At 61.0% G+C, this 57,671-nt stretch carries 46 protein-coding genes and 1 other RNA gene (1 of these 47 running past the window's edge); 17 read left to right on the top strand and 30 right to left on the bottom strand.

The window, feature by feature from the left end; all coding sequences use genetic code 11:
• Positions 1–389 carry the 3' portion of a hypothetical protein gene (locus AOA60_RS14150; RefSeq protein WP_244643662.1) on the top strand. 55 nt of this gene lie to the left of the window's left edge, so the window shows 389 of its 444 coding nt (coding positions 56–444); its start codon lies off the left edge, out of view; its stop codon occupies positions 387–389.
• A 73-nt stretch (positions 390–462) separates the two neighbouring features.
• Here AOA60_RS14150 and AOA60_RS14145 read toward each other — a convergent pair whose 3' ends face one another.
• From AOA60_RS14145 to AOA60_RS14130, 4 genes are read right to left on the bottom strand one after another with little or no spacing between them, the layout of a single operon-like run.
• Entirely contained in the window at positions 463–1,323 is an 861-nt protein-coding gene (locus tag AOA60_RS14145; RefSeq protein WP_099584934.1) for an HlyD family secretion protein, read from the bottom strand.
• Positions 1,324–1,333: 10 nt separating this feature from the next.
• A complete protein-coding gene (locus AOA60_RS14140; protein ID WP_027604741.1) occupies positions 1,334–1,534 on the bottom strand; it encodes a DUF1656 domain-containing protein in 201 nt (66 codons plus the stop codon).
• Positions 1,524–3,701 carry an FUSC family protein gene (locus tag AOA60_RS14135; protein WP_099584933.1) on the bottom strand — a complete coding sequence of 726 codons (2,178 nt, stop codon included), beginning with the start codon at positions 3,699–3,701 and terminating at the stop codon, positions 1,524–1,526. The genes AOA60_RS14140 and AOA60_RS14135 overlap by 11 nt, the downstream gene beginning before the upstream one ends.
• A 10-nt stretch (positions 3,702–3,711) precedes the next feature.
• Positions 3,712–5,223: an efflux transporter outer membrane subunit gene (locus AOA60_RS14130; protein WP_099584932.1), complete on the bottom strand. Its 1,512-nt coding sequence runs from the start codon at positions 5,221–5,223 to the stop codon at positions 3,712–3,714.
• A gap of 228 nt (positions 5,224–5,451) precedes the next feature.
• On the opposite strand from AOA60_RS14130, the gene AOA60_RS14125 reads away from it, so the two are divergent.
• The 6 genes from AOA60_RS14125 to AOA60_RS14100 all read left to right on the top strand — a co-directional run bounded on the left by AOA60_RS14125 (position 5,452) and on the right by AOA60_RS14100 (position 12,234).
• Positions 5,452–7,659, top strand: coding sequence for a hypothetical protein (locus AOA60_RS14125; protein ID WP_099584931.1), 2,208 nt, complete (start codon positions 5,452–5,454; stop codon positions 7,657–7,659).
• A gap of 97 nt (positions 7,660–7,756) precedes the next feature.
• Complete coding sequence (locus tag AOA60_RS14120) at positions 7,757–8,725, top strand: LysR family transcriptional regulator (protein WP_099584930.1); 969 nt, start codon at positions 7,757–7,759, stop codon at positions 8,723–8,725.
• A 111-nt stretch (positions 8,726–8,836) separates the two neighbouring features.
• Entirely contained in the window at positions 8,837–9,811 is a 975-nt protein-coding gene (locus AOA60_RS14115; RefSeq protein WP_099584929.1) for a D-glycerate dehydrogenase, read from the top strand.
• Positions 9,812–9,993: 182 nt separating this feature from the next.
• A complete protein-coding gene (locus AOA60_RS14110) occupies positions 9,994–10,896 on the top strand; it encodes a chemotaxis protein CheV (RefSeq protein ID WP_099584928.1) in 903 nt (300 codons plus the stop codon).
• A 3-nt stretch (positions 10,897–10,899) separates the two neighbouring features.
• Positions 10,900–11,382, top strand: coding sequence for an N-acetyltransferase (locus AOA60_RS14105; RefSeq protein WP_099584927.1), 483 nt, complete (start codon positions 10,900–10,902; stop codon positions 11,380–11,382).
• Between the two features lie 108 nt (positions 11,383–11,490).
• A complete protein-coding gene (locus tag AOA60_RS14100; RefSeq protein ID WP_099584926.1) occupies positions 11,491–12,234 on the top strand; it encodes a YkgJ family cysteine cluster protein in 744 nt (247 codons plus the stop codon).
• 13 nt (positions 12,235–12,247) lie between these two features.
• Here the strand turns inward: AOA60_RS14100 and AOA60_RS14095 are convergent, their stop codons facing one another.
• Positions 12,248–13,030 (bottom strand): transporter substrate-binding domain-containing protein, encoded by a 783-nt coding sequence (locus tag AOA60_RS14095; RefSeq protein WP_099584925.1) that lies wholly within the window; start codon positions 13,028–13,030, stop codon positions 12,248–12,250.
• Between the two features lie 165 nt (positions 13,031–13,195).
• Positions 13,196–13,429, bottom strand: a complete 234-nt coding sequence (locus tag AOA60_RS14090) for a hypothetical protein (protein ID WP_099584924.1) — start codon at positions 13,427–13,429, stop codon at positions 13,196–13,198.
• A 214-nt stretch (positions 13,430–13,643) separates the two neighbouring features.
• Here AOA60_RS14090 and AOA60_RS14085 point away from each other — a divergent pair, with 214 nt between their 5' ends.
• The 6 genes from AOA60_RS14085 (at position 13,644) to AOA60_RS14060 (ending at position 23,830) form a co-directional block, all read left to right on the top strand.
• On the top strand, positions 13,644–14,810 hold the full coding sequence (locus AOA60_RS14085) for an efflux RND transporter periplasmic adaptor subunit (RefSeq protein WP_099584923.1): 1,167 nt from the start codon (positions 13,644–13,646) through the stop codon (positions 14,808–14,810).
• Positions 14,807–17,902 carry a multidrug efflux RND transporter permease subunit gene (locus tag AOA60_RS14080; RefSeq protein WP_099584922.1) on the top strand — a complete coding sequence of 1,032 codons (3,096 nt, stop codon included), beginning with the start codon at positions 14,807–14,809 and terminating at the stop codon, positions 17,900–17,902. Before AOA60_RS14085 ends, AOA60_RS14080 begins: the two co-directional genes overlap by 4 nt.
• An 8-nt stretch (positions 17,903–17,910) precedes the next feature.
• Positions 17,911–18,588 (top strand): heavy metal response regulator transcription factor, encoded by a 678-nt coding sequence (locus tag AOA60_RS14075; protein ID WP_099584921.1) that lies wholly within the window; start codon positions 17,911–17,913, stop codon positions 18,586–18,588.
• Entirely contained in the window at positions 18,578–19,942 is a 1,365-nt protein-coding gene (locus tag AOA60_RS14070; RefSeq protein WP_099584920.1) for a heavy metal sensor histidine kinase, read from the top strand. The genes AOA60_RS14075 and AOA60_RS14070 overlap by 11 nt, the downstream gene beginning before the upstream one ends.
• A 979-nt stretch (positions 19,943–20,921) precedes the next feature.
• On the top strand, positions 20,922–22,250 hold the full coding sequence (locus AOA60_RS14065) for an OprD family porin (protein ID WP_099584919.1): 1,329 nt from the start codon (positions 20,922–20,924) through the stop codon (positions 22,248–22,250).
• 86 nt (positions 22,251–22,336) lie between these two features.
• On the top strand, positions 22,337–23,830 hold the full coding sequence (locus AOA60_RS14060) for a sensor domain-containing diguanylate cyclase (RefSeq protein WP_099584918.1): 1,494 nt from the start codon (positions 22,337–22,339) through the stop codon (positions 23,828–23,830).
• 135 nt (positions 23,831–23,965) lie between these two features.
• Here the strand turns inward: AOA60_RS14060 and lpxC are convergent, their stop codons facing one another.
• The 18 genes from lpxC to rsmI all read right to left on the bottom strand — a co-directional run bounded on the left by lpxC (position 23,966) and on the right by rsmI (position 43,483).
• A complete protein-coding gene (lpxC, locus tag AOA60_RS14055) occupies positions 23,966–24,877 on the bottom strand; it encodes a UDP-3-O-acyl-N-acetylglucosamine deacetylase (protein ID WP_003171886.1) in 912 nt (303 codons plus the stop codon).
• A 112-nt stretch (positions 24,878–24,989) separates the two neighbouring features.
• Entirely contained in the window at positions 24,990–26,186 is a 1,197-nt protein-coding gene (ftsZ, locus tag AOA60_RS14050; RefSeq protein ID WP_099584917.1) for a cell division protein FtsZ, read from the bottom strand.
• Positions 26,187–26,260: 74 nt separating this feature from the next.
• Positions 26,261–27,523 carry a cell division protein FtsA gene (gene ftsA, locus AOA60_RS14045; protein WP_017738691.1) on the bottom strand — a complete coding sequence of 421 codons (1,263 nt, stop codon included), beginning with the start codon at positions 27,521–27,523 and terminating at the stop codon, positions 26,261–26,263.
• 15 nt (positions 27,524–27,538) lie between these two features.
• Complete coding sequence (locus AOA60_RS14040) at positions 27,539–28,408, bottom strand: cell division protein FtsQ/DivIB (RefSeq protein WP_099584916.1); 870 nt, start codon at positions 28,406–28,408, stop codon at positions 27,539–27,541.
• 4 nt (positions 28,409–28,412) lie between these two features.
• Positions 28,413–29,366 carry a D-alanine--D-alanine ligase gene (locus tag AOA60_RS14035; protein WP_099584915.1) on the bottom strand — a complete coding sequence of 318 codons (954 nt, stop codon included), beginning with the start codon at positions 29,364–29,366 and terminating at the stop codon, positions 28,413–28,415.
• Positions 29,363–30,808 (bottom strand): UDP-N-acetylmuramate--L-alanine ligase, encoded by a 1,446-nt coding sequence (murC, locus tag AOA60_RS14030; RefSeq protein ID WP_099584914.1) that lies wholly within the window; start codon positions 30,806–30,808, stop codon positions 29,363–29,365. Before murC ends, AOA60_RS14035 begins: the two co-directional genes overlap by 4 nt.
• Positions 30,801–31,871: an undecaprenyldiphospho-muramoylpentapeptide beta-N-acetylglucosaminyltransferase gene (gene murG, locus AOA60_RS14025; RefSeq protein WP_099584913.1), complete on the bottom strand. Its 1,071-nt coding sequence runs from the start codon at positions 31,869–31,871 to the stop codon at positions 30,801–30,803. Before murG ends, murC begins: the two co-directional genes overlap by 8 nt.
• Complete coding sequence (gene ftsW, locus AOA60_RS14020; protein ID WP_065924256.1) at positions 31,861–33,084, bottom strand: putative lipid II flippase FtsW; 1,224 nt, start codon at positions 33,082–33,084, stop codon at positions 31,861–31,863. The genes murG and ftsW overlap by 11 nt, the downstream gene beginning before the upstream one ends.
• Positions 33,081–34,427, bottom strand: a complete 1,347-nt coding sequence (murD, locus tag AOA60_RS14015) for a UDP-N-acetylmuramoyl-L-alanine--D-glutamate ligase (protein ID WP_099584912.1) — start codon at positions 34,425–34,427, stop codon at positions 33,081–33,083. Before murD ends, ftsW begins: the two co-directional genes overlap by 4 nt.
• 6 nt (positions 34,428–34,433) lie before the next feature.
• A complete protein-coding gene (mraY, locus tag AOA60_RS14010) occupies positions 34,434–35,516 on the bottom strand; it encodes a phospho-N-acetylmuramoyl-pentapeptide-transferase (RefSeq protein ID WP_078740796.1) in 1,083 nt (360 codons plus the stop codon).
• Positions 35,516–36,886 carry a UDP-N-acetylmuramoyl-tripeptide--D-alanyl-D-alanine ligase gene (gene murF, locus AOA60_RS14005; protein WP_099584911.1) on the bottom strand — a complete coding sequence of 457 codons (1,371 nt, stop codon included), beginning with the start codon at positions 36,884–36,886 and terminating at the stop codon, positions 35,516–35,518. Before murF ends, mraY begins: the two co-directional genes overlap by 1 nt.
• Positions 36,879–38,342: a UDP-N-acetylmuramoyl-L-alanyl-D-glutamate--2,6-diaminopimelate ligase gene (locus AOA60_RS14000; RefSeq protein ID WP_099584910.1), complete on the bottom strand. Its 1,464-nt coding sequence runs from the start codon at positions 38,340–38,342 to the stop codon at positions 36,879–36,881. The genes murF and AOA60_RS14000 overlap by 8 nt, the downstream gene beginning before the upstream one ends.
• Positions 38,342–40,084 carry a penicillin-binding protein 2 gene (locus tag AOA60_RS13995; RefSeq protein ID WP_164673122.1) on the bottom strand — a complete coding sequence of 581 codons (1,743 nt, stop codon included), beginning with the start codon at positions 40,082–40,084 and terminating at the stop codon, positions 38,342–38,344. Before AOA60_RS13995 ends, AOA60_RS14000 begins: the two co-directional genes overlap by 1 nt.
• Positions 40,084–40,377, bottom strand: coding sequence for a cell division protein FtsL (gene ftsL / locus AOA60_RS13990; protein ID WP_076951227.1), 294 nt, complete (start codon positions 40,375–40,377; stop codon positions 40,084–40,086). Before ftsL ends, AOA60_RS13995 begins: the two co-directional genes overlap by 1 nt.
• The gene (rsmH, locus tag AOA60_RS13985; protein ID WP_085986532.1) at positions 40,374–41,315 is read right to left on the bottom strand and encodes a 16S rRNA (cytosine(1402)-N(4))-methyltransferase RsmH; all 942 of its coding nucleotides are present in this window, start codon (positions 41,313–41,315) and stop codon (positions 40,374–40,376) included. Before rsmH ends, ftsL begins: the two co-directional genes overlap by 4 nt.
• Positions 41,316–41,317: 2 nt before the next feature.
• Positions 41,318–41,773, bottom strand: a complete 456-nt coding sequence (gene mraZ, locus AOA60_RS13980) for a division/cell wall cluster transcriptional repressor MraZ (RefSeq protein WP_003171868.1) — start codon at positions 41,771–41,773, stop codon at positions 41,318–41,320.
• Between the two features lie 354 nt (positions 41,774–42,127).
• Positions 42,128–42,481: RNase P RNA component class A (rnpB, locus tag AOA60_RS13975), an RNA gene on the bottom strand.
• A 96-nt stretch (positions 42,482–42,577) separates the two neighbouring features.
• Positions 42,578–43,483, bottom strand: a complete 906-nt coding sequence (rsmI, locus tag AOA60_RS13970) for a 16S rRNA (cytidine(1402)-2'-O)-methyltransferase (protein WP_160385005.1) — start codon at positions 43,481–43,483, stop codon at positions 42,578–42,580.
• Between the two features lie 187 nt (positions 43,484–43,670).
• Here rsmI and AOA60_RS13965 point away from each other — a divergent pair, with 187 nt between their 5' ends.
• The 4 genes from AOA60_RS13965 to AOA60_RS13950 all read left to right on the top strand — a co-directional run bounded on the left by AOA60_RS13965 (position 43,671) and on the right by AOA60_RS13950 (position 47,117).
• Positions 43,671–45,482 (top strand): penicillin-binding protein activator, encoded by a 1,812-nt coding sequence (locus tag AOA60_RS13965; protein WP_099584909.1) that lies wholly within the window; start codon positions 43,671–43,673, stop codon positions 45,480–45,482.
• A complete protein-coding gene (locus AOA60_RS13960) occupies positions 45,482–45,853 on the top strand; it encodes a YraN family protein (protein WP_099584908.1) in 372 nt (123 codons plus the stop codon). Before AOA60_RS13965 ends, AOA60_RS13960 begins: the two co-directional genes overlap by 1 nt.
• A 92-nt stretch (positions 45,854–45,945) precedes the next feature.
• A complete protein-coding gene (locus tag AOA60_RS13955; RefSeq protein WP_007904374.1) occupies positions 45,946–46,539 on the top strand; it encodes a phosphoheptose isomerase in 594 nt (197 codons plus the stop codon).
• On the top strand, positions 46,536–47,117 hold the full coding sequence (locus AOA60_RS13950; protein WP_032886311.1) for a BON domain-containing protein: 582 nt from the start codon (positions 46,536–46,538) through the stop codon (positions 47,115–47,117). The genes AOA60_RS13955 and AOA60_RS13950 overlap by 4 nt, the downstream gene beginning before the upstream one ends.
• A 66-nt stretch (positions 47,118–47,183) precedes the next feature.
• Here AOA60_RS13950 and AOA60_RS13945 read toward each other — a convergent pair whose 3' ends face one another.
• The 6 genes from AOA60_RS13945 to AOA60_RS13920 all read right to left on the bottom strand — a co-directional run bounded on the left by AOA60_RS13945 (position 47,184) and on the right by AOA60_RS13920 (position 57,141).
• Positions 47,184–47,948, bottom strand: coding sequence for an OmpA family protein (locus AOA60_RS13945; RefSeq protein WP_099584907.1), 765 nt, complete (start codon positions 47,946–47,948; stop codon positions 47,184–47,186).
• A 199-nt stretch (positions 47,949–48,147) separates the two neighbouring features.
• The gene (locus AOA60_RS13940) at positions 48,148–48,792 is read right to left on the bottom strand and encodes an MBL fold metallo-hydrolase (protein ID WP_099584906.1); all 645 of its coding nucleotides are present in this window, start codon (positions 48,790–48,792) and stop codon (positions 48,148–48,150) included.
• A gap of 93 nt (positions 48,793–48,885) precedes the next feature.
• A complete protein-coding gene (locus AOA60_RS13935; RefSeq protein ID WP_099584905.1) occupies positions 48,886–51,615 on the bottom strand; it encodes a LuxR C-terminal-related transcriptional regulator in 2,730 nt (909 codons plus the stop codon).
• Positions 51,616–51,857: 242 nt separating this feature from the next.
• Complete coding sequence (locus tag AOA60_RS13930; RefSeq protein WP_099584904.1) at positions 51,858–53,222, bottom strand: DUF1329 domain-containing protein; 1,365 nt, start codon at positions 53,220–53,222, stop codon at positions 51,858–51,860.
• A 30-nt stretch (positions 53,223–53,252) separates the two neighbouring features.
• Complete coding sequence (locus AOA60_RS13925) at positions 53,253–55,127, bottom strand: DUF1302 domain-containing protein (RefSeq protein ID WP_099584903.1); 1,875 nt, start codon at positions 55,125–55,127, stop codon at positions 53,253–53,255.
• 331 nt (positions 55,128–55,458) lie between these two features.
• Positions 55,459–57,141: a fatty acid--CoA ligase gene (locus AOA60_RS13920; protein ID WP_099584902.1), complete on the bottom strand. Its 1,683-nt coding sequence runs from the start codon at positions 57,139–57,141 to the stop codon at positions 55,459–55,461.
• Positions 57,142–57,671: the final 530 nt, after the last annotated feature.

The following is a 57,671-nucleotide window of genomic DNA, read 5'->3' as shown; positions in this document are numbered from 1 at the left end:
GACGTTTTGCGTTCACGGTGGGCATGGGGGTATCAATGAGCCTCGTCAGTACTTCCGGCAACTTGTCACATAGCCTGTCGTATTACGCCCGAATATATTACCTGCCAAGCGAATATGCGGTTTTGGCGGCTCTGGTATTACTACTGGTCATCTGCATTGGGATGGCGCTGGTGGCGGCGGGGTTCCGTTTTGGCCCTGTCCTACTGGTGGGCGTCGCAGCGTTGAACGCTATGCTTGCGGCCGACTACCTGGGCAACCAACGAGTGACGATGTTTGCAGTGTTTCCTTTATTTCAAGCGCTGTTCTGGTTGTTCCTACTCCACACAAGAAACCACCGCCGCTACGTCAGTATGTTGCGGGTCAGGCGTCGACGAAAAGTCAGAGCCTAAGTCCTCATCTGAGACAAAGCCCGATCTGCCTATCAACAAAAAACGAATGTGGGAGCTTGCCAGCTCCCACAATTTAATTTCGTGTCTGGTCAACGATCACCGTGCACGTAATCCCCGCCGCCAACAACACTCCGTCTGGCACTTCATCGATATGAATCCGCACCGGCACGCGCTGGGCCAGCCTCACCCAGTTGAAGGTCGGGTTCACATCGGCAATTAGCTCGCGGCTCTCGGGGTTGTCGCGGTCGTAGATACCACGCGAGATGCTTTCTACATGCCCCTTCAAGGTTTCGCCGCTCATCAATTGCATATCGGCTTTGTCACCGACTTTCACATGGGGCAGCTTGGTTTCTTCAAAGAAACCGTACACCCAGAACGAGTTCATATCGACCACGGCCATCTTGGCTTCGCCGATGCGCGCGTAGTCGCCGCGATGCACGTTGAGGTTGGTGACGTAGCCATCCACGGCCGCCACTACCTGGGTGCGTTTCAGGTTGAGTTCGGCGGCTTCCAGCTGTGCCAGCGCGTGTTGGTAGTCGGCCAGGGCCGAGTCGGCGATGTTGCTCGCGTCGTCGCGGTTTTCCCTGGAGATCACCAGGGCGTCGAGGTCGGCACGGCGATGCGCGTTGACCTTGCGCATTTCCCAGGTGGCTTTGCGCGAAGCCACCAGCGACTGCGCCTGCTTGACTGCAATGCGGTAGTGCTCGGGGTCGATCTGCATCAGTAGGTCGCCCTTTTTCACCAACTGGTTGTCGCGCACCGGCACGTCGACCACTTCGCCGGTCACGTCGGCGGCTACGTTGATGATGTCGGCGCGAACACGGCCATCGCGGGTCCATGGGGTTTGCATGTAGTGCACCCACAGTGTGCGGCCTATCCAGATCGCCAAGGCCAGTACCAGCAAGGTGGCGAGCAGGCTGAAAAACTTTTTCATCGGGGCATTCTCAACGGTAGACGGTCAGCGCCAGGGCGCCGAACAGGCAAACGAACAGGCTCAGGCGCAGCAACGCCGGGTGCCAGAAAAAGCGGTACAGGTCGAAGCCGGCCAGAAAGCGGTCCAGCGCCCAGGCAAGCGCCGCCGCGATCAGGAACATCAGGGTCATGGTCGGCATATAGATGCCGTGGAATGCGATTTCACGGGGCATTCGGGGTTCCTTTGAGAGCCGCCAGCGGTGACTGCGGGTCGAGCAACGAGGTGCGGATAAAGTGCAGGTAGCTTTTCACCCGGCGCAGGGCCGAAGTGTCGAAGTGCGGGGCGAAGGGCTCGTCGGTGGCCTGTACGCGGCTGATCGCATGGTCGACGGCAATGAGGCCGCGTTCCAGGTTGCTCGCGCTGGGCTGCAGGAACAGCCGTACCAGCGAGCGCCCCATCACGCGGATCGCCTGGCGCCATGGCTGGGATTCGGCATACGCCGGGTGTACCGGCAGGATCGCCTGTTCCTTGCGCAACTCAATGATCGCGTGGCCGACTTCCAGCACCACGAACATCCAGCGCAGCAGATCGCGCTGCACCTGCGGCTGTCCGACGGCGAGGCCGTAGGCCTGGTGCAACAGGTCACGGGTGCGGCTTTCAAAACTCGACGCCAAGCCCTTGAGTTTGCCGCTGATGGCGTACACCACTTGTTCGCGCAGGTCCTGCTCCAGGCGCCGCCACAGCCAGCGGCTGTTGGGCGGCAGGATGATCGCACCGGCGGCGGCGCACACCAGCATGCCGAGGATCATGGCGATGTAGTCGTTGATAAAGGTGTACGGGTTGTAGACCGTGAGGTTGTCCGGCACCGAGCCGGTGCTGAAGAAGATCAACAGGCCCACGCCAACACCTGCGTATTGCGGGCGTGAGGCGAGGAAAGCACCGAAGATGATCACCGGCGCGAGCATCACGCACAGCAGCGGGAAGCCGTCGATCCAGGGGAACACGAAGAACATTTCGACAAACCCCACCAACGCCCCGATCAACGTGCCGCAGGCCATCTGGAACGCCATGCGTTTCGGGTTGGGCGTGGCGGCGGACAAGCCGACGGTGGCGGCCGCGATCAGGGTCATGGTGGCGCCGCTGGGCCAGGCGGTTGCCACCCAATAACTGCCCAGCACAATCAGGATGAATGACGCGCGAATCCCCGAAGCGGCGCAGGCCAGCCAGTTGGTCTTCGGCGTATAGGCTTCGTCCCAGTCTTCCCGTGCGTGGCTGTGATCGGCGAGGGAGGCGTGGGTTTGCGCATAGTTGTGCAAGTCGTCGACGAAGCGGTAAAGCAGCTCGTAGGCGGTGTGGAAATCCAGTTGTTCGGCTTCAGTCGGGTCGCCTTCCTGAAAGGCCGTGCGCAGGCTGCGCACCTTGGCCGGCAGGCTGTCTTTATAAATGCTCAGCTGGTTGACCAGCCGCGCAGCGTCGGGGCTGGTGAGAGCGCGGCCGGAGAACCCATCGAGTACTTCGGCAAGGTCTTGCAGGCCGGGCTTGATCGCCGCCGCCACATGATCCGCAGCATCCGTGCGTAGCCGTTCCAGCAACTGGTGCAAGGCGTTGAAGCGCGTGGTGATGCTCATGAATTCGCTGTTGAGGCGACTGAGCCGACCGTTGCGTCGGCGCATATGCGGGTCTTCGAACACGGTGACGCTGCGCAGCCCTTCCAGGCCAACGGCTTCGGCGATAAAGCGTACGTTACTGGCCTCGAAGCCGTCACGCTGGCTGCGCCCGCGCAGGCCATCGGTGACGAACAGCGCGAACACGCCGAAGCGCTGATACAACGCATTACGCATGGCAGCGCTAGCGGTCTGCGGCAAAATCGCGGCGCTGACCAGGGTGGAACAGATGATCCCCAGGGAAATTTCCAGCACCCGCCATACCGCCGCCATAAAAGCGCCGTCCGGATGGGCCAGCGCCGGCAAGCCGACCATCGCCGCCGTGTAGCCGGCCAGCACAAAACCATAGGCGCGAAAGTTACGGTTGCGCGTCGCCCCGGCCGTGCAGATGCCGACCCAGATCGCCAGGGCGCCGAGAAACAGTTCGGTGTTTTGCGCAAACAAGGCGATCAGCAACACCATGACCGCCGAGCCCGTCAGGGTGCCGAGGAAGCGGTAAAAGCTCTTGGCGAACACCTGGCCGCTCTGCGGCTGCATCACGATAAACACTGTGATCATGGCGGTGCGCGGTTGCGGCAGTTCCAGGCGCATGGCCAGCCACAGAGTGAGAAACGCCGCAATCAACACCTTGAAGATATACACCCAGGTCACGCCGTCGCTGCGTGCCCAGTCGAAAAAGCCACGGCGCCACTCAAGGGAATGCAGCCAGCGCAGCGGTGCAGGCAAGGGAGTCATCACAACCTACTCAGTGATCGAATACGGCAAGGGCCGCCGGGGTTTTGCTCGGGAGGGTCTTGGCGTTTTGCGGTGCGTCCTGGCCTGCTTCAAGGCCGCCGCCCAAGGCGGTCACCAGTTCCGCATGGGCGCTCAGGCGCGCCGCCTGGACTTGCTGCTCGATCTGTTGCTGGCGCAACAGCAGCGTCTGGGCGTTGAGCACAGTGAGGTAATCGGTAAGGCCGCGCTGGTAGGCGATCATCGCGATGTCATAGGTTTTCTGCGCCGAGGCCACCGATTGCGCGGCGAAGCCTTGTTGCTTGTCCAGGGATTCGCGGCGGATCAACTGATCGCTGATGCCCTTGAGCGCAGTGACCAGCGTCTGGTTGTAGCGCGCCACGGCGATGTCGTAACCAGCGCTGGCCTCGCCCAGCTCGGCACGCAAGCGGCCGCCGTCGAAGATCGGCAAGGTGATCGCCGGGCCGACGTTGTAATTGAATTTCTTGCCCGCCAGAAACGCCAGCATGCCGCCGCCGGTGGCCATGTAGCCGAGGCTGCCGACCAGATCGACGTTGGGGTAGAAGCCGGCGTGCGCCACGTCGATGCCCCGCGCCTGGGCCGCCACTTGCCAGCGGCTGGCAACCACATCCGGGCGCTGGCCGAGCAATTGCGCGGGCAACGCGGACGGCAGTTTAAGCGGCGCGGCGAGGGACAGGCTTGGGCGTTGCAACTGCGCGCCCTCCCCCGGACCTTTGCCCGCCAACGCCGCCAACTGGTTACGGCTCAGAGCGATTTCCTCGTCGAGGGCGTCCAGTTGACGATGGGTTTCAGGCAGCGGGGTTTCGGCCTGGCTCACATCGAAATGCGTGCCGATACCGGCGTTCAAGCGTTTGTTGGCCAGGTCAAGAATCTGCTCTTGCTGGGCCAACGTGGCGGCGGCGATATCGCGGTTGGCGTAATGCAACGACAGCTGGATATAGGCGCGCACCACGTTGTTCTGCAGTTCAAGTTGGGCCTGGCGTGCTTCGGCGGCGCTCATGTGGGCCAGGTCGACGGCGCGCTCGGTGGCATTGCTTTCGCGGCCCCACAGGTCGAGGGCGTAGCTCAGGCCCAAGGACGCATTGTTGTCCCAGGTGTTGGCACCGCTCAATTCGCCAGGGCCGTAGAACTGATCCTTGGGCCAGTTGTGACGCTTGAGGCTAGTGTCGCTGTTGATCTGCAACGACTCAGCCGACTCGGCAACCCCGGCCATGGCCCGCGCTTCACGCACCCGCGCGGCGGCCATGGCCATGCTCGGGCTGCTTTGCGTGGCGAGTTCGACCCAGTGATTGAGCTGCGGGTCGCCGTAGGCTTGCCACCATTGTGCGGTGGGCCAGTGGGCGTCCTGGGCGGCGCTCTGGATCGCTTCATCGGTGGCCAGGGCATTGGCGCTCAAGGCGTGGCCTTGGGGAGCGATTCCTCCGGTTCCGATGCAGCCGCTGATTGCTAACGATAAGGCCCAAACACTGAGAGTCTTAAGCTCTCTGCTGATGCGACGCGGCACGGCAAGCGAATTCCTGAGGTGGTAAAGCGCGAAGGTGGCGCAATTCTAGGCGGCGGGAGGAATGGCGATAAGCGGGCATTCCTGTGAATCTTTGTTACCGTTCGGGCGATAATCCACGCGGCTGCGCACACTGTTCGGATATTTAAGCGATGGCCTCAGCACTCGCCCTACATCACGCGGCACCGAGGGGTATCACACTAGGGAGCATCACCGCCTCTGGAGCACACGATGCTGACGGTCCCCGGCATATTGAACCCGCACGGTCGGGTACACACGCCAGCGCAAGAAACTGTCGACGCGTTGCGCAGGCAGTTGCACATAGCGCCCAAACCTCTGCGCCCCGACATGCTGCCTCTGCAACGGGATGTACGCTGGATCGCCGACACGGTGCTGGAGAAGCTCGTACTGCTTGCGGGCTATCATCGCGATCAATCAGCAATAGAAGCGCTGCACTACACGCTGACCCACAGCGCACCGAGGTTAGAGGTGTCGACGCAGGAGCTTGCAGGTTTCTACGCGTTTTTCAAAAAAGCCGAGCGCCTGCTTGACCGGCATCGCAGCCATGAAAATCCGCAGATCGAGGCAGACCATACGCTGTGTCGCGCCCTTAAATGGCAATTCCGTGCGGCGGCCGGTGAGGAGCGACACCAGCGCCTGACCCAGCGGTTGCTGCCTTCTCTTGCCTACATTCGCGCCGGGGGCGAACGCATCAACCACCGTCATATTGGCTACAACGTGGCGCTGGATCCGGCGCGACAACTCCAGGCCGGACCGCAACTGGCAGCTGACTCCCGCCTGCAAATCACTGACGATCAGCACCTCAAGAGCACGCGGGTGATTGCCCTGCAGGGCACGCTCAAATCAACGCTGGCTACCATGACTAAAGCTCAGACCCACCAGCAAATCGCCCTTGGGCATGTTTCGTCCCGCACGTACGCGAACCTGGAGCACTACGCCGACGCCCGCAGCCATTCTGTCCGTACCTCCTTGAGCGAAAGCATCGGTCAAACGGCCCGGCACCTGAGCAGCATCGTGAGTGACCATTACAATCTGCCAAGGGACAGGGCTTACTCTGCCCTGAGCCAACCGTATCTCAGGCAAGCGCTGGCCAGTGCCGGCCTGCCAGACGTTGAACTGCCCTGCCTGCAGAACACACCTGCACCGGTCATGACCGAAACAGGCATCGCATTCAGTGCTCGCAGTAAAGTGGCGGCTGATTTTTTCAGGTTCCTGAAGCTGAACAGCGCCCTGTCGCTGACATTACACCGCACCCACCAACACAAAACCTTGGACATTCTCGGCCTGCACGAAACAGCGCCGGCAATGGCCTTGCAACAACTGGCGGCGCTGACGCACCACGGCGATACCCCGGCAAGGCTGCTGGACGACATGAAAAACCACGTTACGTCCAACAGCTACCAATTCACCCAACACGCCAGCACCTGCGCGCTGGCATCCGAGCTGAATGCCAGCCTGCATGCGAGCAACAGACAAGCGCGAGCCTTGACGGAGCGCTATGTGCTGCTTCAGACACATTCGCGCATCGATCCCGATGTGGATAAGCACCTACGCGAAGTCATACATCAGAACCGGGCGCTGCTTCGGCCCGAGGCGTTGAAAGTGTACAAGCTGACAGCCCAGGCCCAGATACTCAGCGGCTACGTATCTGCCACGGCCTCGTCGCAGGCCGAGGGCGGCAAAGGGGTGACGATCGCATACAGTCATCGAAAGCTGGACGACCCCCACCTGAGTGGCGATTACCTGGAGATCGATATCGCTGCGCTCAAGTCCATGAACGTTGTGAAAGGAGTCCTGCGAAACGTCTTGGCGGCCCTGGGAAACCAGGCGTTCGATTGGGAAAACCTTATCCGCTCGATCACCGAATCACTGCTCATGCCCAATAAGTCGCCGTCCACCCATATATTGGTCAAGATCAAACATGGAGAGCCGGTGGTGCTGCTCACCCGCTACACGGTGAACAAATCCCGCGACTTGGCGCTTCCAGAGAGGCTTGAGCACTTAAGCGGTGTTGAAGCGCAGTCCCTGCGCACACGCCAGACCCTAGTCCGGGAACAATTGGGCAGCGAGTCGCTGGATCACCTGCTGCCAATCGCCCGCCGCTACCTGGGCGCCCCTGGGCAACGATCGGGTTGGGATGATTACGTACAGCGGCATGCCAATGACCTGCATGGGTTACTCGACACCATCGCCCGACAGGCACACGGTACGGTGTTGAGCGCAGAACTGGATGCGCTCAAGCGCGTCAGCCCGGCACTGACCCAGGCGGTCGAAACCCTGACGCAACATGCACAGACCGCCTTGCAAGCACCTACCGCTGAAAACCGCAGCCAGGCGCGGGAGGCATTCAATCATCTGGTGGTGGAATACCTGCCGCACTATGAGGCGAACGTCAGTAAGGCCTGGACATTGTCTTGAGCCATGGAGGCTTATGCCCAGGAAGAGCAGTGGCCAGCGGATACACACCTTCGCGCAACTTCATGTCACAATTTGCTATCTCCCCTGAGAACACTCCATGGACACCTTGCAAAACATGCGCGCCTTCAGTTGTGTGGCCGAAGCGGGTAGCTTCACCGCCGCCGCAGCGCAACTGGACACCACCACGGCCAACGTCTCGCGCGCGGTCTCCAATCTGGAGGCCCATCTGCAAACCCGCCTGCTCAACCGCACCACCCGGCGCATTGCCCTCACCGAGGCGGGTAAACGCTACCTGCTGCGCTGCGAACAGATCCTCGCCTATGTCGAAGAAGCCGAGGCCGAAGCCAGCGACGCCCACGCACGCCCCGCCGGGCAATTGAAAGTGCACACCATGACCGGGATTGGCCAGCATTTCGTCATCGACGCGATCGCCCGCTACCGCCGCACCCACCCGGACGTAACCTTCGACCTGACCCTGGCCAACCGCGTGCCGGACCTGCTCGACGAAGGCTATGACGTGTCCATCGTACTGGCCAGCGAGCTGCCGGACTCGGGGTTCGTGTCCCAACGCCTGGGCATCACCTACAGCATCGCCTGCGCCTCGCCGGATTACGTCAGGGCCAAGGGCTGTGCCCACCGCCCCCATGATCTGCTAAACCACGCCTGCCTGCGCCTGGTCAGCCCGGTGATTCAGTTGGACAAGTGGACCTTCAACGGCCCGGAAGGCCAGGAAAGCGTGGCGATCAACACCTCGCCATTCCTGGTCAACTCGGCCGACGCGATGAAAACCGCGATCACCAGCGGCATGGGCATCGGCCTGTTGCCGGTGTATGCGGCCATCGAAGGCTTGCGCAATGGCACGCTGGTGCGGGTGATGCCCAACTACCGCTCCCAGGAATTGAACCTGTACGCCATCTACCCATCGCGCCAGTACCTGGATGCGAAGATCAAGACCTGGGTGGAATACCTGCGTGGCTCGTTGCCGGAGATTCTGGCGGCGCATCAGGCGGAGTTGGTGGCGTATGAGTTGAGTGGCAGCCTCAGCGGCGCGCGGTTGGCGAACTGATTTCTACCAGGCGAATTTCACTGCCCGCTTTAGATCTGCGGTGTCCTGACAATTGCGGACAAGAATGTTAGCTTGCTTGGCATTCTTCCGTAGTCGATGAGCCCGCCTGCCATGAAAAAGACTGTCCTCGCCTTCAGCCGCGTCACCCCGCCAATGATCGAACGCCTGCAACAGGATTTCGAGGTGATCGCGCCCAACCCCAAGCTGGGTGACATCAATGCGCAATTCAACGAAGCCCTGCCCCACGCCCACGGCCTGATTGGCGTGGGTCGCAAGCTGGGCCGTGCGCAGCTCGAAGGCGCGAGCAAGCTGGAGGTGGTGTCCAGCGTGTCGGTGGGCTACGACAACTACGACGTGCCGTACTTCAACGAGCGCGGAATCATGCTGACCAACACCCCCGACGTGCTCACCGAAAGTACCGCCGACCTGGCCTTCGCCCTGCTGATGAGCAGCGCACGCCGGGTAGCCGAACTGGACGCCTGGACCAAGGCCGGCCAGTGGAAAGCCAGCGTTGGCGCCCCCTTGTTTGGCTGCGATGTGCACGGCAAGACCCTGGGCATCGTCGGCATGGGCAATATCGGCGCGGCCGTGGCTCGTCGCGGGCGCCTGGGCTTCAACATGCCGATCCTGTATAGCGGCAACAGCCGCAAGCTTGAACTTGAACAAGCGCTGGGTGCACAGTTGCGCAGCCTGGACCAGTTGCTGGCCGAGGCGGATTTCGTCTGCCTGGTGGTGCCGCTCAGCGACAAGACCCGTCACCTGATCAGCACCCGCGAGCTGGGGCTGATGAAATCCAGCGCGATCCTGATCAACATCTCCCGCGGCCCGGTGGTGGACGAGCCGGCGCTGATCCAGGCCTTGCAGAACCAGACCATTCGGGGCGCCGGGCTGGATGTGTACGAGCAAGAGCCACTGGCGCAATCCCCGTTGTTCCAGCTGAGCAATGCGGTGACCCTGCCGCACATCGGCTCGGCAACCCACGAGACCCGCGAAGCCATGGCCAACCGCGCCCTGGACAACCTGCGCAGCGCGCTGCTGGGCCAGCGCCCACAGGATCTGGTGAACCCACAGGTTTGGAAGGGCTAAGACAGTAGGCACGAACGGTGGCGAGGGAGCTTGCTCCCGCTCGGCTGCGAAGCGGCCCCAAAAGCCTGGGAGCGCTGCGCACTCCAGCGCGAGCAACAACAAGCAAGGCGCCTACAGTTTTCTGTGTTCACGTCGATAACCTTCCATAGAAGATCGTCATCCCTGATCCACAGAAGGTTTTTATGTCCACCACCAAAGCCCGCGCAGACTCCCTCTCGCTTCTGCTCTTTACCTTGCGCAGCGGCAAGCTGATGGCCATCAACCTGCTGAAAGTCAGTGAAATCATTCCTTGCCCGCCGCTGACCAAGCTGCCGGAGTCGCACCCTAACGTCAAAGGCATCGCCACCCTGCGCGGTGCCTCGCTGTCGGTGATCGACCTGAGCCGCGCCTTGGGTGAACGCCCTCTGGAAGATCCAGACGGCGGCTGCCTCATCGTCACCGACGTGAGCCGCTCCAAACAGGGCCTGCATGTGCAGGCCGTGAGCAAGATCGTGCACTGCCTGACGACTGACATCCGCCCACCGCCCTACGGCTCCGGCGGCAACCGTGCATTCATCACTGGGGTGACTCAGGTGGAAGGCGGCCTGGTGCAGGTGCTGGATATCGAAAAAGTCATCCACGGCATCGCGCCGGCACCGATTGAAGCGGCGCCGACCGACCTGACCATGGAAGAAGCCGAAGTGCTCGGCAATGCGCGAATCCTGGTGGTGGATGACAGCCAGGTCGCCCTGCAGCAGTCCGTGCATACCCTGCGCAACCTCGGCCTGACATGCCACACGGCACGCAGTGCCAAGGAAGCCATCGATGTACTGCTGGAGCTGCAAGGCACTGCCGCGCAGATCAATGTGGTGGTTTCGGATATCGAGATGTCCGAAATGGACGGTTACGCCCTCACCCGCACGCTGCGTGAAACGCCGGACTTCCAGCACCTGTACATATTGCTGCACACGTCCCTGGATAGCGCGATGAACAGTGAAAAGGCGCGCCTGGCCGGTGCCAATGCGGTACTGACCAAGTTCTCCTCCCCTGAGCTGACCAAATGCCTGGTGGTGGCCGCGCAAACCGTGGCGCAACAGGGCCTGTAATCGATGGCGGCGTATTACCAACTGCTGCGCCGCGACCTCACCGCCGGCCTGCCCGCGCCACAATGGCCGGCCGGGACCGTGCTGGACCACTACCGTGCCGATCTGGCGCCGGCGATTCACGCCGTACTGAGCATGACCCAGGAGCAGGGCGGCGGCCGTGTCGCCAGCCTGGATGAATGGCGACAACAGTTCGTCACTGATGCCGAATTCGACCCCTCGCTGTGCCTGGTCGCCAGCAACGCCGACGGTATTCTCGGCGTAGCCCAGTGCTGGACCAGCGCCTTTATCAAGAACCTCTCCATACATCCGTGCGCCCAAGGCCAGGGGCTGGGCCGCGCGTTGTTGCTGCACACTTTCCAGGTGTTCAAGCAACGCGGCGAACCCTATGTGGACCTCAAGGTGCTGGAGAGCAACCTGCGCGCCCGGCATCTGTATGAAAGCGCAGGCATGGTGTTTGTACTGCGGGATGTCGTCGCAGAGGACTGACAGGCGCTGGCGCATAACTTGCTTCCAGACTGCCATACCGGTGCAAAGAGGTAAAAACCCGTCACCGTGATTGCGTGCCCTCTGACCTAGCCTGGTAACAGATCCGCCATGAACACTCATTTTTCTTGCGTTGGTTGCGGTAAATGCTGCAGCGACCATCACGTCCCCCTGACCCTTGCCGAAGCCCGTATGTGGGCGACGGACGGCGGTAACGTCATTGTTCTGGTAGAGGGATTCCTCGGTAACGGACTGGGCCTGCCCCCACTGCAACGCGAGCATGCCGAGCGCCGTTCGGTGGTGGTGCCCAGCGGCAGCACCGAAGCGTTTGTGGCCATTACCTTTGCCGCCTATAACGCCGGGCGCTGCCGGAATCTTGACGAAGACAACCTGTGCCGCATCTATGAGCGTCGCCCATTGGTGTGCCGCATCTACCCGATGGAGATCAACCCGCATATCCCGCTCAACCCTGCCGCCAAGGATTGCCCGCCGGAATCATGGGAGCAGGGCCCCGCGCTGATCGTCGGCGGCGGACTGGTGGACCCGGAACTCGCGATACTGATCCAGCGTTCGCGCCAGGCCGACCGCGACGATGTGCAGACCAAGGAAGCGGTGTGCGCCTTGCTGGGCATTCGCACCACGGCGCTCAAGGGTGATGGGTTTACCGCGTACTTGCCGGACATGGGCGCATTTGCCCAGGCGATCGAGTTGGCGGTTGAGCAGCCGCGCGTGGCCAATGAGTGGGTGTTTCATGTGTCCGGGCTGGACATCGCCGAGCAGATACTCGATGCAGGGGCGCAGATTGCCACGCAGGTGCCGGCCAATTATGCGTTTATCTCGTTGCGGGCTGCGTAGGCCTTATTGGCCATCATGACGCAGCGGGAGCAGCGTCCAGTCGGTAGGATTGAATGATCCGCTGGTACTCACCACTCTGCTTCAACTGTTCGAGGGCGCAGTTAAGCTCCTGGCGCAATGCGGTGTCGGGCTTACGCACCGCAATCGCTACACCATCGCCGAGCAGCGGCGCCGAAATGGGTGGGCCGAGGAAGTCAAAATCCCGGCCTTCGTCGGTGTCGAGCAAGGCTTCACGGATTTCTACGGTGCCTTGCAAGGTTGCGTCGATTTCGCCGGCCACCAGACTGCGCACCAGATCGTCATTGAGCCAGAAGCTCTTGATGATGACGCCCCGGCGCGCCCACTTCGTCCGGGCAAAGGCTTCACGGTTGCTCCCCAGCAATACGCCGATCCGCTTGCCCTTGAGCGACCTTACTTGGGGCAGCAAGCCGGATGTGCTGCGGCCCACCAGGCGTGTGGTAAAGGGGTAGAGGTGATCGGTGAAGCTGACCGAACGCCGCCGCTCCAGCGTAGGTGCCATCCCCATGATTGCGTCGAATTTTCTGGCTTCGAGGGCGGGAAAGTCTTCGACAAGCACCTGATCGACCCAGACGCAACGTGCATTCAACTGCACGCACAGGGCATTGCCCAGCTCGATGTTCAAGCCCACCAACTGCCCTTGCGGGTTACGGCTCTGGAAGGGTGGGAATTGCGCAGCAACCCCAAAACGGATTTCGCGACGCGGTTGATCAGCGGCCGCGAGCGCATCAGCCGAAAGCAACAGGGCAAACATGACACAGATGTGTATCAGGGCCACGGGAAACGTCCTTTTCCGGAAAGACCAGCGCCGCCCTGTTCCCCCTTGAATCACGGGGACAGAGCAAAGGCGGTGCAAGCTTTCAAGAAAGGGCTGTAGACCTGCAATCAGAAATATCAGCGGAGGCTGTAGGCAACAGTCGACACGACGTGCAACCGGTTAATCTCAGCGTTTACCCATCGAACGACGAGTGCCCGGTGGTGCCATGCCCGGTGACTTGGTGTGACCATTCTTGGCGCCGTTTTTGTACCAAGGCTGGGCGGCATTCTTGGCTCCAGCCAGCTCACCCGGCTTGAACGGAAACTTGAACGCCGGGATCTCGGCTTTTTCAACGCTTTCGGCGCTGGCCGGATCGACGATGTCGGTCGCTTCAACAGAGGGTTGTGTCGGGGAAGTCATGGAAGCTCCGGAGCGTGCAAAAAATGATGCGGGGCCGGCTTGCGGGCCACAGTGGCGCGCAGTATACCTGCGCGCCTCAGATCTTTAACCACCGCCTGTACGAATGGTCGGAGTTTGCTGACAGCGCTGTCAGTTAGCAGTCACCGTGCTGACCGGGTTGAAGGGCTATAAAGACCGCTCACTCTCCCCATCCTTTGCCCCCGGCGCCTCACCCATGCAGATTCAACGAAAAACCGCCCTGATTGTGGGTGTCGTCGTGGTCGCGGCGATTGCAGCCTGGGCGCTGACCCGGCCGGCCAAGGCCAAGCTGGCAGTACCGAGCGCAATCCCGGTACGGGTGGTGAGCGTGGCGCAACAGGATATCCCGCGATTTGTCAGCGGCATCGGCACGGTGTTATCGCTGCACAGCGTGGTGATTCGCCCGCAAGTCGACGGCATTCTCACCCAATTGCTGGTCAAGGAAGGCCAACGGGTCAAGGCCGGCGACCTGCTGGCGACCATCGATGACCGCTCGATCCGCGCCAGCCTCGACCAGGCCAAGGCGCAACTAGGCGAGAGCCAGGCGCAATTGCAGGTGGCCTTGGTCAACCTCAAGCGCTACAAGGAATTGAGCGTCGACGACGGCGTGTCCAAGCAGACCTATGACCAGCAACAAGCCTTGGTCAACCAACTCAAAGCCACCGTCCAAGGCAACCAGGCCGCCATCGATTCGGCCCAGGTACAGCTTTCCTACACCCAGATCCGCTCTCCCGTCAGTGGCCGCGTGGGTATTCGTAATGTGGACGCAGGTAATTTCCTGCGCACCAGCGATACGCAGGGCTTGTTCTCCGTGACCCAGATCGACCCGATTGCCGTTGAGTTCTCGCTGCCGCAACAGATGCTGCCGACCCTGCAAGGCTTGATCGCTGCAAGCACCCCGGCCAGCGTCGACGCCTACCTGGGCGCCGACACCGACGGCCAGACCGGTGACTTGCTCGGTGAAGGCCATTTGAGCCTGATCGACAACCAGATCAGCTCCACCACCGGCACCCTGCGCGCCAAGGCCGAGTTCAACAACGCCTCCCAGCGCCTGTGGCCGGGGCAATTAGTGACCATCAAGATCCAGGTCGCCCTCGACAAAAACGCCCTGGTGGTGCCGCCGACCGTAGTGCAACGCGGCCTGGACTCGCACTTCGTGTACCGGCTCAACGGCGACAAGGTTGAGGTGGTACCGGTGCAGGTCACTTACCAAAACAGCGACGTGAACATCATCAAGGGTGTGCAGGCCGGTGATGTGCTGGTCAGCGATGGCCAGTCGCGGCTCAAGGCCGGTGCCCAGGTGGACGTGCTCAAGGAGCCGCCGCAGGTGATCCAGACCGTCGATGCCAAGGTGCAGCCATGACCGGTAGCCGTTCGCCGTCAGCCTGGTGCGTCGACCACCCGGTCGCCACGCTGCTGCTGACCTTCGCCCTGGTGCTGCTCGGGATGATTGCCTTCCCGCGCCTGGCCATCGCCCCACTGCCGGAGGCGGAATTTCCGACGATCCAGGTCACCGCGCAATTGCCCGGCGCCAGCCCGGACACCATGGCCTCATCGGTGGCCACGCCGCTGGAAGTGCAATTCAGCGCCATCCCCGGCATGACCCAAATGACCTCCAGCAGTGCCTTGGGCTCAAGCCTGCTGACCCTGCAATTCACCCTCGACAAGAGCATCGACACTGCCGCCCAGGAAGTGCAGGCGGCGATCAACACGGCGTCGGGCAAGTTGCCCAGCGATATGCCGAGCCTGCCGACCTGGAAGAAGGTCAACCCGGCGGACAGCCCGGTGCTGATCCTCAGCGTCAGCTCCGCCAGCATGCCCAGTACCGAGCTGAGCGACTACGTGGAAACCCTGCTGGCGCGGCAGATCAGCCAGATCGACGGCGTCGGCCAGATCAACATCACCGGCCAGCAACGCCCGGCGATCCGGGTGCAGGCCTCGCCCGACAAACTCGCCGCCATCGGCCTGACCTTGGCCGATGTGCGCCTGGCGATCCAGCAATCGAGCCTCAACCTGGCCAAGGGCGCGATCTACGGGGAGAACAGCGTGTCGACTCTGTCGACCAACGACCAGTTGTTCCACCCGGAGGATTACGCCCAACTGATCGTGTCCTACAAGGACGGTGCACCGGTTCAACTGCGCGATATCGCCAAAGTCGTCAACGGTTCGGAAAACGCCTACGTGCAAGCGTGGTCCGGGGATACGCCCGGCGTGAACCTGGTGATCTCGCGCCAGCCCGGCGCGAACATCGTCGAGACCGTGGACCGCATCCAGGCCGAACTGCCGCGCCTGCAAGGCATGCTGCCGGCGTCGGTGCAGGTCAGTGTGCTGACCGACCGCACCAAGACCATCCGTGCCTCGCTGCATGAAGTGGAAGTGACGCTGCTGATCGCGATCCTGCTGGTGGTAGCAGTGATGGCGCTGTTCCTGCGCCAACTGTCGGCGACGCTGATCGTGTCCAGCGTGCTGGGTGTGTCGCTGGTCGCCAGTTTTGCGCTGATGTACCTGATGGGGTTCAGCCTGAACAACCTGACCTTGGTGGCGATTGTGATCAGCGTGGGCTTTGTGGTGGACGACGCCATCGTGGTGGTGGAGAACATCCACCGCCATCTGGAAGCAGGCCTCGACAAACGCGCAGCGGCGATCAAGGGCGCGGGCGAGATTGGCTTTACGGTGGTGTCCATCAGCTTCTCGCTGGTAGCGGCGTTTATTCCGCTGCTGTTCATGGGCGGCGTAGTCGGACGGCTGTTCAAGGAGTTCGCCCTGACGGCGACCTCGACCATCCTGATTTCAGTGGTGGTGTCCTTGACCCTCGCGCCAACCCTGGCCGCGCTGTTCATGCGCGCCCCGACCCACCCTACCCACGGCAAACCCGGTTTCAGCGAACGCCTGCTCGCCGGCTACGCGCGCAACCTGCGCCGCGCACTGGCCCATCAACGCACCATGGCGGCAATTTTCGTGGTGACCCTGGCCCTGGCGGTTGTCGGTTACGTGTTTATTCCCAAGGGATTCTTTCCGGTGCAGGACACCGGCTTTGTGCTCGGCACCAGCGAAGCCGCAGCCGATGTGTCGTACCCGGACATGGTCGCCAAGCACAAGGCCCTGGCCGAGATCGTCAAGGATGACCCGGCGGTACTGGCGTTTTCCCATTCGGTGGGCGTGACGGGCAGCAACCAGACCATCGCCAACGGCCGCTTCTGGATTGCACTGAAGGATCGGGGTGATCGTGATGTCTCCGCCAGCCAGTTCATCGACCGCATCCGCCCGAAACTGGCCAAAGTGCCGGGCATCGTGCTGTACCTGCGCGCCGGCCAGGACATCAACCTCAGCTCCGGCCCCAGCCGCGCCCAGTACCAGTACGTGCTCAAGAGCAACGACGGCCCGACGCTCAACACCTGGACCCAGCGCCTCACCGAAAAACTGCGCGCCAACCCGGCGTTCCGCGACCTGTCCAACGACCTGCAACTGGGCGGCAGCATTACCCACATCAGCATCGACCGTCAGGCCGCCGCGCGCTTTGGCCTGACCGCCACCGATGTCGACCAGGCGCTGTATGACGCCTTCGGCCAGCGCCAGATCAACGAGTTCCAGACCGAGATCAACCAGTACCAGGTGGTACTGGAGCTGGACAGCCAACAACGCGGCAAGGCCGAGAGCCTGAACTACTTCTACCTGCGCTCACCGCTGACCAACGAGATGGTGCCGCTGTCGGCGCTGGCCAAGGTTGACCCACCCACCGTGGGGCCGTTGTCCATCAGCCATGACGGCATGTTCCCGGCGGCCAACCTGTCGTTCAACCTGGCGCCCGGCGTGGCATTGGGTGATGCGGTGATCATGCTCAACCAGGCCAAGAATGAAATCGGCATGCCGGCGACCCTCATCGGCAATTTCCAGGGCGCGGCCCAGGCGTTCCAGAGCTCGCTGGCCAGCCAGCCGTGGCTGATCCTTGCGGCGCTGGTGGCGGTCTACATCATTCTGGGGGTGCTGTATGAGAGCTTCGTGCACCCGCTGACGATTATTTCCACCTTGCCTTCGGCCGGTTTGGGCGCGTTGATCATGCTGTGGTTGATGGGCCAGGACTTTTCGATCATGGCCCTGATCGGCCTGGTGCTGCTGATCGGCATTGTGAAGAAAAACGGCATCCTGATGATCGACTTCGCCCTGGAAGCCCAGCGCGTGCGTGGCTTGCCGCCGCAAGAAGCAATCTACGAAGCCTGCGTGACGCGGTTCCGCCCGATCATCATGACCACCCTCGCCGCCCTGCTCGGCGCAGTGCCGCTGATGCTCGGCAGCGGCCCCGGCGCAGAAATGCGTCAGCCGCTGGGGATCGCCGTGGTCGGCGGCCTGCTGGTGAGCCAGGCGCTGACGCTGTTCACCACGCCGGTCATATACTTGTACCTTGAGCGATTTTTCCACCGGCCCAAACCAGCTGCCGAGCTGGCAACTACATATTGAGGCGGGTCATGCGCGTACTGATTGTTGAAGATGAAGAAAAAACCGCCGACTACCTGCACCGCGGCCTGACGGAACAGGGCTACACCGTCGACGTGGCCCGCGAAGGTGTCGAGGGACTGCACCTGGCGCTGGAGAACGATTACGCAGTGATCGTGCTCGACGTGATGTTGCCCGGTCTCGACGGCTTTGGTGTGCTGCGCGCCTTGCGTGCACGCAAGCAGACGCCGGTGATCATGCTCACCGCCCGCGAGCGCGTGGAAGACCGCATTCGCGGGCTGCGCGAAGGCGCCGATGATTACCTGGGCAAGCCGTTTTCATTCCTCGAACTGGTGGCGCGCCTGCAAGCCCTGACCCGGCGTAGCGGCGGCCATGAGCCGGTGCAGGTCACCGTCGCCGACCTGTGGATCGACCTGATCAGCCGCAAGGCCAGCCGCAATGGCGTGCGTCTGGATCTGACCGCCAAGGAGTTCTCGCTGCTCAGCGTGCTGGCGCGGCGCCAGGGTGAAATCCTGTCCAAGACGGCGATTGCGGAGATGGTCTGGGACATCAATTTCGACAGCGACGCCAACGTGGTCGAGGTCGCGATCAAGCGCCTGCGCGCCAAGCTGGATGGGCCGTTCGACCACAAACTGCTGCACACCATTCGCGGCATGGGTTACGTGCTGGAGAACCGCAGTGTCGTCTAATTCCATCGCCCTGCGCCTGAGCGGCATGTTCACCCTGGTGGCGCTGCTGATTTTTGTGTTGATCGGCGGAGCGCTGTACCAGCAGGTCGACCGCAGTCTCGGTTTATTGCCGGGCGCAGAGCTGGATGCGCGCTACAGCGTGCTGGAGTCTTCGATCAACCGCTTCGGGACGCCGGACCATTGGCTGAAGATCAGGGCCAAACTCAAACTCTTGAGTGAGGAAGACAAGCGCATCCGCTTCTGGGTGGTCAGCAGTGATCCGAGCTACGAATACGGTGAGCCGGATGCGCAGATCCGCGCCTTCGCCGAGGGCCCCAGCGGCAAGCGCGATTTACACCTGCCTGGCCATTCTCATCCGTTCAAAGTGCTGGTGAGCCAGTTTCCCGCCAAGGACCAACGCCCGCCGTTGCGCTTCATGATTGCCATCGACACCGAGAATTTCCGCGCCACCCAGCATCACTTGCTGGTGGCACTGATCAGCCTGGCGCTGGTGGGCGTGGTGCTGGCTGCGCTGCTGGGGTTCTGGGTGTCGCGCATTGGTCTCAAGCCCCTGGGCAAACTCTCGGATGAAGCGCGCAAACTTGCGCCGCCCAAACTCTCCGGACGGCTGCAACTGGCGCCATTGCCGCCGGAACTCAAGCAATTCGTCAATTCCTTCAACTCCACCCTCGACCGGGTTGAGCAGGCCTACTCGCGACTGGAGTCCTTCAATGCCGACGTGGCCCATGAACTGCGCTCGCCGCTGACCAACCTGATTGGGCAGACCCAAGTGGCGCTGACCCGAGGGCGCTCGGCCGAGCATTATCTGGAAGTGCTGGAGTCGAACCTGGAGGAGCTGGAACGCTTGCGTTCGATCATCAACGACATGCTCTTCCTCGCCAGCGCCGACCAGGGCAGCAAGGCTACCAAGCTGATCGAAAGCTCCCTGGCCGATGAAGTGGCCACCACCCTCGACTATCTGGATTTCATTCTCGAAGACGCCCAGGTGCGGGTTCAGGTGCACGGAGACGCGCAGGTACAGATCGAAAAAGCCCACCTGCGCCGGGCGCTGATCAACCTATTGAGCAACGCGGTGCAGCACACGGCGCCGGGGCGGGTCATTGAGGTGAATATCGGCGTGCAGGAGCAGTTTGTGGCGATTGGGGTGACCAACCCAGGTGATGAGATCGCCAGTGAGCATATGCCGCGGTTGTTTGAGCGGTTTTATCGGGTGGACGCGTCGCGCAGTAACAGCGGGGCGAATCATGGGTTGGGATTGGCGATTGTCAAGGCGATTGCGCTGATGCACGGGGGGGATGTGTTTGTGCGTAGCGAGGGAGGTGGGAATACGTTTGGGATTACGCTGCCCGTTTAGGCTGAGGTTGTGTACATATCCGTTGTTTGGGTAACGGCGCGTATTGGTTCCGCCCTTACGGCGGGTCACTTTGGAAAAGCCCCAAAGTAACCAAAGGGCTCTTGCCCCAACACTCGGCACCTCGCTTAGGCTCGGTGTGCCCTCACTCCGGCTTGAATCCGTGGGCCGCCGCGATGGGCCATCCTTGGCCCAGCGCGGCTAACCCGGCGTCCTGCCGGGTTACCCACGGATTCAAGCCTGCGTTCGGCCAGCGTGTTTAACGGGGCGCCTAAGATCAAAATCAAGATCAAGATCAAAAGCGCAGATCAAAAGACCGCTGACTTCGTCAGCGACAAGGATGTAAGAGCCAGATCAACAACAGAGCAGAGCAACCCGCTTTTGATCTAACCACTCAGGTCGGCTACCAGGCCGCCGTGCTCTGCTTTTGATTTTGATTTTGATCTGAGATCGCCCCGTCAACCACGATGGCCGGAATCCGATATTGATTTGGGGGGTAAACCGGCAGGGATGCCGGTTTAGCCGCCCTGCGCCATGGATGGCGCGTGGCGGCGGCCCCCCAAATCAATGTCGGATTACGGGCATGCCGAGCCTAGGCGAGGCACCGAGTGGTGGGGCGAGGACCTTTTGGTTACTTTTGGGTCCCTCCAAAAGTGACCCGCTGTAAGAGCGGAACCCTAAGCCGCCGTTACCGCAGCAACGGATATGTACACCACCACCAAACTGTTGCGATTTGGGCAACAGTCATTCTCTTGTTACACTCTGTATCACACCGCCCGCCTGCGTTAATTTGACGCATCGACGAGCGCTACGGCAAAGACACCTACCCGCTTACCCGAATTTCCCTCGACTTATTTCCAGGGCTCTACACTGGGAATATGTCTTAAAGCCGCTGATATCAGCGGCTTTTTTTTGCCGTAAAAAAGGCCAGGCACACCACCACGACATTGGCCGTTTTCGATTGACCAAAGGAGCTTTACCGGTGAAGAACTCGCTGACGCTGACCCCGTTATTCCTCGCGATTGCAGCAACTATCGTCCCCCTTGCCCACGCGGCAGACACTCCCCCCACTGAAGGTTTCATCGAGGGCTCGCACCTCAACATCAACACCCGCAACTACTACATGAACCGCGACCGGCGCGACACTCATACCGATGACAGCAAGGAGTGGGGCCAGGGCTTCCTCGGTACGTTCGAATCCGGCTACACCCAAGGCACCGTCGGCTTCGGCCTGGATGCCCACGCCATGCTCGGCCTCAAGCTTGACGGCGGTGGCGGCACTGACGGTTCCAGCATTCTCCCCTACGGCAGCACTGACGGCAGCGGCAAAGCGCCCGGATCGTTCTCCACGGCCGGTGGCACCTTGAAGGTGCGCGCCTTTGATACCGAGCTGAAAGCCGGTGACCTGTTCCTCAACAACCCGGTCATCGCGGGCGGTCAGACCCGCATGCTGCCGCAGACGTTCCGAGGCGTGAGCCTGAACAACCACAGCTTCGACGGCTGGATGTTCGAAGGCGGCCAGGCCAGTTTCACCAAGCTCTACAACCAGAGCGGTCACCGTCGCATCGGCACCAGCTACGGCGCTTTGCCGAGTAACACCGACAGCCAGCATATGAACTGGGCCGGTGTGTCGTTCAGCGGTATTCCCGGCCTGACCAGCAACCTGTACGCCTCCGAACTCAAGGACGTGTGGCACCAGTACTACTACGACCTGGACTACACCTACGCACTCAATGACCTGGTCAGCCTCAACCCGGGCCTGCACTACTACCACACCCAGGACACCGGCCGGTCGTTGCTGGGGGATATCGACAACAACACCTACAGCCTGCATTTCACCGTGGGCGTGGGGAACCACAGCGTCACCGCCGCCTACCAGCGTGTAAACGGCAACACGCCATTCGACTACATCGCCCAGGGCGACAGCGTGTACCTGGACAACTCCCAGCAATACTCGGACTTCAACGGCCCCAACGAGCGCTCGTGGAAGCTCAAGTACGCCTATGACTTCGCAGGCTGGGGCCTGCCCGGCCTGACCTCGGCCGTGTCCTACATCAGCGGCAAGACCGACCTGACCCAGGTCGACCCGCAAAGCCGTGGCTACAGCGCCTGGTACAGCGCCGATGGCAAAGACGCCAAGCATTGGGAGCGGGACATCGACGTGAAATACGTGGTGCAGGGCGGCAAGGCCAAGGACCTGGCAATGCGCTTTCAATGGGCGACCAACCGCGGCAGTAACGGCTACTCGGCGGTGGACCGGGATGTGGATGAGTACCGGGTGATTGTCGACTACCCCATCAACGTCTTCTGACCTGCTGATCTTTCTTTCCAACTCAGCATTTATTTTTCATCGGGTAGAACTAAACTGCCAGCATTCACACCGCTGAAGTCTGCCCGATGAGTCAACGCCCTGCTCGTACCTCGCCTGCACATCCGGAGTTGTTTTTGATTCTGGGCAGCGGCCTCACCGTCGCCCTGATTGTAATTATCGTCGCGGCGTTGCTGATCCGTGAACACGCCAGCACCCTGCAGGCGGCCAAGCGCTCGACCACCAACATTGCCCAACTGATCAATGCCGATGTGCTGCGCAACGTCGAGTTGTACGACCTGGCGCTCAAAGGCTTGATCGCAGCCAAGCAACGCGAAGACCTGACGCTGGTGGATGTGAATATCCAGCACCTGGTGCAGTTTGACCTGGCCACGGCGGCGCCTTTCAAGGGCGAGGTCCTGTTGTTGGACGCGGAGGGCGCAGTCACTGCAGACTCCTCAACCTTGCACCCCAGCCCGCGTAACTTTGCCGACCGTGACTATTTCCAGGTACATGCACAGGACGCCCAGGCCGGCTTGTTCATCAGTCGACCGTTCAAGATCCATTGCGATTGCGACCAGGTCTGGCGCATGGCATTCAGTCGGCGCGTATCAGGGCCCAACGGAGAGTTCGCCGGCGTTGCGGTGGCGACCATGCGGCTGGCGTATTTCGACCAGTTGTTCAGCACCCTGACCATCGGCAACGGCAGCAGCGTCAACCTGATCAACAAAAAAGGCATTCTGCTGGCCCAGCAGCCGCTGCTCGAACGCGACATGATCGATAAGGACCTGAGCGAACGGCCGAATTTCAAACGCATGCTGCTCGAAGGCAGTGGCAGCTTCCAGGCTATCTCCGCCATCAGCGGCAAGGAGCGCCTGTACACCTTTACCAACGTCGGAGAGCTGCCATTGATCGTGGTGGTGGCCCTGTCCAGCCAAGACGTGTTCGCCCCTTGGAAACGCGCGGCGCTACTGACCAGCGGCGCCACCGGCATCCTGTGTATAGGCCTGTTGTGGCTGGCCTGGATGCTGCGTCGTGAACTGCGGCGCCGCTACCGCGCAGAGCGGGTGCTGTCAGAACTGGCAGCCACTGACGCCCTCACCGGGCTGCCCAACCGCCGCATCCTCGATGAGCGCCTGCGCCTGGAGTGGGACCGCGCCCAACGTTCAACAGAGTCGCTGACGCTGCTGATGATCGACGTGGACCACTTCAAGGCGTTCAACGATCGCCATGGCCATCAGGGCGGTGATGAAGCGCTGCGCACGGTGGCCCAAGTGATCGGCAACAACATCCGTCGCCCTGCCGACCTGGCGGCGCGATATGGCGGCGAGGAGTTTGCGGTGGTGCTGCCGCATACCGATGCCAAAGGTGCCTGGGTGATCGCCGAGCACATCCGCAGCAGTGTCGAGCATTTGCCACGGGTGGCGGGGAGCGAACGGCCGATTACCGTGAGCATCGGCATGAGCACTTGGGATAAACGCAGCCGCATGTCCCTGGAGGCGTTACTGCTGAGTGCGGACCAGGCGCTGTATGAGGCCAAGCACAGTGGGCGTAACCGGATTGTGGATGCCACCACCTTCTAATTGTTAATCAAATCCAATGTGGGAGGGGGGCAAGTCCACTCCCACATTTGGATTTCCAGTGTTCTGAAGGTTTTTCACATAAAAAAAAGGCCACCCGAAGGCAGCCTTTAAAAACTAAAGAAAGAGAGTTGTTACTTACACCGCCGCAACGGGACGCATGTAAGAGATCGGTGCGGTGCTGGCATCTTCGAAGGTCACGACTTCCCAAGCGTCTGTCTGCTCAATCAACTTGCGCAGCAGCTGGTTGTTAAGGGCGTGGCCCGACTTGAAGCCTTTGAACTCGCCTATCAGGCTATTGCCCAGCAGGTAGAGGTCACCGATTGCATCGAGGATCTTGTGCTTCACGAATTCGTCTTCGTAGCGAAGGCCGTCTTCGTTCAGTACACCATCCGCGTCGACCACGATGGCGTTTTCAACGCTGCCGCCGAGTGCGAGGTTGTGCTTGCGCAGGTACTCGATGTCACTCATGAAACCAAAAGTACGGGCGCGGCTGACTTCTTTTACGAACGAAGTGCTGGAAAAATCCACGCTTGCACTTTGGGTGCGGTCACGGAATACCGGGTGATCGAAATCGATCTCAAAGCTCACTTTAAAGCCTTCGAACGGGACGAAGGTGGCGCGCTTGTCGCCGTCTTCTACTGTCACTTCCCGCAGAATGCGTATGAACTTCTTGGCTGCGTCCTGTTCTTCCAGGCCGGCAGATTGAATCAGGAATACGAAGGGTCCAGCGCTGCCATCCATGATAGGGACTTCGGACGCGGAGAGCTCGACGTAGGCGTTATCGATGCCCAGGCCAGCCATGGCCGAGAGCAAGTGCTCCACCGTGTCCACTTTGACGTCACCGTTGACCAGTGTGGTCGACATCGTGGTTTCGCCAACGTTTTCCGCGCGAGCAGGAATCTGCACCACAGGGTCCAGGTCGGCACGAACAAACACGATGCCGGTGTCGACAGGTGCAGGTTTGAGGGTCAGGTATACCTTCTCCCCGGAGTGCAGACCTACACCTGTGGCACGGATAATATTCTTCAGGGTGCGTTGTTTAATCATGGCTTGGACCGCTTGAGCGCAAATTGCGAACTGGTATCAACAAAGGCTGGCGATAATAGCAGACCAGACCTTTGCTGAACACCAATCACCTTCATAGCCCTGATACATTCCATCAATCGGCCTGACGACGCAGGAATGCCGGGATGTCCAGGTAGTCCAGGTCATCTTGCGGATTCGGGCTACGGGACGCCGCAGCACCGGCCTGAGCCTGGTTGCGCATCACGGTCGGACGGTCCAGGTCACGGTAGTTCACCGACGGCATTTCCGGGCGCACAGGCGCTGGAGCTGCAGCCGACTGGCTGGCGTGGCTGGTATGGACGGTGTTGTCGATGACCTTGACAGGTTTCTCGATCTTCGCGCCCAGGCCGGTAGCAACCACAGTCACGTGCAGTTCGTCGCGCATGTCTGGATCGATAACGGTACCGACTTTGACCATCGCGTGCTCGGAAGCGAAGGCTTCGATGATGCTACCCACGTCGGAGTACTCACCCAGGGACAGGTCAGGACCGGCGGTGATGTTCACCAGGATGCCGCGTGCACCTTGCAGGTTCACGTCTTCCAGCAGCGGGTTGCGGATGGCCGCTTCAGTGGCTTCGCGCGCACGGTTCGGACCGCTGGCGCAGCCAGTGCCCATCATCGCCATGCCCATTTCGCTCATGACAGTACGTACGTCGGCAAAGTCGACGTTGATCATGCCTGGGCGCTTGATGATGTCGGAGATACCGCGAACGGCACCGGCCAGCACATCGTCAGCCTTGGCGAACGCGGACAGCAGGCTTGCGTCCTTGCCCAGGATGGTCAGCAGCTTCTCGTTGGGAATGGTGATCAACGAGTCGACGCTTTCAGACAGCAGACGGATGCCTTCGTCGGCGATCTGCATACGCTTGCGACCTTCGAACGGGAACGGACGGGTCACGACTGCGACCGTCAGAATGCCCATTTCCTTGGCCACTTCGGCAATGATCGGCGCTGCACCGGTACCGGTACCGCCGCCCATTCCGGTGGTGATGAACACCATGTTGGTGCCTTGCAGCACTTCGGCAATACGCTCGCGGTCTTCCAGGGCGGCTTGACGGCCGACTTCCGGGTTGGCACCAGCGCCGAGGCCTTTGGTCACGGCTGTGCCCAATTGCAGGATGGTCCGCGCGCCGATGCTTTTCAGCGCCTGGGCATCAGTGTTGGCGCAGATGAATTCAACGCCTTCAATGTTGCTCTTGACCATATGGTTGACAGCGTTGCCGCCGCCACCGCCGACACCGATCACTTTGATGACCGGGCTGGCGGGGATGTTGTCTACGAGTTCGAACATGTTCCCTCTCCTTTCGTTATCTCTAGTTTTTTCGCCTACTGCTTCTTTCTGTGTTGCGGTGTAGCGGTAAATCTTTAGAAATTGCCTTTTACCCAAGCCTGCAATCGCTCGAACAACGGCGCCTTGGCCTCGTCGTCACTGCGATAGCTGTCACGGATGCTCGGGCCCGACAGGGAAATGCCGTCGGTCTGCTTTTGCAGTCCGTACAACAGCAAGCCCACACCGGTGGAATAAATCGGGTTGCGCACGACGTCGCCCAGGCCTTTGACGCCATGGGGCACGCCCAGGCGAACCGGCATGTGGAAGATTTCCTCGGCCAGTTCGACCGCGCCTTCCATCTTCGAGGTGCCACCGGTCAGCACGATGCCGGCCGGGATCAAATCTTCGTAGCCACTGCGGCGCAGTTCAGCCTGGATCAGGGTGAACAGCTCGTCGTAGCGCGGCTCGACCACTTCGGCCAAGGCCTGGCGCGACAGTTCGCGCGGTGGACGGTCGCCCACGCTCGGCACCTTGATGGTCTCGCCGGCACCGGCCAGCTTGGCCAGGGCGCAGGCGTAGCGGATCTTGATTTCTTCGGCGTACTGGGTCGGTGTACGCAACGCCATGGCGATGTCGTTGGTGACCTGGTCGCCCGCAATCGGGATCACGGCGGTGTGACGGATTGCACCCTCGGTGAAGATCGCGATGTCAGTGGTGCCGCCGCCGATGTCCACCAGGCACACGCCCAGTTCCTTTTCGTCGTCGGTCAGTACCGAATACGCGGAAGCAAGCTGCTCCAGAATAATGTCGTCGATTTCCAGACCGCAGCGGCGCACGCATTTTTCAATGTTCTGTGCAGCGTTTACGGCGCAGGTCACCACGTGGACCTTGGCCTCCAGACGCACGCCCGACATGCCCAGGGGCTCGCGAACGCCTTCCTGGTTATCGATCACGTAATCCTGCGGCAAGGTGTGCAGCACGCGCTGGTCAGCCGGGATCGCCACGGCTTGGGCGGCGTCAAGGACGCGCTCAAGGTCGGCGGCGCTGACTTCGCGGTCGCGGATCGCCACGATGCCGTGGGAGTTCAGGCTGCGGATATGGTTGCCGGCCACGCCGACGAACGCCGAGTGAATCCGGCAACCGGCCATCAGCTGCGCTTCTTCGATAGCACGCTGGATCGACTGCACGGTGGACTCGATGTTCACCACCACGCCCTTCTTCAGGCCCCGGGACGGATGCGTGCCAATACCGACGATCTCGATCACGCCGTCTTCCCCGACCTCGCCCACCAGCGCCACCACCTTGGAGGTGCCGATATCGAGACCGACGATCATTTTGCCGCTTTGCACGTTTGCCATGGGTCCTGCCTCTTCTTAATTCTTCGCGACAGCGGGTTGCGCTGCCGTGGGCGCAGCCGGTTCACGCCAGCCGACGGCAAGGCCGTTGGCGTAACGCAGGTCGACGCTCGCAATGTTCGTAATCTGTTCTTTCAAGGTCTTGTCGTAGATGGCAATGAAGCGGCGCATCTTCTCCACCAAGCGGTCGCGTCCCAGCAACAACTGGATGCCCGGGCCGGAACTGCCTGCCCCGGTCGTCAAAAACCAGCTACCCCGTTCACGCAGTTCCAGGCGTGCAATGGAGAAGCCCATCGGCCGCAGCATCTGGCTCAAGGCCTGGTACTGCTGCATGACTTGCTGCTGCGCCCGCTGCGGCCCGAACAACTGCGGCAGGTGCTCGTAGTTGGCCAACTCACGCGGGGTAAACGCCTGCCCCTGGTTGTTCAACAGCGCCTCTTCACCCCAGCGGGCCACGGGCAGTTGTTCTTCCAGGCGGATCGTCACCTGGTCCGGCCAGACACGGCGGACTTCGGCGTGGGCGATCCACGGCATCTGTTCCAGCTCTGCGCGCATACCGGCCAGGTCGATGGTGAAGAAGCTCGCGGCCAGGTACGGGCCGATGCGCTGCTGCACCGCTTGCTGGCTGATGTAGCTCAAATCGCCCTGCACGCTGATCTTGGTGATCGGCCGGTCGGCATACGGCAACAGCCGCTGCGCGCCCTCATACGTGCCGAAGCCCAACACCACCAGCAACACCGGCCAGAACAACGCCTTGAGGAAACCAAAGTTGGCTTTCGGCAGGCGCGCCGACATCGGCTCTTTAGCCACCATTCGGCTGGCACCCCGTGGCACCGGCTTGCGGCTCGGTGCTTGTGGGGGCTGATGACGAAGCGATGCGCCTTTCATGTCCTTAGCCTCTTGGCTCAATGCTGTCGGCCAGGATCGCCAGCACCAACTGCTGGAAGTCCAAACCGGCCGCACGGGCTGCCATAGGTACCAGGCTGTGGTCGGTCATGCCCGGTGCGGTGTTGACTTCCAGGAACCAGAAATTCCCTTGGTCATCCTGCATCACGTCTGCGCGCGCCCAACCGGCGATACCCAGCGCCTCACAGGCTTTCGCCGTGAGGTCCATCAATTCCTGTTCTTTGCTTGCGTCAAGGCCGCACGGGATCCGGTACTGGGTATCGGAAGCCAGGTACTTGGCGTCGTAGTCGTAAAAGGTGTGGGGCGTGCCCAATGCGATAGGCGGCAATACCTGGCCACGCAGGGTGGCGATGGTGTACTCGGGACCCTGGATCCACTGTTCCACCAACACTTGCGAATCGTAGGTACTTGCCGCTTTCCATGCGTCGATCAATTCGGCGGCCGAGTTCACTTTAGCCATGCCGATACTGGAGCCTTCATGGGCAGGTTTGACGATCAAAGGCAGGCCCAGTTCCTTGGCTGCAGAAATACAATCGTCTTCGCTGCACAGAACACTGTGACGCGGGGTTGGAATGCCCAGGCTGTGCCACACCTGCTTGGTCCGCAACTTGTCCATCGCCAGTGCCGACGCGAGAATGCCGCTGCCGGTGTAAGGGATGCCAGCGCATTCCAACAAGCCTTGCATGCTGCCGTCTTCACCGCCACGGCCGTGCAGGATGATGAAGGCACGGTCGATCTTCTCGGCCTGCAAGCGGGCGAGGAAGTCATCGCCCACATCGATACCGAAGGCGTTTACGCCGGCGCTTTGCAGCGCTTCAAGCACGGCATTGCCGGACTTGAGCGACACTTCGCGCTCGGCGCTCTTGCCGCCGAACAACACGGCCACGCGGCCGAAATCGGCAGGCGCGATAGTGGAGAACAGGGAGTCTCTCGTGATCATTTCGACTTCCCCTTGGCAGCAGCGAACAGCGGGCTCGCCAGCAATTTAGGGGCAAGGCCACCAATGTCACCGGCACCCTGGCACAGCAAAATGTCACCGGCCCGCAGCAGCGGCTTGACGATCGGTGCCAGGTCCACACCACGTTCGATGTAGATCGGGTCCAACTGGCCACGCTGACGAATGCTGTTGCACAGCTTGCGGCTGTCGGCGCCCGGAATCGGCTCTTCACCGGCCGGGTAAACCTCCATCAGCAGCAGCACGTTGGCATCGGCCAATACATTGACGAAGTCGTCGTACAGGTCGCGGGTGCGGCTGTAGCGGTGCGGCTGGTAGACCATCACCAGACGGCGCTCCGGCCAGCCACCGCGGACGGCCTTGATCACCGCCGCCACTTCGGTTGGGTGGTGACCGTAGTCGTCCACCAGCATCACGTCGCCACCTTCTACCGGCAACTGGCCGTAGACCTGGAAACGACGGCCCACACCGGCAAAGCGCGACAGGCCTTCGACGATGGCTTCATCGCTGACACCTTCATCGGAGGCGATGCAGATGGTCGCCAGGGAGTTCAAGACGTTGTGGTTGCCCGGCATGTTCACCGAAACATCCAGCGGCTCACGCTCGGGACGCAGCACGGTGAAGAAGGTTTGCATGCCTTCCTGGCGCACATTGATTGCGCGCACGTCGGCGTCTTCGCTGAAGCCGTAGGTCACGGTCGGACGCTTGACCAGCGGCAGGATTTCGCGCACGACCGGATCGTCCAGGCACACCACGGCCAGCCCATAGAACGGCAGGTTGTGCAGGAACTCGACGAAGGTTTTCTTCAACTTGTTGAAGTCGCCGTCGTAGGTCGCCATGTGGTCTTCGTCGATGTTGGTCACGACGGCCACCAGCGGTTGCAGGTGCAGGAAGCTCGCGTCGCTTTCATCGGCTTCGGCGATCAGGTAGCGGCTGGTGCCGAGCTGGGCATTGGTGCCCGCTGCATTCAGGCGGCCACCGATGACGAACGTCGGGTCCAGGCCACCGGCGGCGAACACCGAGGCGATCAGGCTGGTGGTGGTGGTTTTGCCATGGGTCCCGGCGACGGCAATGCCGTGGCGATAGCGCATCAGCTCAGCGAGCATCTCGGCGCGTGGCACCACAGGAATACGGCGCTCCAGGGCAGTGGCTACTTCCGGGTTGGAAGTGTTCACAGCGCTGGATACGACGAGCACGTCGGCCTCGGCGGCGTTCTCGGCGCGGTGGCCGATGAAAATCTGTGCGCCAAACGACTTCAGGCGGTCGGTGACCGGCGACTCTTTCAAGTCTGAACCGGACACCTGGTAGCCCAGGTTCAGCAGCACTTCGGCAATGCCGCACATGCCCACGCCGCCGATGCCGACGAAGTGGATACGACGGATGCGGCGCATCTCGGGTTGCGGCATGGCTTTCTGATTCTCAACCATGGGCCACCTCCAGGCAGATATCGACCACGGTGCGGGTTGCGTCAGGTTTGGCCAGGCGGCTTGCGGTGCTCGCCATGTTGTTGAGTCGTTCCGGTTGCATCAAAACCTCGGTCAGGCGTGCGGCCAAATCGGCGGCGCCAGTCGTTCTTTGCGGCAGCAGGAAGGCAGCGCCCTCCCCGGCCAAATATTCGGCGTTGCGGGTCTGGTGATCGTCGATGGCGTGGGGCAAAGGCACCAGCAAGGACGGCAGACCGGCGGCGGCCAGTTCACTGACGGTCAGCGCACCAGCGCGGCAGACCACCAGGTCGGCCCAGCCATAGGCTTGGGCCATGTCTTTGATGAAGGGCTGTACATTCGCCTCGACACCGGCCTCGCGATAACGTGTGGCGGTGACTTCATCGTGGTTCTTGCCGGCCTGATGGAAGATCTCCGGGCGCAATTCCACAGGGAGTTGCGCCACCGCTTCCGGCAGCAATTTGTTCAACGGCTCCGCGCCCAGGCTTCCACCGAGGATCAGCAGGTGCGCCTTGCGCCCTGCCAGTGCATCGCGGGCGATATCCATAAACAGCTCGGTACGCACCGGGTTGCCGGTGGTACGGCGTTTATCCGACGCGCTGAAGGTGTTGGGAAACGCTTCACACACCCGCGCTGCCAACGGCACCAGCAGACGGTTGGCGGTACCGGCGACGGCGTTCTGCTCGTGCACGATCACCGGCACGCCGGCGAGCCTGGCCGCGACGCCGCCAGGGCCCGTCACATAACCGCCAAACCCAAGCACACACACCGGCTGCAATTCACGAATGACCTTGCGCGCCTGCCACACCGCCTTGAGCAACACGAACGGCGCCTTGAGCAGGGACAACTTACCCTTGCCACGCAGGCCGGTGACGTTGATCAGATGCAACGGCAAGCCGGCACCCGGTACCAGTTCGTTTTCGATGCCACGGGGCGTTCCCAACCAGTGCACGGTGTAGCCACGGTTCTGGAATTCACGCGCACAGGCCAGGGCCGGGAACACATGGCCCCCGGTGCCACCCGCCATGATCAGCACATTAGCGCCCATGGGTCGGCTCCTCGGCGAAGTCGCTTTCGCTGAACTCCATCTCTTCACTGCCCAGGTGGGTTCGACTCTCCCACTCGATGCGCAGCAACAAGCCCAGGCAGGCGCAGCAAATCACCAGGGAACTGCCACCGTAACTGAGGAACGGCAAGGTCAGGCCCTTGGTCGGCAGCAGGCCGACATTCACACCGATGTTGATCAGGAACTGGCCGATCCACAGGAACGACAAGCCGTACGCCACATAGGCGGCGAAATACTGTTTGGCCTTCTCGGCCCACAAGCCGATGTACATGCCGCGTACACACACGAATACGAACAGCGCGACGGTGCACAGCGAGCCGACCACGCCCAGCTCTTCGGCGAGTACCGAGAACACGAAGTCGGTGTGGGCTTCCGGCAGGTAGAACTGCTTCTGCACGCTGTTGCCCAGGCCTACGCCCAGCCACTCGCCGCGACCGAAGGCGATCAACGCCTGGGTCAACTGATAGCCGGAACCGAACTGGTCGGACCACGGGTCGGTAAAGGTGATCAGACGTGCCATACGGTAGGGTTGCGCCTGCACCAGGATGGTCACGGCGGCCACGGCCAGTACCACCATCAAACTGAAGCGGAACAGGCCCACGCCACCGAGGAATAGCATCGCCGCTGCGGCCCCCATCATTACGACGGTGGCGCCAAAGTCGGGCTCCATCAGCAACAGGCCGGCCATGGGCAGCAGCACGATGAATGGCTTGAAGAAGCCCATCCAGCTTTCGCGCACTTCCTTCTGGCGACGCACCAGGTAACCGGCGAGGTAGATCACCACGAACACCTTGGCGATTTCCGAGGGTTGCACGTTGAACGCACCGAAGCCGATCCAGCGCATCGAGCCGTTCACCTCGCGGCCGATGCCGGGCAGGATCACCATGATCAGCAAGCCGAATGCGCCGATCAGCATCAACCAGCCCAGGCGTTGCCAGGTGGCGATGGGGATCATCATGGTCACGATGCACGCACCCAGACCGATGATCAGGTACACAAGGTGACGGATCATCATGTACAGGGTGTTGCCCGACTGCACGGCAGCCACTTCGGACGACGCCGAGGTGATCATGACCAGGCCCAGGCCCAGCAGCGCAAGGCAACCGGCGAGCATCGGAAAATCGAGGTCGATGCCGCGCCCGGTGATGATCGGCGACGGGTATGGCTTGATGATGTTTCTGAAATCAATGCTCATGCCAAGCCCTCCACGGCGCGGGCGAACAACTGGCCGCGCTCTTCGTAGTTCTTGAACATGTCGAAACTGGCGCACGCCGGTGACAACAGCACGGCATCGCCTGCCTGGGCGAGGGCTTTGCACTGGGCAATCGCGTCGTCCAGGGAAGTGGCGCGCACTTGCGGGACGGCGTCACCGAGGGCTGCGGCGATTTTGTCGGCGTCGCGGCCGATCAGCACCACGGCACGGCAATGCGCGGCGATGGGGGCTTTGAGATCCTTGAACTCGGCACCTTTGCCATCCCCACCGGCGATCAATACCAGCTTGCCCTCGATATCAGCGCCAAGGCCCTCGATGGCAGCCAATGCGGCACCCACGTTGGTGGCCTTGGAGTCGTTGTAATAACTGACGCCGTCCAGGTCGCGCACCCACTGGCAACGATGTTCGAGGCCGCCAAAAGTGCGCAGGCTCGACAGCATGGCGTCGAATGGCAGGCCAACCGCATGGCCGAGGGCCAATGCCGCCAGGGCATTGGATTGGTTATGGGCGCCACGGATTTTCAGCTCGCGCACCGGCATCAGGTTCTGGAATTCGAAGGCCAGGTATTTCTCGCCGTTCTCTTCGCGAATACCAAAGGCCTTGAAGTCGGGTTTGCCCAGACCGAAGGTCCAGCACGGCATGCCCTCGCCCATCAGCGGACGGCTCAGGGCATCCTGGCGGTTGACCACAAATTGCCTGGCGCCGCGGAAGATCCGGTGCTTGGCCAAGTGGTACGCTGGCAGGCCACTGTAGCGATCCATGTGGTCTTCGCTGACGTTGAGCACAGTGGCCACTTCGGCGCCGAGGTCGTGAGTGGTTTCCAGCTGGAAGCTCGACAGCTCCATCACGTACAGCTCGACGTCGTCGCTGAGCAAATCCAGGGCTGGCGTGCCGAGGTTGCCGCCCACGGCCACGCGCTTGCCGGCCGCAATGGCCATCTCGCCGACCAGGGTGGTCACGGTGCTCTTCGCGTTGGAACCGCTGATGGCCACGATCGGCGCCTTCGCGTTACGCGCGAACAGGTCGATATCGCCGGACAGCTTCACGCCACGCGCCGCTGCCGCTTGCAGGGCCGGGGTCGCCAGGGCCAGGCCGGGGCTCACGTAGAGCTCATCGGCGCGGCACAGAAACTCGACATCCAGCTCGCCACAACGCACTTCCACGTGCGGGTAGTCACGGCGCAGCGTGACCAGCTCCGGTGGATTTTCCCGCGTATCGGCCACGGCAAACGACGTGCCCCGGTTCGCCAGGAAGCGAACCAGGGACATCCCGCTCTTGCCGAGGCCGACAACGATGCGGAAGTGGTCTGAAGCGATCAGGGACACTCGTTTCTACCTCAGTTTCAGGGTGGCAAGGCCGACCAGTACCAGAATCACGGTGATGATCCAGAAACGGACAATCACGCGTGGCTCCGGCCAGCCCTTGAGTTCAAAGTGGTGGTGAATCGGCGCCATGCGAAACACCCGGCGCCCGGTCAACTTGAAGGAGGCCACCTGGATGACCACCGACAGGGTTTCCATCACGAACACACCGCCCATGATGAACAACACGATTTCCTGGCGAACGATCACCGCAATGGTGCCCAAGGCTGCGCCCAGCGCCAGTGCGCCGACGTCGCCCATGAAGACTTGTGCCGGGTAGGTGTTGAACCACAGGAAACCCAGGCCGGCACCGATCAAGGCGCCGCAGAACACAATCAATTCACCCGCGCCCGGTACATAAGGGATCAGCAGGTATTCGGCGAATTTCACGTTACCCGACAGGTAGCAGAAGATGCCGAGCGCGCCGCCCACCATCACCGTCGGCATGATCGCCAGGCCGTCGAGGCCATCGGTCAGGTTCACCGCGTTGCTGGAGCCGACGATCACGAAGTAGGTCAGCACCACGAAGCCGATGCCCAGTGGAATGCTGGCGTCCTTGAGCATCGGAATGATCAGGGTGGTTTCCACTGCGCTTGGCGCCGTGGTGTACAGGAAGATCGCCGCGCCCAGGCCGAATACCGACTGCCAGAAATACTTCCAGCGGCTCGGCAGCCCCTTGGAGTTTTTCTCGATCACTTTGCGATAGTCGTCGACCCAGCCGATGGCGCCGAACAGCAAAGTCACCAGCAGCACCGTCCAGACGTAACGGTTGTGCAGGTCTGCCCAGAGCAGGGTGCTGATACCGATCGACGACAGGATCAGCGCGCCGCCCATGGTCGGGGTGCCGGACTTGGACAGGTGCGACTGCGGGCCGTCATTACGTACCGATTGACCAATTTGCAGGTTCTGCAGGGTGCGGATCATCCACGGCCCCAGAAACAGCGACAGAGACAGCGCGGTCAGCACACCCAGGATCCCGCGCAGGGTCAGGTACTGAAAGACCGCGAAGCCTTTGTGGAACTGTTGCAGATACTCAGCCAGCAGCAGCAGCATTAATGTTTCTCCGTACTTGAACCGCACAAGGCCGCGACGACGTTTTCCATCACCGCGCTGCGCGATCCCTTGATCAAAATGGTTGTGTGTTTGTCTTGTTCTGCTGCGCCCAAGGCCTGAATCAGCTCGGCCTGGGTTGCGAAATGCCGCGCACCGGGGCCGAAAGCGTTGACCGCATGGGCCATGTTCGTGCCAACGGCGTAGAGCGCGTCCACTTTGCCAGCGGCATAGGCGCCGACTTCACGATGGCCTTGTTCAGCCCAATCGCCCAACTCGCCGATATCGCCCAGTACCAGGACTTTGCGCCCATCAAAGCCTTTGAGCAGATCCACAGCGGCATTGATGGAGGACGGGTTGGCGTTGTAAGTGTCATCAATCACCCGCATGCCGTTGCTGGCAAGTTGCGCCACGGTGCGGCCCTTGACCGGCTGCACCGCGCCCAGGCCCGTGGCGATACCGAACAGCGACACACCCAGGGCATGGGCGGCAGCGGCGGCGGCCAAGGCGTTGGCGACGTTATGGTTGCCCAGCAGATTCAACTGCACGTGCTCGTTACCTTGCGGGGTGTGCAAGGTGAAGGCTGGGCAGCCACGGGCATCCACCGTGATCTTGGAGGCATGGAAGTCTGCGGCGGCATTCAATACGGCAAACGTCAGCACCTTGCGACCGGCAGCGCGTGCACGCCAGGTCGCGAAAGCCTTGTCGTCGAGGTTCAATACGGCGGTGCCCGAAGCGTCGAGGCCTTCAAGGATTTCGCCCTTGGCTTCGACGATTTTTTCCGGACCGCCGAACTCACCCACATGGGCGGTGCCGGCATTGTTGATGATCGCAACGTGGGGCTTGGTCAGCGCCACGGTATAGGCGATTTCGCCGACGCGCGAAGCCCCCAGTTCTATCACCGCCGCCGTGTGTTCCGGGGCCAGTTCGAGCAGGGTCAGCGGGGCGCCGAAATCATTGTTCAGGTTGCCACGGGTCGCAAGCACCGGGCCGCGTGTGCGCAGTACACCGGCGAGCAGTTCCTTGACCGTGGTCTTGCCGCTGGAGCCAGTGACGGCGGCGACAGGCTTATCGAACGCTGCACGGTTGAGCGCACCCAATTGGCCAAGGGCCAGCCGGGTATCGGCGACCAGCAGTTGCGGCAAGGTGGAGTCGGCGACTTCGCGCTGCACCAAGGCACCCACGGCACCTTTGGCAGCGACGTCGTTCAGGTAATCGTGACCGTCAAAGCGTGGGCCGGCCAAGGCGACGAACAGTTGCCCCGGCTTGATCGCCCGGCTATCGATGCTCACGCCATCGAAGCGGCAATCGCTCGACAGCACGCGGGCCGACAGGGCCTGGGTCAGTTCACCGAATGTCATCGCCTTAAGCATGGGCAACCTCCCAAGCGGTCAAGGCATGATCGGCCTCGACCAGATCGGAGAAGGCATGGCGCTCGCCGTTGATTTCCTGGTAGTCCTCGTGACCTTTGCCGGCCAGTACGACCACGTCGTCAGCGCTGGCGCCGGCGATCAATTGCGCGATGGCCGCACCGCGACCAGCAACGAACGTCGCCTTGGAGACGTCTTTGAAGCCTGCGCGGATATCGTCGAAAATCTGGCTCGGGCTTTCGCTGCGCGGGTTGTCATCAGTGACCAGCACGCCGTCGGCCAAGCGCTCGACAATCTCGGCCATCAGCGGACGCTTGCCGCGATCACGATCACCGCCGCAACCGAACAGGCAGAGCAACTTGCCTTTGGCGTGAGGGCGCAGGGCTTCGAGGACTTTTTCCAGGGCATCCGGGGTATGGGCGTAATCAACCACCACCAGCGGCTGCGTGCCGCCACCCAGGCGCTGCATGCGACCGGCCGGACCTTCCAGCTTCGGTAGCACCTTGAGGATCTCGTCCAAGGCGTAATCCAGGCCAAGCAACGCGCCGATGGCGGCGAGGACGTTGCTCAGGTTGAAACGCCCGAGCAACGTGCTGCGCAGGTGGTGTTCGCCCTGGGGCGTTACCAGCGTGGCGCGCACGCCTTCGTCATTGAATTGGGCTTCGCGGCAGTACAGGTATGCGCTGGCGTCCAGCAGGCTGTAGCTGATCAAACGCGATTCGCTGTCCTGGGCAGCCAATTGGCGACCGAACTCATCGTCCAGGTTCACGACCCGGCACTTCAAGTCACTCCAGGCGAACAACTTGGCCTTGGCGGCGGCGTACGCCTCCATGGTGCCGTGGTAGTCCAGGTGGTCCCGGGACAGGTTGGTCATCACTGCCACGTCAAAAGCCAGGGCAGTCACGCGGCCCTGGTCGAGGCCGTGGGACGAGACTTCCATGGCAACCGCCTTGGCACCGGCCTTTTTCAGGTCGGCCAGGGTCGCTTGCACGGCGATAGGGTTCGGCGTGGTATGCAGGCCGCTTTGCAGCGCGCCATAAAACCCGGTGCCCAAGGTGCCCACGATGCCGCAGTGCTGGCCCAGCAGGTCAAGCGCCTGGGCAACCAGCTGGGTCACGCTGGTCTTGCCGTTGGTGCCAGTCACGCCCACCAGATTGAGGTGACGACTCGGGTCGCCATAGAAGCGCCCGGCGATGTCCGACAATTGCTTGGCCAGACCTTTGACCGGGATCAGCGGCACGTCGGTGATCGGCAGCACGGTGGCGCCTTCCACTTCATAAGCCACGGCGGCTGCACCGCGCTGCAAGGCGTCGGCTATATGCGCACGGCCATCGACCTTGCCGCCCGGCACCGCCAGGAACAGGTCACCAGCGCGCACATTACGGCTGTCCAGAGTCAACTCGCGAATCAGCAGATCGCGGCCGGCGTGGGCGAAAATCTTGTTCAGGCTAAGAGACATCAGCCGCGCCCTCCATTGGCTTTGACTGCAGCGGCCGGTGGTCCGGCGTTCGCTTGTTGGGTCGGCGGCAGGTTGTCCGGCGTGATGTTCATCAGGCGCAGGGTGCCGGACATCACTTTGCTGAACACAGGCGCCGAAACCAGGCCACCGAAGTAACCGGCTTTGCTTGGCTCGTCGATCACCACAACAATGGCGTAGCGTGGGTCGCTCATCGGGCCGAAGCCGGCGAAAAGCGAACGGTAGGAGTTTTCGGCATAGCCCTTGGTCCCCACCGACGTCTTACGTGCGGTACCGGACTTGCCTGCTACGTGATAAGCCGGCACCTGGGCACGGAATACGCCACGAGGCGCTTCGATCACTTGTTGCAGCATGCCTTGCATGGTCTTGGCGACATTTTCCGGGATGACCTGCGTGGCTTTTGGCGCTTCGTCAACGTGGATCAGGCTCAGCGGCACCATGCGGCCATTGTTGGCCAGTACGGAGAAGGCGTGAGCCAGTTGGATAGCGGTTACCGACAGACCGTAACCATAGGAAAGCGTGGCGGTCTCGGCCTTTTTCCAGTCGCGGTAGTTCGGCAGGTTGCCGACGCGCTCACCGGGGAAGTCCAGGCCGGTGGGTTGGCCCAGGCCGATTTTTTGCGCCAGGTGGTAGATGGTTTCGCCGCCGATATCGAAGGCGACCTTACTCATGCCGACGTTACTGGAGTTGATCAGGATGCCTGTCAAATCCAGCACTGGACCTTCGGTGCGCGATACGTCACGAATGGTGTATTTGCCCAACTGCAACGTGCCGGGGTACACCTCGACCTTGTCGCTGGGCTTCCAGCGTCCGGTTTCCAGGGCGGCACTCATGGAGATAGCTTTCATGGTCGAACCCGGCTCGAACACGTCGATCATGGCGCGGTTGCGCATCATCGCCGGTTGCAGGTTGCGACGGTTGTTCGGGTTGTAGGTCGGCTGGTTGACCATGGCCAGGATCTCGCCGGTCTTCACGTCCATGATCACTAGGCTGCCGGCCTTAGCGCCGTTCTCGATGATCGCGTTACGCAGCTCGCGGTTGGCCAGGTATTGCAGACGCAGGTCAATCGACAACGCCAAGGGCTTGCCGGCCTTGGCGTTTTTGGTGACTTGGACATCCTTGATCAGTCTGCCGCGCCGATCCTTGATGACTTGTCGTTTGCCGGGAACCCCGGCCAGCCACTCATCGTAGGCCAGCTCGACGCCTTCGCGACCGTGGTCATCGATGTCGGTAAAGCCGACCATATGGGCAGTGGTTTCACCGGCCGGATAGAAACGACGGAACTCCTCGATGCCGTAGACACCGGGGACTTTAAGGTCGAGCACTTGCTGGCCTTGTTCGGGGGTGAGGCCGCGAACGAGGTAGATAAATTCTTTGTTGGCCTGGGCTTCAAGACGCTCAGCCAGAGCCTTTGGGTCCTGGCCCAAGGCGGCAGCCAGTTGTGGCCACTTGTCCTTGGCCACCTGCAATTCCTTGGCGTTGGCCCACAGGGTGGTCACCGGCGTACTGACGGCCAGAGGCTCGCCGTTACGGTCAGTGATCAGACCGCGGTGCGCAGGAATCGGGATATGACGCAAGCTACGGGCATCGCCCTGGCCGATCAGGAAGTCGCGGTCGACCACCTGCAGGTCAATGATGCGCCAGGCAATCGCACCCACCATCAATGCCAGCAAGCCGAGCATCAGGCGGAAGCGCCATGGGTAGAGTGCGCCTTCGAGCTTCATCATGGCGCCACCATGCGAACGTCGGCCGCGCCCGGGATGTGCATTTTCAGTTGTTCGGTCGCCAGCACTTCGATACGGCTATGGGCCGTCCAGGTGCTTTGCTCCAGGATCAACCGGCCCCACTCCGCCTGCGCTTTGTCGCGCACGCTCAATTCCCCATAGAGGGTATTGAGCAATTGGCGGTTGTAGTGCGCGCTGTAGGACACCGCAATCGCGGACACCAGCACGCCGACGTACAGCAGCATCATGAAGAAGCTGCCGCCCGGCAGGGGCTTGGCGAAAAGCTTGCTCACCGCAGCTTCTCCGCGACGCGCATGACGGCGCTACGGGAGCGTGGGTTGGCCTTGAGTTCCGCTTCGGAAGCGAACTGCGCTTTGCCATGGATTTTGATTTTCGGCACAAAGGCCTCGAAACGCACCGGCAGGTTGCGCGGCAGGTTGTCGGACTCACCCTTGACCAGGCGACGCATGAACAGTTTGACGATGCGGTCTTCCAAGGAGTGGAAGCTGATCACCACCAGGCGACCGCCGACTTCCAACGCGTCCAGAGCGGCTTCGAGGCCTGCTTCCAGATCGCCCAATTCGTTATTGACGTGAATACGCAGGCCCTGGAACGCACGGGTCGCCGGGTTCTTGCCCTTTTCCCAGGCAGGGTTGGCGACTTTCAGCACTTCGGCCAGGTCGGCAGTGCGCTCGAACGGCTGGATCTCGCGGCGCTCGACCACGGCACGGGCCATGCGACCGGCGAAGCGCTCTTCACCGTATTCCTTGAATACGCGGGTGATTTCTTCATGGGGAGCGGTGGCGATGAATTGTGCCGCGCTGATGCCACGGGTAGGGTCCATGCGCATGTCGAGGGGGCCGTCGTTCATGAAACTGAAGCCGCGCTCCGGGTCGTCGAGCTGTGGCGAAGACACGCCCAGGTCGAGCAAAACCCCGGCCACCTTGCCCGCCATGCCGCGCTCAGCCACTTCGGCGCCCAGCTCGGCAAAGCTGCGCTGCACAACGACAAAGCGGCCGTCTTCGGCCGCTAGCGCTTGCCCGGTGGCAATCGCTTGGGGGTCTTTGTCGAATCCGAGAAGCTTACCGTCGGACCCGAGCTGGCTGAGTATCAACCGGCTGTGCCCGCCCCTGCCGAAGGTGCCATCCAAATAGCAGCCATCCGCGCGTACGGCGAGAGCCTCAACGGCTTCGTCAAGCAGTACGGTGATGTGGTTAAAGCCGCTATCAATAGTCACAGGATCAAATCACGCAGTTCATCAGGCATAGCGCCCGGTTGTTGAATAGCAGCCAGGTCAGCTGCAGAAACAGCATCCCAGGCATCTTCGTCCCACAATTGGAACTTGTTCAGTTGGCCGACCAGCATTGCGCGCTTGTCCAGCTTGGCGTACTCGCGCAGACGCGGGGGCACCAGGAAACGACCGCTGCCATCGAGTTCAAGGTCGACGGCATTACCGATCAGCAAACGCTGCAGGCGGCGGTTTTCTTCACGCAATGAAGGCAGGGCGCGCAATTTGGTTTCGATCAACTCCCACTCATCGAGGGGGTAAACGCATAAACAAGGGTCAACGGCATCGATCGTGATGATTAACTGCCCGGAACTTCGCGAAATCAGCTCGTCACGATACCGGCTCGGCATAGCGAGACGGCCTTTTGCATCGAGACTGATAGCGTTAGCTCCGCGAAACACAGATGCGTTTCTCCAAATTTTAGCGTTTTACGTTCAAAAAACCCACTTTGTGCCACTTTCCGCCACTTGCGCACACTATAGGAATGCGCCCACCACACCGTCAAGGCGCGGATTCAAGGAAAAGCCTTACAGAACGGAGATTTAGGAGCGTAAAAGCAGGAGAAACCAGAGTTCGACGGTGTTTTTGACCCAGCAAGGTCAAATAGCTCAAAGAGCTACGACTTAAAGTTAAAGTAATTTATTAAGAGTAAGATTTTTTTGGTATTACGAAGATGCATCTGCCAATGATTTGGCAGGGAGGGATTCTTGCGCTACTACCGAGTTTCTGCCTGAGATTCAGGCAGAAGGAAAAAGGTGGAGAGTCGATCTGTAAGCCGGGTTCTGTCTTGAACAGTCATTCGTCTACGATGGCCATCACTGGACACCTTTAGCAACCTACCCGGTCCCAGCGCGGGCCACGCCTTGGGACCCTATTTGGTCTTGCTCCAAGTGGGGTTTACCTAGCCACGAACTGTTGCCAGTCGTGCGGTGCGCTCTTACCGCACCTTTTCACCCTTACCGGCACCGAAGTGCTTAGGCGGTTATTTTCTGTGGCACTTTCCGTAGGCTCACGCCTCCCAGGCATTACCTGGCACTTCGCCCTATGGAGCCCGGACTTTCCTCCCCCCCCTAATTTTCATAGAGGGCAGCGACTGTCCAATCGACTCTCCGCCGCGCAGGTTAACGGCACGGCGGCCTCAGGACAAGTACTAAAAATGCAGCATCGCCATCACGTTCAGACGAGATACAGCTATAACCCCGGAACTATTCAGCTTTTTGTTTATCCAGCGCGACTTGATACAACACGTTCTTGCGTAAGCCGGTGATTTCCGCCGCCAAGGCTGCGGCACGCTTGAGGGGCATTTCCTTGAGCAGCAGGTCCAGGATACGCATGGCCTCGCTGCCGACTGCATCTTCGGCTTCCGGCGCCGTCCAGCCCGCCACCAGAACAACACACTCGCCGCGCTGCTGATTGCTGTCACCTTCGACAAACGCGCGCAGTTCCTCCAGCGGCAGCCCCTTGAGGGTTTCGAAGGTTTTGGTCAGTTCACGGGCCAGCAATGCCAGGCGCGCGCCGCCAAACACCAATTCCATATCCTGCAGACATTCAAGGATGCGGTGCGGCGCTTCGTAGAAGATCAGCGTCCGTGGCTCTTCCTTTACCGCCTCAAGGCGCGCACGCCGCCCCACCGCCTTGGCCGGCAGGAAACCCTCGAAGATGAAGCGGTCCGAAGGCAGGCCTGCCGCCGACAATGCAGCAATCAGCGCGCACGCCCCCGGAACAGGCACTACATTGATACCAGCGGCCCGCGCCTGGCGAACCAAGTGGTAACCCGGATCGGAAATCAGCGGCGTGCCCGCGTCGGAGATCAGCGCCACATCGTCACCGGCCAGCAGGCGTACGATAAAGCGGCTGCCCTCTTCGCGTTCGTTATGCTCGTGGCACGCGGCTAATGGCGTGCTGATACCAAAATGCTGCATCAACCGTTGGGAGTGCCGCGTGTCTTCCGCCGCGATCAATTTAACCTCGCGCAACACTTTCAGCGCCCGGGCACTGATGTCGTCCAGGTTGCCAATGGGCGTCGCCACGACAAAAAGCGAGCCTGCAGTGGAATTCAAAGGACCTGGAGCAGTCAAAACGCACACCTCGATGGTTGGCAAAAGCCACATTGTAGCGCGTAGACGCCTTGAAAATATGCCATCACGGCCGACGCCTTTTCAGCCGCCGATTGCCAACGGCAGCCCAATAGCAACATTTGCACGACCTAAATCGACGGTTTCACGCCAGTAACATCGCGCCTGGGCCAGTGCTTGGGTACAATTCCACGCTAATTTGATCGGTATCAGGAACACTTACATGATCGCTTGCCTGCGGCTGCTCTCCGCCCTCTGCCTCGCTGCCTTACTGGCGGCTTGCGCCAGCTCGCCCTCGTCCAGCCTTGGCGAACTTCCACGGACCCCGGATGCCAGTATCGAGCAACTGCTCGAACAGGCCACCACCGCCAAGACGCCAGAAAAGGCCGCATTGCTGCGCCTGAGTGCGGCAGACATGGCCTACAAACAGAACAATCCCGGCCGCTCATCGCAGATTCTTGCACAAGTACCCCTGGATACCCTCAAGCCAGCCGCACAAGTATTTGCCAGCACACTGGCCGCCGAACTGGCCATGGCGCGCAACCAGCCCAAAGCCGCGCTGACGGCCTTGAACCACCCAAGCCTGCAAAGCCTGAAGGATCTGCCGACCGAACAGCAGATCCGCACCGGTACCGTGCATGCCCGCGCTTACGAAGCCGATGGCCAGACCCTCGCCGCTGCCCGCGAGAGGGTCGCGATGGCGCCACTGCTGACTGGCGAGGCCGCCAACAGTAATCACGAAGCCATCTGGACGCTGATTGCCGCACTGCCGGCCGAACAGCTGCAAGCCAGCGGCACCCCGATCCTGGACGGCTGGATCTCCCTGGCCCAGGCGGTCAAGGGCGCCGGTACGCTGGAGCAACAACAGGCGGCTATCGACACCTGGCGTGCGCAGAATCCGGGCCACCCGGCCGCCGTGCAGCTGCCTACGCCGCTGACCAAACTCAAGGAACTGGCGAGCCAACCCCTGAACAAGATCGCCCTGCTGCTGCCGCAAGAAGGCCCGCTGGCCTCCGTCGGCAAGGCGTTGCGTGAAGGCTTCATGGCGGCTCACTACCAGGCTGAACAAGCCGGCCAGAAGCCGCCGGTGATCGAGTTCTATGACAGCTCGCGCCTGACCTCCATCGACGACTTCTACGCCAAGGCCCAGGCCGCCGGCGTGCAATTGGTTGTCGGCCCACTGGAGAAGCCGCTGGTCAAACAGCTCAGTGCGCGCCCGCAACTGCCGATCACCACCCTGGCGCTGAACTACAGCGAAACCGATCAAGGCCATGCGCAATTGTTCCAGTTCGGGCTGGCCGCTGAAGACGAAGCCCGCGAAGTGTCGCGCCGTGCCCGCGCCGACGGCCTGCATCGCGCAGCCGCGATGGTGCCGCGTGGCGAATGGGGTGAGCGCGTCTACAAGGCGTTCCGCCAGGACTGGGAAGCCAATGGCGGCACCGTTATGGGTGTCGAGTATGTCGACCAGCCGGTCGCCCTGGCCCAGCAGATTGCCGATCTGTTCCAACTGCGTAAAAGCGAAGGCCGCGCCAAGAGCCTGCAAAGTACCGTGGGCACCGACGTAGCGGCACAACCGTCGCGTCGCCAGGACATCGAGTTCATCTTCCTGGCCGTCACCCCGCAGTTGGCCCAGCAGATCAAGCCGACCCTGAACTTCCAGTACGCCGGCGATGTGCCGGTCTACGCAACGTCCCACGTGTTCAGCGCCAGCGGTGACCGCAACCAGTATCTGGACATGACCAACGTCATGTTCTGCGAAACACCTTGGCTGCTCAACACCACCGATCCGCTGCGTAACCAGGTTGCTGCACAATGGCCGCAAGCCAATGGCAGCCTTGGTCGCCTGTATGCAATGGGCGTCGACGCCTACCGCCTCGCACCACGCCTGGGCCAGCTCAAGGCGCTGCCAGATACACGGGTTGACGGTCTTTCGGGCAACCTGGGTATCAGCGCCAACCAGCGCGTCGATCGCCAGATGCCTTGGGCCAAGTTCGTCGGTGGCGAGGTCCAACGCCTGCCGGACACACCGCGCTGATGCCCGAGCGGACCAGCGCGCAATGCGGCAAGGATGCCGAACTTCAAGCTCTGCAACACTTGCAGCAACAGGGTCTGCGCCTGCTGGCGCAGAACTGGTTGTGTAAACGCGGCGAGCTTGATCTGGTCATGCTTGACGGCGATACAGTAGTATTCGTCGAAGTCCGCTACAGAAAACACGCACAATGGGGTGGCGCGCTCGCCAGTATCGACGGGCGCAAGCGTCAGAAGCTGATACTCGCCGCGCAGTTTTTCCTGCAAAAAGAGCATCGGTGGGCCGACGCCCCCTGCCGTTTCGACGTGGTTGCCATAGAAAGCACACCGTCTGGCAAGGCTGATCTGAACTGGCTCAAAGATGCCTTCGACAGCTGACTCACCGGACATCTTCACCACACACTTTTGCTCTTTGCTTTGCGGGCTGCACATTCCTGTGCCAAACAGCCGCGCTACTTAAGGTCACACAGATGGACATGCAATCCCGAATTCGCCAGCTTTTCCAGGCCAGCATCGACACCAAGCAACAGGCGATGGACGTACTTGCACCGCACATCGAGCAAGCCAGTCAGGTCATGGTCAATGCCTTGCTAAACGAGGGCAAAATGCTTTCGTGCGGCAACGGCGGTTCGGCTGGCGATGCCCAGCATTTCTCGTCCGAGCTGCTCAACCGCTTCGAGCGTGAGCGTCCGAGCCTGCCGGCTATCGCCTTGACGACCGATTCGTCGACGATCACCTCGATTGCCAACGACTACAGCTACAACGAAATCTTCTCCAAGCAGATCCGCGCCCTGGGCCAACCGGGCGATGTCCTGCTGGCGATTTCCACCAGCGGCAACTCGGCGAATATTATTCAAGCGATCCAGGCCGCACATGATCGCGAAATGATTGTCGTAGCATTGACCGGACGCGATGGCGGCGGCATGGCCTCGCTGCTGCTGCCCGAAGATGTTGAAATTCGCGTCCCGGCCAATGTCACCGCACGTATTCAGGAAGTCCACCTGCTGGCGATCCACTGCCTGTGCGATCTGATCGACAGCCAACTGTTTGGGAGTGAAGAATGACCGTTAACCGCCTCGGCCTCTTGGCCATTACGCTGTGCCTCGGCATCAGCGGCTGCAGCACGGCGATCACTGCAACACGTGACACCCCTATTCAGGATGACAAGGGCACGCGCACCTTCGGCAGCAAGATCGACGACTCGTTGATCGAAACCAAGGTGGAAGTCAACGTCGCCAAAGCCGCCACGGATCTGGGCAACGGTGCGTCTCGCATCGTCGTCACCAGCTTTAACGGTGTCGTACTGCTCGCCGGTCAAACCCCGCGGGCCGATCTCAAGGCTCAAGCAGAACAAGCAGCCGCCTCGGTTCAGCGGGTCAAGAAGGTCCACAACGAATTGCAGGTCATGGACCCTATCACCCTGCTGGCCATCAGCAACGACGCGCTGCTGACCACCAAGATCAAGGCACAGATGCTGACCGACAACGCGATCCCTGGCTCGCGGATCAAGGTCGTGACAGACAACGGCATCGTGTACCTGATGGGCTTGCTGACACAGGCAGAAGCCACCCGAGCCTCCAACCTGGTACAGGGTGTATCCGGCGTGCAGAAAATCGTGAAGGTGTTCGAATACATCGACTGATGTAACCGACAGGCACAAAAAAGGGCGCCGTGCATTGATTGCACGGCGCCCTTTTTATTTCGCTGTTTACTGGTACTGCTGGTACGGGTTGCCCTGGAACTGGTTGTTTTGTTGAGGCGCCTGCTGCTGACCGCCGTATTGCTGACCTGGAATTGGCCCAAGGTTGACCTCTACGCGACGGTTCTGGGCACGGCCATTGACGTCGGCGTTACTAGCAATCGGGTTATCAGGGCCGGCACCTCGTGCGCTCAGGTTGGCGCCGTTGACGCCTTGGGAGGTCAGGTAGTTGGCCACGCTCTGCGCACGACGCTGGGACAGGTCCATGTTCAGCTGGCGGCTACCGGTACTGTCGGTGTAGCCCACGATCTGGATGGTGTTCTGGTTGAACTGCTTGAGGGAGTTGGCCAGGTTGTTCAGCGGCTGATAGAAGCTGCTGGAGATCGCGTCCGAGTTGGTGGCAAAGGTGATGTTGCCCGGCATGATCAGCTTGATCTGATCGCCTTGACGCTGCACTTCAACCCCGGTGTTGGCCATGCTCTCGCGCAGTTTCTTTTCCTGTTGGTCGGCGTAGTAGCCGTAACCCGCTGCGCCAGCACCTGCAACCACCGCACCGATCAGTGCGCCCTTGCCACGGTTGTTATGGTCGATGGCAGCACCGGCCAATGCACCGGCCAGAGCACCAAGGCCGCCGTACTTGGCGGTTTTGCTCATACCGCTGGATTCATTATTCGCCTGTCCCTGGCTGCTGCCGTCATAAGGATTAGGTGAAGCGCAGCCGGATAACAGGGCTACGGCGGTGGCGACAACAAGCAGACGACGCGGAGTGAACATGAAGAGAGCTCCTACTTTTGCATTCTGTGGTGCAGAGGACATTGGCAATGGACCAGTGCCGAGTTTTGAACACGACAAATGGCAAAAATTCCGTGACCACTCGCGCAGCTGTAACAAAAGGTTAGCCACATTACCGCTATAGAAAACGTAGCAGATCTCAGCTGAACGCGACCTGCGTTTTTGCTACAACAGATTGCCCTCAAGCCCGCACAAATGGATTCTCGCGCATCTCCTCGCCCAAGCGCGTATCCGGCCCGTGACCGGTGACCACCGTGGCGCCCTCGTCCAGCGTGTAAAGCCGCTGTTTGATCGAGCGCACGATAGTGGCCTGGTCCCCACCCCACAAATCCGTGCGCCCCACGCCACGCCGGAAAAGCGTGTCGCCGGCGATCAGCAGCTTGGCATCAGCAAACCAGAAACTCATCGACCCCGGCGTGTGACCCGGCGTATGCAAGGCTACGCCGCAGCCGCAGGCCAATTCTTCGTCATCTTCCAGCCACCGGTCCGGCGACGGCACCGGGGTATAAGGCACGCGAAACATCTGGCACTGCATTTCCAGGTTGTCCCACAGGAACTGATCTTCCTTGTGCAGGTGCAACGTGGCGCCGGTTTTCTCTTTCAGCTGGCCGGATGCCAGGAAGTGATCGAGGTGGGCGTGAGTGTGGATGATGCTCACAACCTTGAGGCCCAGCGCATCGAGGCGCGCCAGGATCAGCTCGTGGTTGCCGCCGGGGTCGACCACGATGGCTTTTTTGGTGATGGGATCGCCGATGATGGTGCAGTTGCATTGCAGGGGCCCGACGGGGAAGGTTTCGCGGATGAGCGCGGGCGTTGTGGGTTCCATGGGCAGTCCTCGGGTGCAAATCAAATAGCGCTGAAGTAAACGCACTATTAAAACAGAAGGGGAGCGCTTGCCGCTCCAGCGCGAGTAAACACGCTAGCCAATCAACCTAAGCTCCTGCGCCCGCGCCACCGCCTGGGTGCGTCGCTCCACGCCAAGCTTGCTGTTGATGTGGCTGGCGTGGGTCTTGACGGTGTGCAGTGAGATAAACAGCCGGTTGCTGATTTCCTGGTTGGAGCAGCCTTGGGCAATGAGTTGCAACACGGCCAGTTCCCGGGCGCTCAGGGCCTCATGGTTAGGTGACACGTCAGCCGCCACAACGACGGGCAGCAGCACCACAAGGCTCTGATTCAGCACGCCCTGGGGATCCTTGCCAAGTTGCTCGCGCATCCAGTCCGGGTGGTTTTCCAGCAGCCTCTGGAAAGGTTGCAACGCTCCTCCGGCACCGGCCTCAAGCGCTCGCGCCAATACCGGCCGCGCCTTGGCTTCCTGACCGCCGTCCAGCAGCAACTGTGCCTGCTGGGTAAGCGCCATCAAGGCAATCATCTGGCGCCCACTGTCATGGGCCTGTTGCGCCAGTGCGTCGAGCCGTTGCAATGCGGCCTCGGGCTGATGGCGGATGGCATCGAGGGCGGCTTGTTGCAGCCCGATATGTTGCGGCAAATGCGGGTGGAATTCCGGCGCAGCGGCAGCCTGCTCGCCATTGTAGGTCTGCCCCAGCCGCGTCAACCAGGCGTCGGCCAGGTCGGTGCGGCCCTGGGCCAGCCACAGCTCGCATTTGATCAGGGTGATCATCGCCAGGTAGTAGATGGGCGGCACGTCCCAGATATGCATCAAACGTTCGGCCTCGGCGAGCTCGGCGAAGGCTTTGGAGAAGTCATTGCGCCGCCCTTCGAAGCTGGCGATCACGCAATGGCCGATCAGGACGCTGATGTCGCGACAGGCGCGCGCCTCCGCCAGGCCTGCGCGCAGATGGGCGATACCGGCTTCCGGCTGATTGCGCACCAACAGCAGATAACCTTCGTACAACGACAAACGCGCACGTACCGCGTAAAGCCGCTGCGGCGCCAGCCCGTGCAAACGTTGCAGGCCCTGGCGTACTTCATCAAGAGCCCGCAGGATTTCGCCGCGTGCTTGCAATACCCGCGCACGATCGTAATGGGCCAAGGCTTCAAACAACGGGTTGCCGACGCGCTGCGCCAACTCCAGTGATTCGCGGTTCAGCCCACGGGCGCGCCACAAGTCACCATTGGCAATCGCCAGATTGGACAGCGTCGACAGGCACACCAGACGTTGCCCGTAACGCCGTTGCGGCAGACTTTCCAAGGCCTCGCTGCAATAACGCTCAGTCAACTCACGGTCACCCCGGCCACGGGCGATAATCCCGCTCAGCGCCAGCCACTGGGCCAGCATCGACTTTTGCGCCGTGGCCGACGGAGCGGGCAGGAAGCGACTGAGGTAGCCGGACAGTTCTTCCGCAGCATCCAACTGACAGGCCAATCCCAGTGCCCAGCTGTACAGCACGATCAAACGCGGTGTGCTGATCAACAGACTGTCGGGCAAGTCCATTTTCCAGCGCAGCAACATGCCGACATTCTGCTCAGCCAGCAGCTGCTCTTCGGACAGGTTCTGCACCAGGCTGGCCGCAACGTCCAGGTGCCCGGCGCGTAACGCCTGCTCTACCGCCTCGTCGATCAAGCCTTGGCCGTTGAACCAGCGGCAAGCGCGCAGGTGCAGGCTGGCGGCCGGCAGTACATTGCTGCTCGCACGGCGGGTGCGCAGCAGGTCGGAGAATAAATGATGATAGCGGTACCAATGGCCCTGCTCGTCCAAGGGCACCAGGAAAACCTGGTGGGCTTGCAGGTAACGCAGGATCTCGGCGCTGTCATGGGCCTCGCGCACGGCGTCGCACAATTCGCTGCAGAAACGATCCTGGGGGGCCGTATCGAACAGGAACGCCTGCACTTCGGGCGGCAGGCAGTCGATCACCTCTTCCAGCAAATAGTCGCGGATCAGCCCTTCCCCACCGTGCAGGTTTTGCGGCAAGGCGCCTTCGTTGCCAGCTTCGGAAGCCGCCAGCAGCCAGAAGCGCAGTCCCGCCACCCAGCCTTCGCTGCGACGGATCAGGTTGTCGAGGGCCTCACCGCTCAGGGAACTGCTGTGGCGATCCAACAGCGCCTGGGATTCGGCATGGGTCAGGCGCAGGTCTTGCTCGTGCAACTCCAACAGGTGCCGCGACAGGCGCAAGCGTGCCAGATGCCAGTCAGGGCGCTGGCGACTGGTGACCAGTACCACCAGGCCATCAGGCAGATGATTGAGGAAAAATTGCAGACAGCGGTCCAGCACCGGGCCCTGGGCCAGGTGATAGTCGTCCAGCACCAGCAGCAACGGCGCCCGCGTGGACAGATGGACCGCCAGCTCATCAAGCAAGCCATCCAGCCATTCTTCAAAGGCAAAAGGTTGGTGACGCTGGCGCATTTTCAGCAGGCCCAGGGATTGGGCGCCGAGTGCGGGGAAGTACTGCTGCAACCCTTCGAGCAGACGCTCAAGGAAGCGTCCTGGGTCGTTGTCCCGAGGGTTCAGGCCCAGCCACAGGCTTTGCCAGTGGGATGGCAGGCTCTGGCAGAATTCCACCGCCAACGAACTCTTGCCGAAACCCGCCGGGGCGCTGACCAACAGCAACCGCCCGTCGAGGCCGGCGCTCAGCCGTTCACACAGGCGTGGGCGCAGCACGTAGCCGTCAGGCAGCGGAGGCCTGTAGAAGCGACCTTCCAGGGTCGGGATTACCACACTGGCAGGCCCATGGATTCGGGACAGATCAGTCATCGCCGGGCTCTTGTAGAAGGCTGTTGTCGGCATTGCAGATGTCCGCAGACTAGCGGTAAAAGCAGCAGGTTTGTAGATCTTTGCAACATTTGCCTGAAAAAGAACTGCGACAAAAAATATCGCCACAAACAAAAAGTGGGAGGGGGCTTGCTCCCGATGGCGGTGGGTCAGTCAATGCCTAGGCTGACTGTCACACTGCTATCGGGGGCAAGCCCCCTCCCACATTGGGTTACAGCTGCAGCTTAGCGAACACCGTCCTGGCGCAAAGCCGCTGGGGTGAAGTCGCTGGTGGTGGCGGTGAAGCCGAAGTCATACGCCTGCTTCTCTTCGTTCTTCATGCCCAGGGCCAAGTAGCGGCCGGACTGCAGGTCGTAGAGGGTTTCCAGGGCGTACCACGGTACTTGTTTGTCGTAGTAGTTCTCGGCATGGGCTTCGGCGACGCGCCACAGTTGGCCACGGCCATCGTAGTGATCGATCACCGCAGCTTGCCAGGTGTCTTCGTCGATGAAGAAGTCACGCTTGGCATAGATATGGCGCTGGCCTTCCTTCAAGGTGGCGACCACGTGCCAGACGCGGCGCAGCTCGTAGCGTGTCAGGTCCTGGTTGATGTGGCCAGCCTTGATGATGTCGGCGTACTTGAGCTTCGGATCATCGATCTTGTAGCTGTTGGAGGCGATGTAGATTTCTTTCTTGCCCTCCAGCTTCCAGTCGTAGCGATCCGGAGCACCGTTGTACATATCGAGGTTGTCGGAGGTACGCAGGCCATCGGCTGCGGTGCCTGGTCCGTCATAGGACACTTGTGGCGCGCGGCGCACACGGCGCTGGCCGGCGTTGTAGACCCACGCCGAACGCGGTTCCTTCACCTGGTCCAGGGTTTCGTGCACCAGCAGCACACCACCGGCCAGGCGTGCTGGCGCGGTCACTTGCTGCTTGAAGTAGAACAGCACGTTGCCTGGGTTTTTCGGGTCGAAGTCCTTCATCTTGTCGCGGAACACGAACTGGTCGCGGAAGTACACCAGGCTGTAGGAACCGTTGGTTTGCGGCGTGGCCTGGGTTACCAGGCGGGTCACGCTGCCACCGCGATAACGGGTGATGTGGTTCCAGATAACCTCGACGCCCGTTTTCGGAATCGGGAACGGCACGGCCGTTTCGAAGTTCTCAAGGCCGTTGCCGCCGGACACCAGGTTGGTGGTGGTGGCGTTCTTCTTGATGGAGTCGAACACCGCCGCCGGCACGGTGGCGCCACGATGGGTCGGGTAGACCGGCATCTTGAAGGTTTCCGGGTAACGCTTGAACATCGCGTACTGCCCCGGTGCCAGCTTGTCTTTGTACTGCTCGACGTTTTGCGCGGTGATGGTGAATTGCGGCTGTTCACTGGCGTAAGGGTTGGCCAGGAAACCTTTAGAATCCACAGCCCCCGCATTGGTCGGCAGTGGCGACCATTTCGGGATGGTGCCGGCCGCGTTACCGGCCATTTCAGCGCCCATCGGGGTCAGGCTGGTGCCCAGCTTGGCGGCTTCATCCGCCGACACTGCCGCCATGACGTTGCTCGCCAGGATCGACAGTCCAAGCACACCCACGTGCAACAGACTTTTGGTTATTTTCATGTTCTGGTTCTTCCTGAAAATACAGTGTGCTTAGAAGTTCGCGCCGAAGCTCAGGGCGACGAAGTCGCGGTCATTCGACGTGTTGAAGTCGCCACCAAAGAAGTTGGTGTAGGCAAGACTCGCCGTGTAGGTATTCTGGTATTCAGCGTCCAACCCCAGGCTCACCGCCTTACGACCCTCTTCAAAGTTGCCGCCAGGACCTGGCGAGTAACCACTCACGTCATGGGACCACGCCACGTTAGGCTTGAGGTTCACCCCTGCGAAGACATCCGGGTACTCCCAGATTGCGCGGCCACGGTAGCCCCAGGAAGTGGACGTGGTGAAACCGTCGTTATTGCAATTTGCAGTACGGTTACTGCCGTCGGCGCCAGCACCAGCCCCAGTGATCGTGCCGGTGTTAAGCGCTGCACACAGGGCACCTTGTCCAGGACCATAAACGGGGTCACGCCCGTAACGTGCCTTGTCACGGCTTTCCAGGCCACCTACGTGAGTCACACCCACTTCGCCAACCAACGTCAGGCGGCTTGCCCCCATGACCTGATCGAAAAAGTGCGTAAAGGTTGTCTGGAACTGAGTGATTTCCTTACGACGGTAGCCATTCAGATCCGTGTCGGCAGCCCCTTTAAGCGGAGAAGCTGCACCCAGGCCGATCAACGGCGTGACGCCCGCATAGAGAATGTCGGTTGTGTTGAGCTGCACCGGAGCGTTTGGCCGGTAGCTGAGTTCTCCGCTCCAGGCTGTGCCGGTAGGTAACGTTGTGGAGAAGCTCAAACCATAAAGGCGGATATCCTCGGGGTACTCGACGAAGTAGCTGGAGTTACCCGCGACAATAAGCGGACGAAGACCCGCCGCTGGCGTAGGTGTCAGAGAGTTGGCCGCTGCATAAGTCGCAGCCGACGCCCCCCGAGCACTGAAAATCGGAGCCCGGCTGTGATAATTCATGAAGTAGGCGCCGAACTCGGTGTCCAACGGCTCGTAGTTATAGTGAAACGCCACGCCGAATTGACCGCTGTCGCGGGCATCGCGATCCGGTCCACGCTTGACCAGCACGCCTTCTTCGTTGACGTTGACCCCAAAGTTATTCAGCAGCGGCAACGCGCCGGGCTGAGTCGCGAGGAACGAACGCTTGCTGAGCAGTCGGAGGTTATCGGTACAGCCATCGGAAATAACATCAGGCTGCGAGAAGAACGTCCCGCAGTTATCCGTAACGGTCTGGTCCCATTCCAACTGATAAAAAGCTTCCGCCGACAAGTTATCGGTCAGGGTTTGCGACACATAGAACATGTTGACCGGAATCAAGCCTTCCTTGATTTCTGCACCCGGACGACGGAATGCGGACACATCAATTGGGTTAACGGAGTTGATGCCGCCGCCAATGAAGGTGCTTTCACCCCAGCTAACGACTTGCTTACCGAACCGCACGTTGCCGGGCTGATCGGCAATGGAATAGTTGTGGTAGATAAACGCATCGAGTATCTGCCCACCGGAAGACTTGGCGCCCTCTTTGCGATTGTTATCGCTGATGTCCTTGAACTCGCGGCTCTCGTCCTTGAGTTCGAAGTCGTACCAGTACTTGCCACGCACAAACACACCGGTATCGCCGTACTTCAGCTCCAGGTCATGAATCCCCTTGAAGATCTTCGAGAACGTTTCGCCACGTTTGAAGTTCAAGTGACCGTCATCGGAGGTCTGGGACAACCCCTTGCCACCGTTGTTGACGCCGATAAGATCCCGGTCAGGCTTGGCCGTCGACCAGCTCGCACCCACGGAAAGAGACGAGTCAAAACTCCCTTCGATTTCACCGATATTGAAACTGACGCCGAATGCGGGCCCGGCGAGCGTAGAGGCGAGGCTGACGGCCAATGGCAATCTTGCCCGGCGCCAGAACTGGTTTACTGAGGTCATCGACGCTACTCCATGTGCATTATTGTTATGGCAGTGAGTTCTTTTGTGATGCTTGTAACGGCCGGAATACAACGATTCCAATGCCGCCCTGGCAACTGAACCTCCATGGCCCGAAGCGACGCATCCTTGAAAAACTCTGAGTAGGACTATAGCCAGCAGGGGGTACCGCTTGATCCCTCTAAAGTGTGATTCGCATCACCGACCCGTCTGCCACAGCCCTTTCGCCATGTCGGCAAAGGCCGACGCGGAGAGGATGGCTGAAAATCGGAAAATCACAAGTAGAGGCGCAAGATAGAGCATTGCCGTGCCCGAACGGGCACGGCGAGGGGCATCAGAGAGTGGACAGGAAGGTACTGTTGTTGGCCTGCCATTCGATGATGTCGATACGGATACGTTTTTTATCGAGTTTGCCGACACTGGTCTTGGGAATTTCAGTAACAACGGCGATCTGGCTTGGAATCGCCCACTTGCTCAAATGGCCCAATTCGACAAAAGGCTTGAGGTGTTCCTTGAGCTCGCGGGCCCCTATCATATGGCCATCATGCACCACCAACAGCGCAAACGGGCGCTCGCCCCACTGCGGATCGGCGATGCCCACCACCGCTACTTCGCGTACCGCCGGGTGACGGCTGACCAGGTCTTCGAGGGCCAGTGAGGAGATCCACTCGCCGCCGGTCTTGATCACGTCCTTGATGCGGTCGCGGATATCGATCACACCAAATGCATCCAGCGTGGCCACGTCCCCGGTGTGCATCCAGCCGCCAGCCCACAGCTCGGCGCCCTTCTGCGGCTCGTTGAAATAACCTTCGCTGAGCCACGGCGCACGCAACACCAACTCGCCCTGGGACTCGCCGTCGGCAGGCAGGAAGTTGCCCTCAGTGTCCATGATCGCTGCTTCCACCAACGGTCCAGGCACGCCGGCTTTAATGCGATAGGTGATGCGCTCGTCTTCGCTGCCGGCCAGCAGCTCTTCGTTGAGATGGGCGCAGGACACCAGCGGGCCAGTCTCGGACATGCCGTACGCGGCGGTCAGTTGAATCCCGCGCGCCTTCGCCGCCTCATACAGCGAGCGATTGAGCGCGCTGCCGCCGATGACGATTTTCCAGCCGGCAAAATCCACGCCTTGGGCGGCCTTGGCGTTGAGCACCATTTGCAGGATGGTCGGCACGCAGTGGGAGAAGGTGACCTTTTCCTTGCGCCACAGCTCCACCAGGTATTCCGGGTCGTAGCGGCCAGGGTAAACCTGCTTCAGGCCAAGCATGGTCGCCACATACGGCAGGCCCCAGGCGTGCACGTGAAACATCGGCGTGATCGGCATGTACACGTCGTTGGTGCCCAGCAGGCGCACGCTGTCGATGCTGCCCATGATGGTCGCCACGCCGATGGTGTGCAGTACCAGTTGGCGATGGGTGAAATACACGCCCTTGGGATTGCCGGTGGTGCCGGTGGTGTAGAAGGTGGTCGCGACAGAATGCTCGTCGAAATCCTCGAAGTCATACTTGGGGCTGGCGGCGGCGAGCAGGGTTTCGTACTCGCCCACCAGATTCGGCAGCTCGGCAGTCTTTGATTCGCCATCAGTGAGCAGCAGAGTCTTGTCGACGGTAGTGAGCTGCCCGGCGATGGCCTGGTACAGGCCCACGAACTCACTGTTGACCAGCACAAAGCGGTCTTCGGCGTGATTCATGGTGTAGAGAATTTGCTCCGGCGACAGGCGCACGTTGATGGTGTGGATCACCGCGCCGATCATCGGGATGGCGAACATGCATTCCAGGTAGCGATGGCTGTCCCAGTCCATCACTGCCACGGTGTCACCGGCCTTGACCCCGGCTTCGGTCAGCACATTGGCCAGGCGTGCGACCCGTTCGATCAAGGTCGGGTAGGTGTAGCGCAGCTTGTCGCGATAGACGATTTCCCGGGTCTTTTCGTAGCGAGCACCGGACATCAGCAGGCGCTTGATCAACAGTGGATATTGGTACGCACCTTCGGCGGGGGGAATAACACGGGTCTGCAACATACGAATCCCTTTTATGACTGCACGGTCTTGGCTGAACGATCTGCACTGTAGAGCGCTTATGTTTCAGCCAAATCAGCCAAAGGAATGATTTGCAGAGGGGGGAGAATACTGGCTTTGAGCCAGTATTCGCTTTGCCAACTGAGCAAAAAGTATCAGGAAGCAACCTTCACTAAAAGGCGAACCTTCCGACATTCGCCACGGATAGCAACTCTTTACTCTCTGTGACTTCGCCAATCCAGGGACTTATGGATGTCTCTGGGTTGCCCTATTGCAGACATCGAGTGAAGCACCATGGCGAATTTGTTTTCTCGTCTATTTGATCTCTTCGGCCCTGGTAGGGAAGAGCCGATTTACGTGTCGGACCCTCCGACGCGGCAGACGTCCCCGGCTCCGTCTCAACCGTTTGCGCAGTCACGTGACGGCGCACTGACTCCACTGAAAAACTGGAGCCATCCCTTCAAGAGCAAGAGCAATCCATTACTGCAAGTGACCCAAATGGCCAAGGCAGCCGCGGGTTACTACCCATTGGG

The organism is Pseudomonas sp. 2822-17, assembly GCF_002742485.1.
Taxonomy (GTDB): domain Bacteria; phylum Pseudomonadota; class Gammaproteobacteria; order Pseudomonadales; family Pseudomonadaceae; genus Aquipseudomonas; species Aquipseudomonas cyclaminis.
The sequence above is the reverse complement of the archived record's forward strand: the minus strand, read 5'-3'. Positions and strand labels throughout refer to the sequence as shown.

Bases quoted from the DNA above. Each gene is read 5' to 3' on its own strand.
- AOA60_RS14140 (WP_027604741.1), bottom strand. From the start codon at position 1,534: ATGCCCCGTGAAATCGCATTCCACGGCATCTATATGCCGACCATGACC.
- AOA60_RS13920 (WP_099584902.1), bottom strand. From the start codon at position 57,141: ATGTTGCAGACCCGTGTTATTCCCCCCGCCGAAGGTGCGTACCAATAT.
- AOA60_RS14145 (WP_099584934.1), bottom strand. From the start codon at position 1,323: ATGAAAAAGTTTTTCAGCCTGCTCGCCACCTTGCTGGTACTGGCCTTG.
- AOA60_RS13940 (WP_099584906.1), bottom strand. From the start codon at position 48,792: ATGGAACCCACAACGCCCGCGCTCATCCGCGAAACCTTCCCCGTCGGG.
- ftsA (WP_017738691.1), bottom strand. From the start codon at position 27,523: ATGGCAAACGTGCAAAGCGGCAAAATGATCGTCGGTCTCGATATCGGC.
- AOA60_RS13945 (WP_099584907.1), bottom strand. From the start codon at position 47,948: ATGTTCACTCCGCGTCGTCTGCTTGTTGTCGCCACCGCCGTAGCCCTG.
- ftsZ (WP_099584917.1), bottom strand. From the start codon at position 26,186: ATGTTCGAACTCGTAGACAACATCCCCGCCAGCCCGGTCATCAAAGTG.
- AOA60_RS13955 (WP_007904374.1), top strand. From the start codon at position 45,946: ATGGACATGCAATCCCGAATTCGCCAGCTTTTCCAGGCCAGCATCGAC.
- AOA60_RS14105 (WP_099584927.1), top strand. From the start codon at position 10,900: ATGGCGGCGTATTACCAACTGCTGCGCCGCGACCTCACCGCCGGCCTG.
- AOA60_RS13925 (WP_099584903.1), bottom strand. From the start codon at position 55,127: ATGACCTCAGTAAACCAGTTCTGGCGCCGGGCAAGATTGCCATTGGCC.
- AOA60_RS14085 (WP_099584923.1), top strand. From the start codon at position 13,644: ATGCAGATTCAACGAAAAACCGCCCTGATTGTGGGTGTCGTCGTGGTC.
- AOA60_RS13930 (WP_099584904.1), bottom strand. From the start codon at position 53,222: ATGAAAATAACCAAAAGTCTGTTGCACGTGGGTGTGCTTGGACTGTCG.
- AOA60_RS14060 (WP_099584918.1), top strand. From the start codon at position 22,337: ATGAGTCAACGCCCTGCTCGTACCTCGCCTGCACATCCGGAGTTGTTT.
- AOA60_RS13965 (WP_099584909.1), top strand. From the start codon at position 43,671: ATGATCGCTTGCCTGCGGCTGCTCTCCGCCCTCTGCCTCGCTGCCTTA.
- mraY (WP_078740796.1), bottom strand. From the start codon at position 35,516: ATGCTGCTGCTGCTGGCTGAGTATCTGCAACAGTTCCACAAAGGCTTC.
- ftsW (WP_065924256.1), bottom strand. From the start codon at position 33,084: ATGAGCATTGATTTCAGAAACATCATCAAGCCATACCCGTCGCCGATC.
- AOA60_RS14040 (WP_099584916.1), bottom strand. From the start codon at position 28,408: ATGAAAGGCGCATCGCTTCGTCATCAGCCCCCACAAGCACCGAGCCGC.
- murG (WP_099584913.1), bottom strand. From the start codon at position 31,871: ATGGGCGCTAATGTGCTGATCATGGCGGGTGGCACCGGGGGCCATGTG.
- AOA60_RS13995 (WP_164673122.1), bottom strand. From the start codon at position 40,084: ATGAAGCTCGAAGGCGCACTCTACCCATGGCGCTTCCGCCTGATGCTC.
- AOA60_RS14115 (WP_099584929.1), top strand. From the start codon at position 8,837: ATGAAAAAGACTGTCCTCGCCTTCAGCCGCGTCACCCCGCCAATGATC.
- AOA60_RS14090 (WP_099584924.1), bottom strand. From the start codon at position 13,429: ATGACTTCCCCGACACAACCCTCTGTTGAAGCGACCGACATCGTCGAT.
- rsmI (WP_160385005.1), bottom strand. From the start codon at position 43,483: ATGTGGCTTTTGCCAACCATCGAGGTGTGCGTTTTGACTGCTCCAGGT.
- AOA60_RS14110 (WP_099584928.1), top strand. From the start codon at position 9,994: ATGTCCACCACCAAAGCCCGCGCAGACTCCCTCTCGCTTCTGCTCTTT.
- AOA60_RS14080 (WP_099584922.1), top strand. From the start codon at position 14,807: ATGACCGGTAGCCGTTCGCCGTCAGCCTGGTGCGTCGACCACCCGGTC.
- AOA60_RS14035 (WP_099584915.1), bottom strand. From the start codon at position 29,366: ATGATCACGAGAGACTCCCTGTTCTCCACTATCGCGCCTGCCGATTTC.
- AOA60_RS14125 (WP_099584931.1), top strand. From the start codon at position 5,452: ATGCTGACGGTCCCCGGCATATTGAACCCGCACGGTCGGGTACACACG.
- murC (WP_099584914.1), bottom strand. From the start codon at position 30,808: ATGGTTGAGAATCAGAAAGCCATGCCGCAACCCGAGATGCGCCGCATC.
- AOA60_RS13950 (WP_032886311.1), top strand. From the start codon at position 46,536: ATGACCGTTAACCGCCTCGGCCTCTTGGCCATTACGCTGTGCCTCGGC.
- AOA60_RS13935 (WP_099584905.1), bottom strand. From the start codon at position 51,615: ATGACTGATCTGTCCCGAATCCATGGGCCTGCCAGTGTGGTAATCCCG.
- AOA60_RS14100 (WP_099584926.1), top strand. From the start codon at position 11,491: ATGAACACTCATTTTTCTTGCGTTGGTTGCGGTAAATGCTGCAGCGAC.
- AOA60_RS13960 (WP_099584908.1), top strand. From the start codon at position 45,482: ATGCCCGAGCGGACCAGCGCGCAATGCGGCAAGGATGCCGAACTTCAA.
- AOA60_RS14000 (WP_099584910.1), bottom strand. From the start codon at position 38,342: ATGTCTCTTAGCCTGAACAAGATTTTCGCCCACGCCGGCCGCGATCTG.
- AOA60_RS14120 (WP_099584930.1), top strand. From the start codon at position 7,757: ATGGACACCTTGCAAAACATGCGCGCCTTCAGTTGTGTGGCCGAAGCG.
- AOA60_RS14135 (WP_099584933.1), bottom strand. From the start codon at position 3,701: ATGACTCCCTTGCCTGCACCGCTGCGCTGGCTGCATTCCCTTGAGTGG.
- lpxC (WP_003171886.1), bottom strand. From the start codon at position 24,877: ATGATTAAACAACGCACCCTGAAGAATATTATCCGTGCCACAGGTGTA.
- murF (WP_099584911.1), bottom strand. From the start codon at position 36,886: ATGCTTAAGGCGATGACATTCGGTGAACTGACCCAGGCCCTGTCGGCC.
- AOA60_RS14075 (WP_099584921.1), top strand. From the start codon at position 17,911: ATGCGCGTACTGATTGTTGAAGATGAAGAAAAAACCGCCGACTACCTG.